This is a genomic window from Paenarthrobacter sp. NPDC091669 (assembly GCF_044756725.1).
GTDB lineage: Bacteria > Actinomycetota > Actinomycetes > Actinomycetales > Micrococcaceae > Arthrobacter > Arthrobacter bambusae_C.
Genome location: NZ_JBIVTK010000011.1, coordinates 110,533 through 168,203, shown reverse-complemented (window position 1 = coordinate 168,203; position 57,671 = coordinate 110,533). Strand labels below are relative to the sequence as shown.

Here is a 57,671-nt window from a genome sequence, read left to right as displayed (position 1 = left end):
GGATCCCCGTTGCGTTGCGGATCGCATTGGCCAGGGCCGGCGCCACCGGGTTGAACGGGCTCTCACTCATGGACTTCGCGCCCAGCGGGCCAGTGGAGTCGTTGGTGGTGGCGAAGTACACCTCGCTCCGGGGCACGTCCGCGAACGACGGAATGTGATACTGCCGCAGGATGTCCGTGGTGACCTGTCCGGCGTCGTCCACTTTCACTTCCTCGTAGAGCACCGCGCCGAGGGCCTGCGCAATACCGCCCTCGATCTGCCCACGGCACTGGCGCGGATTTACCACCACACCGGCGTCGGCGGCCTGGACACTTTGCAGGATCCTCAGTTCGCCGGTTCCCGTATTAACAGCAACCCTGAAGCCATGGACGTTGAACGCGACGGATCGCGGCGTCCCACCCCAGTTGCCGTCGGTGGCGAGCCGAACGCCTTGCAGCCGGGCGGCGTCGACGATTTCCGTCAGCGTCACCGTGCGGTCACCGCATTCGACGGCGCCCTCCACCAGCCGGCAATCCGTCAGGGCCGCGCCCGTCAGCGAGGCGGCCAGCGTCTGGATCCGGGTGGCGAGTTCCAGCGCCGCGCCGAGTGTCGCCTTGCCGGCCACCACGGTTCCGGCCGAACCGAACGCGCCGGTGTCGTGCTCCAGGAGATCGGTATCGGACTGGCGGACAGCTACCTTGGAAGCAGTGGTTGCCAGGGCCGTGGCAGCCAGCTGCGCATGCACCGTGGTGGTGCCGTTCCCGAATTCGGCAGTACCGACGTCGACGGCGAACCTTCCGTCCGCTTCCAGGCTCACCCGGGTGTGGGCGAAGTGGCCGCGGGGCGGAACGGTGTCGATCATGGACAGGGCCGAGCCCTCCCCCACCACCCAATCCGGCCCGAGGTCATCCAGGCCAGCGGCCCGGTAACGTTCCTTGCCACGATCCAGGGCGTCCCGGACCAAGGCCACGCACTGATCCAGGCCGTAGCTTCCGTAGTGGACGTCTTCCTCGGGCTCGGGCGTGGTGGACAGCATGTGATCGCCGGGGCGGACCATGTTCTTGAGCCGGAACTCGAGCGGATCCATGCCGATGCCGACGGCCAGCTCATCAATGGCCGACTCGATGGCGAAGATCATCTGGCTCAGCCCATACCCCCGGAAAGCACCGGCGGGGACGGTGTTGGTGTACACCGCGTGAGCATCCACTTTCTTGTTAACGCACTTGTAGACGGCCAAAGACTCTCCGCACCCATGGAACATCACACCGGGAGCGTGGTTTCCGTAGGCACCGGTGTTGGTGAGGACGTTCAGCTGGAGCGCAGTAAGGGCACCATCACGGCTGGCGCCCGCTTTGAGGTGAATGGTGAAGGGGTGCCGGGTGGTGGTTGCCGTGAATTGTTCCGTGCGGGTGAACTCCAGCTGCACGGGCCTGCGGAGCGCCAGCGTCGCAAGAGCCACCAGGTCCTCGGTGAGGACTTCCTGCTTGCCACCGAAACCGCCACCAACCCGGCCGGCCACCACACGTATGGTCTCCGGAGCCAGGTTGAACACCCGGCTCAGGGTCCGCTTCACCAGGAAGGGAACCTGCGTGGAGGAACGGATCATCAAGCGACCCTCCTCATCCAGCCAGGCAATGGAAGCATGCGTTTCCATGGCCACGTGCTGCACGCGCTGGGTTTGGTAGGTGTGCTCGTGAATGAAGTCCGCGGCAGCGAACCCATCGGCAACACTTCCGAGTTCGGCGTGGACCTCTGCCACCACATTCTGGAGCGGACGCGAAATGCGGGAGAAGACTCCGTCCTTTTCCCCGTGAATCGCCGGGGCTCCGGGGAGGATGGCTTCCTGCGGGGTGAAGACCGGTTCCAGGAGTTCGTACTGAACAGCCAAGGCGCGGGCGCCGGCCTCAGCTGCTCCCACGGACTCGGCGACGACGGCCGCAACCCGCTGCCCGATGAACCGCACCACGTTATCCAACACACGGGTGTCATCGGGATCGTCGGTGTAATTCTCGTGTTGGGCCGTGGAGAACAGCAGCTGCGGAGCATCCTCATGGGTAAAGACCGCCACGACGCCGGGAACCGCCAGCGCCGGGGCTTTATCAATGGACACAATCCGGGCATGCGGGTGCGGCGAACGCAGGAGCTTCATGTGCAGCAGGCCCGGGAGTTGCCCGGCCGGGACGTCCAAGGCGTACCTTGCAGTTCCAGTGACGATGGCCGGGCCGGCGGGTGCGGGAACGTTGTCGCCGAGTTGGCCGGGCGTGGCGGGAACAGCGGCTGGTGATTGCGCCCCCGAAACGTCAGCTCCGGCGTCGTGCTGGTGGTCGCCGCCGTGCGCTTCACCGGGACCGTCGCCGTGACCACACACTGCGTCCGCGATGGAGCGATATCCGGTGCAGCGGCACAGGTTTCCTTTGAGGTTGCGGGGCAGGTTGGCGCGTTGCTCGTCGTCGAACGTTGCGGCCGTCATCATCATGCCGGCGGTGCAGAAACCGCATTGGAACCCCTGTGCCTCGAGGAACTGTTCCTGCACAGGGTGCAGACCTTCCGCAGATGCCAGGCCCTCGATGGTGGTGACTGCTTTGCCCTCGGCACGGACGGCCGGGTAGATGCAGCTGTGGACGGGTGCACCGTCAACGTGGACGGTGCAGGCTCCGCAGTCGCCGCCGTCGCATCCCTTCTTGACGCCAAAGTTGCCCTCTTCGCGGAGGAACGTACGGAGGCACTGGCCGGGGCGCGGGGTGGCCTGCGAGGCAGTTCCGTTGATCTCAATCGCCATTGCGGGCCTCCTTCTGCTGGGTGGTGGATGGTGCGGGCTGCGTGGACGGCTGGGGCGAGGTGTTGTGTGGCGGCCAGAAATCTCCGGACACGGTCATGGACTCGCCCAGCAGCTCGGCGCGGATTTCTTCGGCCAGCTTGAACGTCATGTCGCGGCGCCAGGCGGGGAGTCCGTGGATGTCGTCGTGGTACAGCGGCCAGGGAATGGAATCGCCGACGGCGTCAGCCAGCATCCCGGCGTCGGGAACCTGCCCGGCGGGGAACCTCAGTTGTACAGGCCTTTTGGTCGAAGCAGTCACCGTGATGACCAGGCCGCCGTCGGGGTCGAGCCGTCCGATCAGCAGCACGCCTGAGCGCCCTAGGTTGCTGAGGGACAGGCGCCGGAAAGCGACCCTCGCGGAAAGGGCCGTGGCGGGGAGGTGGATGCTGCGCAGCAGCTCCCCCGGCTCAAGGGCCGTTTGCATATCGCCTGTCACGACGTCGGACACAGGAACCTTCCGGCTGCCGCCGTCCTGGCCGAGGATGGTGGCAACGCCGTCCAGTCCGGCGCACAACGACGTCATGGGCCCTGCGGGTAAGCCGGTGCAGATGTTGCCGCCCACCGTGGACATATTCCAGATCTTGAACGAGGCCACGAACGAGTCGCAGCACGGGCGGATCAGGGCCAAGCCGGGCCATTCACGGCTGGCAGTTTCGGCGGTGTGCGGCAAGGCGTACAGCTCGGCAACGGTGCAGGTGGCGGCGAGTTCGATCCCTGCATCCGTAACTGTGATGGCCGGCCATCCCGCTTGGCCGAGGTCGAGGAGACGCTTCAGGACGGTGCTTCCGTAGGAGAAAAGGACCGTGCCACCGGCGAGCCAGGCATCGCCGTCTCGCCATTGTGCGGGGTCCGTGGTGGGAACCACGGCCTCAATGGTGTTCATGTCCATGGGTCCTCCTGAGTGAGGTGTTGAGGTGCTGGGTGGATCGGAGTCGGGTGTATCGGGCCGGTGCTGTCCTTGAGGGAGGGGAAGCCGGTGGTCTTTTCGGTCGCGCCGCCCCCGCGCTCCGCGGCGGCCGCCCCGCGTTCCGCCACGATTTCCGCCGTGATGGATACCGCTACTTCCGCGGGGGTCACGGCGCCAAGGTTCAGTCCGATGGGCGAATGCAGCCGTTCCAAGGACTCCGGCGGCGTGCCTGCCTCGATTAAGGCGTCGACCCGTTGCCGATGGCTCCTGCGGGATCCCATCGCCCCGACGTATGCCAGGTTGAACCGGAGGGCGGTCTCCAACAAGGGGATATCAAACTTGGGGTCGTGGGTCAGGACGCACACCACGGTCCGGTTGTCGATGCGGCGGGCTGCTGCTTCGGCTTCCAGATAGCGGTGCGGCCAGTCTGTGACAACCTGGTCTGCCCCGGCGAAGCGGCTTTGCCGGGCGAAGGCAGGCCGGGCGTCGCAGAGCGTGACGTTGTAGCCGAGGAGTTGTCCGGCGGGTAGCAACGCTGCGCCAAAGTCGTTGGCCCCAAAGATCAGCATCCGCGCTGCCGGCAGGCGGCTTTCGACAAACAAGGTGATGGGCTCGGGCTGGGTTTCCTCTTCCTGGTGCCCGGCTGCCCACCTGTCCGTGGTGACCCACCCATCGATGCAGCCCTCCGGCGGGGCGAGCCGGACCAAGCCGGCACGTCCGCCCTGGAGCAGCGGCTCTACCTGGGCGGCGGCCGCGAAGAGTGTGGAGGGATGGTCGCCCACCAGTCTGGCCAATTCCTCAGATTCCATCGCGCGGAACCTCACAGGATCATGCACGACGACGACACCACCTGCCGCGTCCAGCCTTCGGATCAGTGCCACGGCAGGCGGGGCCACGCCATGCTGGGCTTCGACGGGGTGTGCCGTGGCGGACAGGCCTTGGACGGATGACAGCCCGGTGAAAACCGAAAGTTCAGTGAAAGCGGAGAGTTCCGGAGAGCCTGCTCCGAGCGGCTGGATGTGGACTTCCAGTTCTCCTCCACAGGTGAGCCCGGCAGCGAAGGCGTCCTCGGAACTGTAGCCAAACGACTCAAGCCGGGGGCCGCCGTCGCGCATTGCTTCCAGGGCGGCTTCCACCACGGCACCTTCCACGCAACCGCCGGACAGGCTGCCCAGGATTTCGCCGTGCTCGGAGACCATCATGGAGGTCCCCATGGGCCGCGGCACTGAGCCGCCGGTCCCTACGATCGTGGCCACAGCACATCGCTGGCCGGAGACCGCAGGCCGCCAGCTGCCTAGTGAAGGCATCAGATCCAGCATGGCAACACGTCCTTTTTCCAGGTGTCCCGGCCGGGTGGCCCAGCCGGAGCAGTGCGCGATCTTGCCTCATATTCTCATTTCCAGAGGTTGTTGAGGGGAAGTCGCGGCTAAGTCAGTAAGAGTTCAGTCAGTCAGAGTTCATGGGAACGGGGGCAAGGGCTTCATCTCCCTGCCCCCGTTCCTTGACGGAGCGTCGGCCGCCCAGCCGCCGCCCGCCGTCGTGCCTGTATTAAGGGGACGACGACGGCGGACGCCTATTCGTGCGGTGGGTACCGGCGGACCGCCGATCAGAGTGCCGGAATGACCGCCGGCGCGGGGTGCGGCTCCGGGTCAGACGCCCATCAGGGCGTTGATGGGGCCGCGGGCGAAGTAGATGATGAAGCCTGCCGTGACCACCCACATGAGCGGGTGGACTTTCTTGGCCTTGCCCGACGCTGCGCTGATCACGGCGAAGGAGATGAATCCGACGCCGATGCCGTTGGCGATCGAGTAGGTCAGCGGCATGGTCACGATGGTCAGGAACGCCGGGAGTGCGATGGAGAACTTGGTGAACTTGATCTCGCGGATCTGCGCCATCATCATGGCACCCACCACCACCAGGGCTGCTGCTGCAACTTCCAGCGGCACCACCGAGGTGAGCGGCGTGAAGAACATCGAGCCCAGGAACAGCAGGCCGGTGACCACGGAGGCCAGGCCCGTACGGGCACCTTCGCCGATTCCGGCAGCGGAGTCGATGTACACGGTGTTGGATGAACCGGAGGTTGCGCCACCCACCACTGCGCCCATGCCTTCAACGATGAAGGCCGACTTCAGCTTCGGGAAAGTTCCGTCCTTGTGTGCCACGCCTGCGCTCTTGGCCAGGCCGGTCATGGTGCCCATGGCGTCGAAGAAGTTGGTGAACACCAGGGTGAAGACCAACATGGTCGCAGCCAATCCGCCGATCCTGGCGAAGGAACCGAAGAGATCGAACTGGCCCACCAGGCTGAGGTCCGGGACAGACACCAACTGGCTGGACAGGATGGGGACGTTCAGGTGCCAGCCGCCGGGGTTGTCGGCGCTGCCTGGACCGATGCGGAACACTGCCTCGGCAACTGCGGCGAGGACAGTGGTGGCGACGATGCCGATCAGCAGGCCGCCCTGGATTTTGCGTGCCACGAGGATGCCCATGGTCAGCAATCCGATGATGAAGACAAGGGTGGGGATGGAGGTGATGGAGCCGTTGTCGCCGAGCTGGACCGGCGGACCGCCCGTGGTGGCGCGGACAAAGCCGGAGTCCACAAAGCCGATGAAAGCGATGAACAAGCCGATGCCCACGGTGATGGCGGCCTTGAGCTCCTTGGGAACTGCCTTGAAGATCGCCGTCCGGGCGCCGGTGGCACCGAAGATGACAATCAGGATGCCGTTGATGACCACCAGGCCCATGGCTTCTGGCCACGTGACTTCCTGGATGACCGCGACGGCCAGGAAGGAGTTGATGCCCAGGCCGGCCGCGAGGCCGAAGGGCAGGTTGGCGACGAGACCGAAAATGATGGTCATGACGCCGGCGGTCAGGCCAGTGACGGCTCCAACCTGTGCGGCCGAGAGCCAGCCGCCGGCGACGTCGGTGGGAGCGTTTTCGGCCGAGAAGCCGCCAAGGATCAGCGGGTTCAGGATGACGATGTACGCCATGGTAAAGAAGGTGACCAAGCCGCCGCGGAATTCGCGGGCCAGCGTGGATCCACGCTTGGAGATCTGGAAGAACTTGTCCAGGAAGGAGTTCGACACCGGGGGCTTCTTGTTGCCACCAGCCAAGCCGGTTGCCGTGTGCTTTGCCGCTGTGGGCTCTGCGCCGTCTCCCTGGGGAAAGAGCGCAGCCTGCTTTTCAGCTGCTGTCTGCTTTTCAGCGGAATTGTCCAGGATTGTCATGTCAGCCACCGGGCCCTAGTAGTCAATCCTGGAATCAAGCGTGTTCCATGTGGTGAACGGCTGGAGGGCCGCCGGAGCCTGGGGGTCGCCCAGTTCCAGCTTGGCTACCGGCATCAGCGCGTCCCGGTTGTCGTTCTCGAAGTACTCGTAGAAGACAGCGTCGTCGAAGCCGACGGATGCGGCGTCGTGACGGTCTGCGGCAAAGAACACGCGGTCAACGCGTGCCCAGAGTGCGGAAGCCAGGCACATGGGGCATGGCTCGCAGCTGGTGTAGAGGGTTGCTCCGCTGAGATCGAAGGTCCCCAGTTCGCGGCAGGCGTTACGGATGGCCGTGACTTCTGCGTGGGCGGTGGGATCGTTCGTGGCGGTGACGCGGTTGACGCCTTCGAAGGCTCGTCCGTCCGCGGTGACAATGACGGCGCCGAACGGGCCCCCACTGTTGAGGACATTGGCTGTTGCCAGCTCAATGGATGTGGCCAGGAATTGCTCGGCCGTGACGGTTGTACTCATGTTGCGACTTCCTTAGTGCTGAGGAAGCCAGGTGACCTGTTTGGGGGCGCTACAGAGATGAGCTCCAGTTAGCTTGGTTACCAGGCTTCAGCATGTGCGATGAAGGTTAAGTTGCGCCTGGTAGATAGCTTCCCGAGGTCCGGGTGCCCGCCTTTGGCAGTTAGAGCGTAGCACCAGGTTTGTGAGCCGCGCCATAGTTTTTTGAAAACTTAATTTCGTCATGCGAAATTACTTATGGGGCAAGGCTGGTGCCCGAATGTGACCGGAACCCGCCCGCAAGCGTTGACTGCCGCCGTCGGGCATTCTACGCTTTTCGGACTGGGCCGCGTTCTGACGGTCCGGCAACCTGGATCAGCAGACAGGGCCTAACTGAGCTGGAACGCGTACACGCCGACCAGACAAGGAACCTGTTATGACCCCTCTTTGGATCAAGAATCCGCTGGGAATTTTCACCGCAAACGACCTCGATGCCGGCGGCGGCCTGGTGGTGTCCGACGGAAAAATCATTGAGCTGGTGCCTTCGGGCGGGCAGCCTTCTTCTCCGGCGGACGTCTTTGACGCCTCCTCCCACGTGGTTCTCCCTGGCCTCATCAACACGCACCACCACTTCTACCAAACCCTCACCCGCGCGTGGGGGCCCGTGGCCAACGCTCCCCTGTTCCCGTGGCTCCAGAACCTCTACCCCGTGTGGGCGCGGTTGACACCCCGGAGCCTTGAGCTTGCCGTGCAGGTTGCGCTGGCTGAGCTGCTGCTTTCCGGCTGCACCACCGCCGCCGACCACCACTACCTCTTCCCCGACGGCATGGAAGACGCAATCGACATTGAAGTAGCAGCCGTGCGATCCATGGGGATGCGCGCCACCTTGACCCGCGGGTCCATGACCTTGGGAGAGGACGACGGCGGGCTGCCGCCCAGGACCACGGTCCAGTCACCTGAGACGATCCTTGCGGACAGCGAACGGCTGATTCGTCAGTATCACGAGACCGGAGACGGAGCCGTTGTGCAGATCGCACTGGCCCCCTGTTCGCCCTTCTCGGTGACGAAGGAAATCATGGCCGAATCTGCGGTCATGGCCGAACGGTACGACGTCCGGCTGCACACGCACCTGGCCGAGACCATCGATGAAGAAGACTTCTGCCGATCCATGTTTGGACTGCGGACCGTGGATTATCTGGAATCCGTGGGTTGGTTGGGCAACCGCACCTGGCTGGGACACGGCATCCACTTCAACGACGAGGAGATCGCCAGGCTGGGGGCCGCGGGCACCGCCGTCGCGCATTGCCCCACCTCCAACATGCGCCTGGCCTCCGGAACCGCGCGGGTCCTGGAACTTGAGGCAGCGGGCGTCCCCGTGGGGCTGGGAGTGGACGGATCGGCGTCGAACGATGCCTCCAACATGATCCTCGAAGCCCGGCAGGCACTGTATTTGCAGCGTCTCCGCTACGGCGCCTCGGTTCCCGTGGAACGCGCGCTCGGCTGGGCGACGCGTGGATCGGCTGCAGTTCTGGGTCGCTCCGATATTGGACAGCTGGCCCCGGGACTTCAGGCGGATTTGGCCTTGTTCAAGCCCGACGAGCTGCGCTTCTCCGGCAGCCACGACCCCGTAGCTGCATTGCTGCTCTGCGGGGCGGACCGTGCCGACCGGGTGATGGTGGGCGGTCAGTGGCGGGTGGTTGACGGCACGATTCCGGGGCTGGACGTGGCCGGGCTCATCGCTGAGCACTCGGCTGCGGCACGGAAGTTGGTGGCCGGGTAGGTTCCTCTTTCCTTCTGGGCCCGTTTCGATGGTTCGCTGCGCACTAGACGGTAGGAGTCGTCTAATGCGCAGCGAGCCATCTATCCGGCTGCGCGAAGGGCCCGAAGCACGCGAATCTTGAATTCCTGCTCCTGGAACAAGTCCCGCCACTTGACGCGAATAAACGTCCACCCGTCCTCCATGAGGGCCTTTTCGCGCTGTCGTTCCTGGAAAATGACCTCTTCCGTTGGCGCGTAGTCGAAGTACTTCACCCTGCCATCGAACTCCAGGGCCAACTTCTTGTCGCGCCATGCGAAGTCCAAGCGGTGCCGGCCCTCAACCGTGCGAACTTTCACCTGGAGTTCCGGTGTTTCAATCCGCAGACGCAGGAGTAGCTCCCGCGCCAGGGTTTCGCCGGGAGACTCGGAACGCGGGTCGGCATCCTGGAGGGCCCGGCGCAGGGAAAGCACTCCGTTTCTACCCCGCAGCGCTGCGCACATTTGTCCCAGGCGGGCGGAATCCGCACCAATGCGGAGAGCATGGTCCATCAAGACAAGGCTCTGCCGGAAGTCAAGCATCAGGCAGCAGTCCACCACTGTCCGCTCCAGCGAAGTACACGGCAGTCCGTCCACGAGGACCACCTCGCCCTCCTCAAGCATTCTGGAATGGGCGACTACATCGCGGCCGTGCGAAATCGGCGACGGCGTCTGCTTCTGCGTGATGTGCACACGATCGTCAACGTCCCACAGAAACAAACGGTGGAGGCGAGCAGCGGAGGTATGACTGTAGACCAAGCCGCCGCCCGACGTCGTGAGTGTCCCATGGGCGTGCGCAGCGATGAGTTGCCGGCTTCGGACCGAGGGTTTTTGAACTGCCCAGGTACGTCCACGGATATAGCAACCCCGGCGGAGCCTCACCAGCACTCCACGACGCACCAGGGCAGCGACGGCACGGGCATTGAATCCGGCGTCATTGAGCTGGCTCGTCCGCCACAAGTCCATGCCGGGTGGGAGCTCCCTGGGGGCGGTATCAGTCATGAGCCAAGCTTCGCTAAGCCCACGAGCCCGGGAAAGGCGGGCACAGTCCTATGTGGAAAAGTCCGAATCGATGGGTCGCTGCGCACTAGACGACTCCTACCGTCTACTCCGCAGCGAAGCGTCTGTCCGGAGTCGCTCGGGAGATTCGACGGCCCTCTCAAAGCCGGCTCAGCCCACTTCGATGGCTAGCTGCGAGGTAGAGGACTCCTACCGTCTAACGCGCAGCGAAGCATCGAAACGGACGGGAGCGGGACGGGAGCGGAGGGCAACGGAAAAGCGGGCGACACCTCCCCAGGTATCGCCCGCCTCGTTGGCTCTGTTGCGCAGAGTCCGCGCCCCGTTGATGCAGGGTCTCAGGGGCGCTGCCGGCCGAACACCGGGAGCGCGCGCAGCCAACGGGAGAACCCGCCGGCTTTGCGGTCACAGTCGGCCGGAATGTAGAAGTCCGGATCTGTTGCACCAAAGGGCAGGTACAGCTCCTGACCGGGCGCCGGGAATTCCACGACGTTGTTCGTATCCTTCGAGTCCATCTGTTCCTCCTCTTTCTCATGCAATCAGTTTCCGCTCTTCGGAAAACTTTTATTGTTATGTGGAAAGTGTAGGCAGCCGGGAAACAACGCGTCAAGACCCCCACCAAGGCCAAGCGAGTTGCCCCGGTCACATTTGGATGGTTCATAACGATCCTCCGAAACCCGTATACACAAGACGAATTAGTGCGCTACTCTCGAATCAGTTCGTGGCGTAGGTCACGTAACCTGAGAGCAGCAGGCAGGGTCGTAATGAGCTGGCATCCATGGATGCTGGCTCTTTTTTGTTGGGTCGGCTCCACCAGAAACGCAGTGGAAACACGCGCTTAATTTCATTGATGGAACGTAGGTTCCACCTCACAGAAGTTGGGATATGACCATGAGCAACAACATCGTCCTCGGCGAAAACCAGTACGGCAAAGCAGAAGTCCGCGTCGTCAAGGTCACTCGGGATACGGACCGCCACCACATCGAAGACCTGAACGTCACCTCGCAGCTGCGCGGCGATTTCCAGGCCGCACACCTCGAAGGCGACAACGGCCACGTCGTCGCCACCGACACCCAGAAGAACACGGTCTACGCGTTCGCTCGTGAAGGCATCGGCTCCCCCGAGTCCTTCCTCCTGCGCCTTGCAGACCACTTCACCGGCGGGTTCGACTGGGTCACCGGCGGACGCTGGGAAGCCGAAGCCTACAGCTGGGATCGCATCCAGGCCCACGGCGAGGGACACGACCACAGCTTCGTCCGCAACGGACAAGAGGTGCGTACCGCCGTCGTCGTCCGTGATGGCGCAACCACGCACCTTATTTCCGGCCTCAAGGACCTGACCGTCCTGAAGACCACGCAGTCCGGTTTTGTCGGCTACCCGCGCGACAAGTACACCACCCTGCCGGAAACCACCGACCGCATCCTGGCTACCGATGTATCCGCCCGCTGGCGCTACAACACCAACCTGGACTTCGCCGGCACGGACTTCAACAAGAGCTACGAGGACATCAAGGCACTCCTGCTGGAAGGCTTCACCGAGAACTACTCCCACGCCCTGCAGCAGACGCTGTTCGACATGGGCAAGAAGGTCCTGGAAGCACACAGCGAAGTAGACGAGATCAAGTTCTCCATGCCCAACAAGCACCACTTCCTGGTTGACCTGAGCCCGTTCGGCCTGGACAACCCCAACGAGGTCTTCTTCGCCGCGGACCGTCCGTACGGCCTCATCGAAGCAACTGTCCAGCGCGAGAACATCGACGCTGCACCCGTTGCCTGGAGCGGCATCGCCGGCTTCTGCTAAACCCGCGGTAACAAGCATTAAAGACCCGCAGTAAAACCGCACCAACCAAGGATTTGTGTGCAGGTCCACCCAACGGCGCCCCCGTCAGGCCGGACCTGCACACAAACCCAACCCCAAAACCACAGATTTTGTTAGCCAGACACAGTTAGCCAGACGAAGACGTCTGCCATGAACCCAGAAAGTCTGCCATGAACATCAAAAAGAAATCCCGCCCTGCGAATACCACCTCTTCGCGGAAGCATCAGCCGGAACGCCCCGAGGACAAGCGCCTGTCAATTGGCAGCACCTTCGCTTACGGTTTCCAGCATGTCCTCACCATGTACGGCGGAATCATTGCCCCGCCGCTGATCATCGGTGCAGCCGCGGGCATGTCCTCGCAGGACATCGGCCTCCTCATCGCCGCCTGTTTGTTCGTTGGTGGCCTGGCCACCATCCTCCAGACCGTGGGCATCCCGTGGTTCGGTTCGCAGCTGCCATTGGTCCAGGGTGTTTCCTTCGCAGGCGTTTCCACCATGGTGGCGATCGTCCAAGGCGGCGGCGGGATCCAAGCCGTGTTCGGCTCGGTCATTGTGGCCTCGCTGATCGGCCTGGCCATCACTCCCCTGTTCTCCAAGATCATCAAGTTCTTCCCGCCAGTGGTCACGGGCACGGTCATCACGACCATCGGCCTGACACTGATGCCGGTGGCCGCAAACTGGGCCATGGGTGGCAACGCCAAGGCGGACAACTACGGCAGCATGGCCAACATCGGCCTCGCGGCAGCAACCATGGGCGTCGTCCTGCTCCTGAGCAAGGTTGGCAACGCAGCCATCTCCCGGCTCTCCATCCTCCTGGCCATGGTCATCGGCACCATCATCGCGTTCGTGGCAGGCATGGCTGACTTCTCCAAGGTTGGCCAGGGCGACATCGTCGCATTCCCCACGCCCTTCGCTTTCGGCGCTCCGACCTTTGAAATCGCCGCCATCATCTCCATGCTCATCGTCATCCTGGTCACCCTGACGGAGACCTCGGCCGACATCATCGCAGTGGGCGAAATCGTGGACACCAAGGTGGACTCCCGCCGCATCGGCGACGGCCTCCGCGCCGACATGCTCTCCAGCGCCATCTCCCCGCTGTTCAACTCCTTCACCCAGAGCGCCTTCGCCCAGAACGTGGGCCTTGTGGCCATCACGGGCATCAAGAGCCGCTTCGTGGTCAGCGCCGGCGGCCTCATCCTGGTGATCCTTGGCCTCCTGCCGATCCTGGGCCGTGTTGTCGCAGCGGTTCCGACGCCCGTCCTGGGCGGCGCCGGCGTCGTGCTGTTCGGTACGGTTGCGGCCAGCGGTATCCGCACCCTGGCCAAGGTGGAGTACAAGAACAACATGAACCTGATCATCGTCGCGGCATCCATCGGCTTCGGCATGATCCCCATCGCCGCACCGTCCTTCTACGACGCGTTCCCGTCCTGGTTCTCCACGATCTTCCACTCCGGCATCAGCTCGGCAGCCGTCATGGCCATTCTGCTGAACATCCTCTTCAACCACTTCAAGGCGGGCAACTCGGACAACCAGTCGGTGTTCGTCGCCGGGACTGACCGGATCGTCAGCGAAGAGGACATCAAGTGCCTCAGCGAAGGCGACCGCTTCGAAAACGGCAAGCTGATCGACGCTGACGGCAAGGAAGTCCCGCTCAAGACCTCCAGCGCATCGGAGCACTAGCTTTCACCCCGCGCAAATGACAGCAGGCGGCAGTGTTTCCTTGGGGGACACTGCCGCCTTTTGTTGCCTCGCGCAGGAAGCGGACAGGCACAGAATGTACGACGCCGGCACGCACCTAAGTGCGCGGGTCGCTGGTGCGGCGGCTGCTCAAGCGCCGCCCTCGCCACCGCAGGCACTCACTTCCCACGCGGCGCGCCGTAGGATCAGCCCATGACCGAACAGCCCAAGGCCCAGCAAGCACCGTGCTTCCACTCATTGGCCTTCCGCGAGATCCCGACGCCGGACTACGCGGACGTGTGCCTGGCCGTCCTTCCAGAAGGGGCCAGCACGGACCCCGCGGAATGGGCAGAGCGGCTGTTTTCCCTGGAGTCCATGCCCCGCTGGGTTGCCGGTGCCCTGGGTTTGCGCCAGGCTTTGGTCCCCCTGATCGGCGTTCCCAAGGCACCCCAGGACACGTTCAAGGTCAGCGAGCAGTCCGGCGAAGAAGCCCTGATCTTTGTCCGGGACAAGCACTTGGACTTCGCAGCCGCCGTCGGGGTGGATCCGGTGGGCCGACTGATCAGGGTGACTACCGCCGTCGTGCTTAAAGGATGGCGCGGGAAGCTGTACTTCAGCGTCGTGCGCCCGGTGCACCCGATCGTGGTGAACTCCATGCTGAAGAAGGCCACCCACTCAAAACCCGCCCCGAGCTGACAGATAATGCCCATGTTTATGGAAAACATGGGCATTCTGTGCCAACTCGGCGGGAGGCGCAGAGGAAGTCAGTTCTGGTTCAGCTCCGCGGAGATCGCCATGGCAGCCTCGCGCAGCATGGGCACGGCGCGGTCGGCGAAGCTCTGGTCAACACGGGTGATGGGGCCGGAGACGGAGATCGCGGTAGGGGTCGGCGCGTTGGGCACGGCCATGGCGAAGCAGCGGACCCCGAGCTCCTGCTCTTCCTCATCTATGGAGTATCCACGCTCACGGATCAACGCCAGGTCAGCGAGCAGGGAATCGATGTCGCCGATGCTCTTGGCCGTGGGAGTGGGCATGCCGGTGCGGGCCACGATGCCGCGGACTACCTCGTCGTCCAGTTGGGCGAGGATCGCTTTGCCCACGCCGGTATCGTGCGTGTGGGCGCGGCGGCCAACTTCGGTGAACATGCGCATGGAATGCATGGACGGGACCTGGGCCACGTAGATGACCATGTCCGAATCCAGGACGGCCATGTTGGAGGTTTCGCCGAGGCGTTCCACGAGGGTCTTCAGCTGCGGACGGGCCACGGCTCCGAGCTGCTTGCTGGCACCTTCACCAAGCCTGATAAGCCGGGGGCCCAGGGCGTAGCGGCGGTTGGGCAGCTGACGGATGTAGCCGAGAGACACCAGCGTCCTCAAAAGGCGATGGATGGTGGGCAGGGGCAGGTCAGTGGACGACGAAAGTTCGCTCAGCGTGACGTCGCCGCCCGCATCCGTGATCAGTTCCAGCAGTTCAAAGACGCGCTCAACGGACTGCACGCCTCCGGAGGCTTTTTCAGCCATTCCCTTGTCTCCCATGACTCAGATTCCGACAACTCTTATCCGCATCGTGAAAAGAATTGCTTAGAACACCCAACATACAGCACAGCGACCACCTGCGCGATGACACCGAACATGACCAAGCAAGGGGTTGTGTTTCCACTTTGTAGATAATAATATCCATAATACGAAAACATTCAGTTTGGAACGGCGGCCCGGGAACGGGCCTTACAGGAGGAATTTCAATGGCGAATCCGAGCCCCGGAAACTCGATCACCCTGCGCGTCGCCGCACCGTCGAGCTTCACCGCTACCAGCGAACTGGCAGCAGCCGTCGGCGCAGCCGGTGCAGCAATCACCGCGCTGGACGTCACGGAATCCCACCACGAGACGATCGTTGTTGACGTCACCTGCAACACCACTGACGACGACCACGCAGCGCGCGTCAAGGACGCCCTGAACGCCCTCGACGGCGTCACCGTCCAGCATGTCTCGGACCGTACTTTCCTCATGCACCTCGGCGGCAAGCTCGAGGTCGTCCCCAAAGTAGCCCTGCGCAACCGCGACGATCTTTCACGTGCCTACACTCCCGGCGTCGCCCGCGTTTGCATGGCCATTGCCGAAGACCCGGCAGCAGCCCGCAACCTGACGGTCAAGCGCAACACCATCGCCGTCCTCACCGACGGTTCAGCCGTGCTGGGACTGGGCAACATCGGCCCCGCCGCTGCCCTTCCCGTGATGGAAGGCAAAGCCGCACTGTTCAAGCAGTTCGCCAACGTAGACGCCTGGCCGGTCTGCCTGGACACCCAGGACACCGAAGAAATCATCATGATCGCCAAGGCCATGGCCCCCGTTTACGGCGGCATCAATCTCGAAGACATTGCCGCACCGCGCTGCTTCGAGATCGAGAACCGCCTCCGCGAAGAACTCGACATCCCGGTCTTCCACGATGACCAGCACGGCACCGCGATCGTCACGCTCGCTGCCCTGGTCAACGCCCTCCGTGTGGTGGACAAGAAGCTCTCCGAGGTCAAGATTGTGGTTTCAGGCGTCGGCGCTGCCGGCTCGGCCATCATCCAGCTCCTCAAGGCCCAGGGCGCGCAGCACATCATCGCCGCCGGCCGTTCCGGCGCCATCCACTCCGGCGAAGAATACGGCGACGAACACCGCAGCTGGATTGCCGCGAACACCAACGAAGAGGGCTTCTCCGGCACCCTGCACGACGCCCTCAAGGGAGCGGACGTCTTCATCGGCGTCAGCGCCCCGCACGTGATCGGCGAAGAGCAGGTGGCCTCCATGGCCGAGGACGCGATCGTGTTCGCCATGGCAAACCCGACGCCGGAAATCGACCCCGTTGTTGCGTCCAAGCACGCAGCCGTGGTTGCCACCGGCCGCAGCGACTTCCCGAACCAGATCAACAATGTGCTGGCCTTCCCGGGCTTCTTCCGGGGCCTGCTGGACGCCGGAGCCTCGGACATTACGCCGAACATGCTGGTGGCCGCCGCCGAGGCAATTGCCAACCGGGTGGCTGACGATGAGCTCAACGCGAGTTACATTATCCCCAGCGTCTTCGATCCCCATGTTGCCGCCGATGTAGCGACCGCCGTAGCAAATGCTGCGCACGCCAACGCCGCCAGCGCACTCTAGAAAAAGGAATCCGCTCACATGGCTATCACAGTCACCGATCCCCGGCCGATCGATCGTGCCGAGGAAATCCTCACCCCCAAGGCACTGGCCTTCATCGAGGAACTGCACAAGCGCTTCGCCGGCACCCGCAACGAGCTCTTGGAAGCACGCGGCGTCAAGCGCCAGAAAGTTGCGGACACCAGCCGCCTGGACTTCCTCCCGGAGACCCAGGAAATCCGCGACGGCGACTGGAAAGTTGCCGAGGCACCGGCAGCTTTGCAGGACCGCCGCGTCGAAATGACCGGCCCCGCAACCCCGGCCAAAATGGCCATCAACGCCTTGAACTCCGGCGCCAAGGTGTGGCTGGCTGACCTTGAAGACGCCAGCACGCCCACGTGGCCCAACGTCATCGACGCCATCCTCAACCTCCGCGACGCCGCCCAGGGAACCCTGGCCTTCACCTCGCCCGAGGGCAAGGAATACCGTCTCCGCACCGACGCTCCCCTGGCCGTTGTGGTGGCCCGCCCGCGCGGCTGGCACATGGAAGAACGGCACCTGCTGATCGACGGCGAACCCGCCGTGGGTGCGCTGGTGGACTTTGGCCTGCACTTCTTCCACATCGCCAAGCAGTTGCTCCTCAACGGCCAGGGTCCGTACTACTACCTGCCCAAGATGGAGAGCCACCTGGAGGCCCGCCTCTGGAACGACGTCTTCGTGTTCGCACAGGACTTCCTCGGCATCCCGCAGGGCAGCGTCCGCGCCACTGTCCTCATCGAGACCATCCCGGCAGCGTTCGAGATGGACGAGATCCTCTACGAACTGCGCGATCACGCCTCGGGCTTGAACGCCGGCCGCTGGGATTACCTCTTCAGCATCATCAAGTACTTCCGTGATGCCGGCGAAGAGTTCGTCCTCCCGGACCGCGCCACCGTGGCCATGACGGCTCCGTTCATGCGGGCCTACACCGAACTGCTGGTCAAGACCTGCCACAAGCGCGGCGCCTTCGCCATGGGTGGCATGGCCGCCGTCATCCCCAACCGCAAGCAGCCGGACGTCACCGCCGCAGCCTTCGACAAGGTCCGCGCCGACAAGACCCGCGAAGCGAACGACGGCTTCGACGGCTCCTGGGTTGCCCACCCGGACCTGGTCTCCACCTGCCGCGAAGTCTTCGACTCCGTACTCGGCGACCGGCCCAACCAGCTGGACAAGCAGCGTCCCGAGGTGAACGTCACGGCTGAGCAGCTCATCGACGTCGCCTCCGCCGGGGGACATGTCACCGAAGCCGGACTGCGCCTGAACCTGTACGTCGCCGTCGCCTACACCGGTGTCTGGATCTCCGGCAGCGGTGCCGTTGCCATCCACAACCTCATGGAAGACGCAGCGACGGCGGAAATCTCCCGCTCGCAGGTGTGGCAGCAGATCCGCAACAAGTCCGTCCTCGCGGACACGGGCAACACCGTGACCCGCGAGCTCGTCAGCCGCATCCTGGGCGAAGAAACCGAGCGCCTGCGCATCGAGTTTGGTGACGAGAACTTCAAGGCGTACTACGAGCCCGCGTCCAAGCTGATCGAGGACATCTGTTTGTCCGACGATTACACGGACTTCCTCACCACTCCCGCGTACGAGCTGGTGGGCTGAGATGGGCTCATTCTCTTCCTCTGATCTGGCCCACATCGAGTCGCAGCTTGCCGCGACGGACCAACTGCTGGACCGCAACTACCCCGGCGACGACGGCTCACGCCAGCCCATCCACACCGTCTACATCCCGGCCGACCGCTTCACTCCTTCCCTTGCGGCAGAATGGGGCGCCCAAGCGCTGGCGACTGCGGAAGCTCACGGCGGCCTGGAAAAGCTGGGCCGGCTGTTGGGCCAGGAGCCCGACCTGGCTGCCGCTGTTGCCTCCCGGGTGGCTTCCAAGCTGGCTGCTGAACCGATCGAGGACCTGCGTTTGGACTTCGAAGACGGCTATGGCGACCGCGGCGATGAGGCAGAAGACGCCGACGCCGTTGCTGCCGCCAAGGCTGTTGCCACTGCCGTTGCGGCCGGGACGGCTCCGCCGTTCATCGGCATCCGCTTCAAATGCTTCGAAGCCCCCACCCGGGCACGCGGCCTGAAGACGCTGGACCTGTTCGTCTCCACGTTGGCTGAAGCCGGCGAGCTCCCCGCTGGACTGATCCTCACCCTGCCCAAGGTCACCACGGTGGCCCAGGTGCAGGCGATGGACTTCGCGGTGTCCCGCCTTGAAGAAGTCCACGGGCTTCCCGCCGGCCGGCTCCGCTTTGAGGTGCAGGTGGAAACCCCGCAGCTCATCATCGGCGCCGACGGAACCTCGCCGGTGGCGCAGCTCCCCCACGTAGTTCCGGGCCGCATCAGCGCCCTGCACTACGGGACCTACGACTACAGCGCTTCGCTGGGTATCTCCGCGGAATACCAGTCCATGGAGCACCCGGTGGCCGACTTCGCCAAGGAAGTCATGCAGCTTGCTGTCGCCGGCACGGGCATCCGCCTCTCCGATGGCTCCACCAACATCATCCCCGTGGGCGATGGTGTTGAGGATGCCTGGAAGCTGCACGGCCGGTTGGTGCGTCGATCCCTGGAAAACGGCTACTACCAAGGGTGGGACCTCCACGCCGCCCAGCTCCCCAGCCGTTTCTCGGCGTCGTACGCTTTCTACCGCGAAGGCCTGCCGGCTGCGGCACTGCGCCTCCGTAACTACGTGGAGCGCACCGAAGGCGGCGTCATGGACGAGCCCGCCACGGCCCGCGCCCTTGCCGGCTTCGTCCTCCGCGGCGTCCAGTGCGGCGCAGTGGGGACCGACGAGGTCAAGGCGCTTGCCGGCGTCGAACTTTCACAGCTGACCGCACTGGCGCACCCGCGGCTCGCGCAACCAACTTCGCACTGATAGGAGCATTTCGCATGGGCAAGTACTACTACCCGCAGGGCGGCCTGCCGCCGCAGACGCAACTGACCACCGAGCGGGCCATTGTCACCGAGGCTTACACGGTGATCCCCAAGGGCGTCATGACGGACATCGTCACCAGCAACCTGCCGGGCTTCTCCAACACGCGGTCGTGGATCATCGCGAGGCCGATCTCCGGGTTCGCCACCACGTTCTCGCAGCTGATCGTGGAGATCGCGCCGGGCGGCGGGGCTCCCAAGGCCGAGTTCGAGTCCGGCGTCGAAGGCGTCATCTTCGTTACCAAGGGCCAGGTCAACCTGACCCTCGACGGCGAACTGCACCACCTCGAAGAGGGCGGCTACGCCTACCTCGCTGCCGGTTCAGAGTGGGGCTTGGAGAACGTGTCCGACGACATCGTTTCCTTCCACTGGATCCGCAAGGCCTACGAACGCCTTGAAGGTTTCGAAGCCAAGTCCTTCGTCACCAACGAGAAGGACGTGGAGCCCACCTCCATGCCGGACACCGACGACGTCTGGAAGACCACGCGTTTCACGGACTCCAGCGACCTCGCCCACGACATGCAGGTCAACATCGTCACCTTCCAGCCCGGCGGTGTGATCCCCTTCCCGGAGACGCACGTCATGGAGCACGGCCTGTACGTCCTTGAGGGCAAGGCCATGTACTTGCTCAACAACGACTGGGTTGAGGTGGAGGCCGGCGACTTCATGTGGCTGCGCGCGTTCTGCCCGCAGGCTTGCTACGCAGGTGGTCCGGGCGAGTTCCGTTACCTGCTGTACAAGGACATGAACCGCCAGGTGAAGCTCACCTAGTCTTTGCTTCTGCTTGTCCCGGGATCGCCGGAAAGCTGCCAGTTCGCTGGGAGCCTTCCGGCGATTTCGCGTTTCTCCGGCGAACTCAGCGGCGGCGGCCTATGGCGAATCCCGCCCAGAAGGCGAGGACCAGCAGGCCAAGGCCCGCGATGCCCAGGCCAAGCTGCGTCCCTTTACTCACGAATGAACCGTTGTCCCCCACGAACACCTCGTTGCTGAGTGGCGCGTAGGCAAACCACCCGACGTTCGTCTCCAGGTTGCTCCACGCCACGATGACCCCGGCGACCACCGCGATCAGTCCCAGCAAAGGCACGACGACGGTCGCCAGTTTGCGGGCAGGCCGCGGTGTGTTGTGTTCCCCGGCTGCGTTGTGTTCCCCCATGCGGCCGAGTCTAACCTGCGCGTCCTTACCCAACTGAGTCGCAGTTCAGGCCGTTTTGAGGGCTCAGAACGGCCTTAACTGCGACCTACTTGGGTTTCCCGGGGCCGCCCGCGATTCTGTACGACTCCTGCAGCAGCTCATCCAGCTCATCCACGTCGATTCGCTCGAGCCGGATCAGCATGAGTTGCGGGGATTGGTCGTGATGCGGGGTCCAGAAGAAGGTGTCAGGTTCCATGGCTGCGAGCGCTTCGCGTTCATCGGTTTTGACGGTGCCCACGCCTTCTTCCCAGATGCGGGCCATGAGCGTCTTGGCGAACCATGCCGGCTGTCCCCAGCTGGGACGCTCCTCACCCCGGGCATTCCAAGGCAGATGCGGCGGACATCGTCTTCTGTGGCCATGGGTTCACTGTGGCACCGTCAGGCCGGCTGCGACAAGACATGCCGGGCACCCGCCGCTACGCTGGGCCCATGTTGACTATCGGCAGCACCGTCCTGGGCGTCAATGACATGGCCCGGGCCACCTCGTTCTGGCATGGAGCCCTGGGCTACGTCCCCCGGGAGCCCGGCGATGACACGTGGGTGATCCTGGTACCGGCGTCCGGCTCCGGTCCCCAGCTTGCCCTCATGCTGAGTGAAACACCCGTGCAGGAGCATCCCCGCACACATCTGGATCTCTACGCGGATGACCAGGCAGCCAAAGTCGAGAGGCTCATCGGGCTCGGCGCCCACCACGTGGACTGGGACCTGTATCCCGAGGACCCGGATTTCGTGGTGCTCGCGGACCCTGACGGCAACCGCTTCTGCGTGATCGACAAGAGTCCGCGGTAGTACCGGCGTCGAGGGCTATTTACCCATCCCCAGTGTCAGTCCCTCGGTCAAGCGTCGACCCAACCATACGTAGATGATCAGCATCGGCAGGACTACGATCACGAGGCCGGCAAACAGCCCACCCCAGTCAGCGCCCGAGTAAGTCTGCTGCTGCACGAAGGAAATCAAGGCTACGGGCAGGGTGTATTTCTCGGTGGATTGAAGGAGCGTCAAGGCCAAAAGGGTTTCATTCCAGTGCGAGATGACCTGGAGGATGAACGCGGTCAGGATGCCACCCTTTGCCAGTGGCAACGTGATGCGCCAGAACGTCCCGAATGCGGTGGTCCCGTCAAGTGCCGCGGCCTCTTCCATTTCCAAGGGAAGGGAACGGAAGAACGCGGTCAGCAGGAAGACCGTGAAGGGCATGGAGACACCGATATACACCAGGTTCAAGCCGATGATGCTGTCCGTCAGGTACACCTTGTTCAGCATGACGAAGAGTGGAATCAGGATGACCTGCGCGGGAATGCCCAAACCCAGGATGAAGTACAGGCTCAAGCCCCGGGTCAGCCTGTTGTCCACCCGGCTCAGGTAGTAAGCGCACGGCGCGGCGATGGCAACGGTCAGGACCGAGGACACCACCGTGGTCAGCAGGCTGTTCCATGTGGCCACCGCGAAGTCTCCCACCGTCCAGGCCCGGACGAAGTTGCCGAAGTCCAAGGACGACGGCACGCCCCATGGGTCATCAAGAATGGCACGTGTGTCCCGGAATGCCTGGGCCACCATCCACACCAGTGCCGCGATACTGATCGCGACCACCAACCACAGCAGACCCACCCCGATGCCACGGACTACGCTGCGCTCGCCACGCAGCGCAGGACTGACGCCCCGGCGTCCCCGCCTGCGGGTGGAAGCCATGGGTCCCGGCAATTTGTATTCGCTCATGACATTTCCTTTAGAACTCGACGGCGTCGCGACGCATTGCGCGGCGCAGCAGGACAACCAAGATGGAGATCAGCGCCAGGGACAGCACGGCAGAGGCCGTTGCGGCTCCATAGGCCGGCGTTGACTGTCCGGAGAAAGCGTTGACGTAGGTGTAGACGGCGGCCGTCCAGCTCTGGGTTGGCGGCACCCCGGCCCCGGAACTTCCACCGAAGACCCAGACGATCTCGAAGATCTTCACCGACGAGATGGTCCACAGCACAGCACATGTACCGAAGACGTCCCAGGTCAGCGGGAGGATGACATACCGCAGCCTCTGGAATGCGGTGGCCCCTGCCAGGGCACAGTCCTCGTAGTAGTAAGGCGGAATACGGTCGACGCCGGCCATCAGGATGGTGGTGAAGTAACCGGTGGTAGTGCAGACCAGCGTGACCATGATGAGCGGGAAGATATTGTCCTGCGCCAGCCACTTTGGCGGATCCGTCACACCAAGAGGTGCCAGGATGCTGTTCACCATGCCGCCCGGGTTGAAGATGAAGCCTGCCAGCACGCCGAACACGAGCGCGTTGATGAGGTGGGGGAAGAAGATGACGTTACGGACCACCTTTTTCCCCGCCATGTCCCTAAGGACGAGTGTCATGGCAAAGGCGAGGACGAAGATTGCGGCCCCCACGACAAACAGCAGCAGCAACGTGTTGCCGAACGATGACAGGAACAGCGGGTCCCGGAAGATCCGGCCGTAATTGTCCAGTCCCACGAATTTCATGGGTCCGGAACCCGCCCACTTATGGAGGCTGATCCATACCGCGCCCAGGGCGGGAACGATGAAGAGGACGGTGTACAAGACGAATGCCGGACCTACGAAGGGAATCAGCAGTTTCTTGCGCTGCACGTCAATGGAACTGCCCTGCCGGCGGCCGTGAGCTGATGCCCTCGTGGCCACCGGATTGTGCGAGGCAGGATTCTGTAGTGTCACTTTCCCGGCGCGGGGCTCTTTCAGACCCAGGGACATCAGCCGTTGTCCTTCCAGTACTGGATCTGGGCTTCCTTCATCTTGCCCACGAAGTCCTTGGCCGTGGTCTTTCCGAGGAACAGTTCATCGTCCCTGGGGAAGAAGACCTTCTCGATGTAGCCGGGGAACGTCACGCCGTCGTTCTGCAGGTGGGTGGCCGGAGCGGCGTCGATGGCAGCTTTGACGCTTGCGACGGCGGGATCCACCGGCGCGTCCGACCTCACGGGCAGGACTTTGGCTTCCGTTCCCAGGGCGTTCTGGTACTTGGCGCCGAGCAGGAATGCCGCGAGTCGCTGCGCGGGGGCCTGGTTCTGCGATTTCGCAGGTACTGCAAAGCCGATGAAGTCCACCCGGGCACTGGCCGGCTTGTCGTCGATGGCCGGGAACTGGAAGGAGGAGTATTCGAAGCCGGGGGCGGCGTACGAGCCCGTTTCGGTAGGCGTCCAGGAACCGTTGAGGATCAGGGCTGCGTCGCGGTTTGCCCAAAGTTGCTGTTGCGCCGGGAACTTGCTCGCGTTGTAGCCACTGTTCAGGTACCCGCCCTTGACCAGGGTTTCCACCTTCCCTGCCGCTTCAAGGACAGCGGGATCGTCCCATCCTTCACCGGACTTGTCTTCAGCAAGGGCCTTGAAACTTCCTGCTCCCTTGAGCCGGAGCAGGGCCGTGACGAACCACGTGGAGTTGTAGCCGGCGATGTCACCGTCCGCAGCGATGGGAGCCGTTCCATCGGCCTTCAGCTTGTCCAAGACGTCAATGAATTCATCCCACGTAGCCGGCGGCTTCGCCTTAAGCTCCGGGTGCTTCGCAGCATCGAACCAGATGCCATCTGAACTGATGCTGTAGGGCACCATCCAAGGCTGTCCGTCTTCGCCCTTGAAGACGCCGTTGCTGGTGAACTTCTCCGGGATCAGCGAACTGACTGCTTTGCCGTCTACCTCGTATGAGTACACGGATGTCAGTGGGCTCGCCTGGCCGGTTTCCCCGATCACGGGCGCCAGCTTTGCGAACGTACCGTCCACCAGGTCCGGAACGTTGTTGGTGTTCAGCGCAGGCACCAGCTTTTCGGTGTTGCTGCGGCCCTGCCATTGGACACTGACCTTGGCTCCGGTTTCCTTTTCGAAGTCTGCAATGGCCGTGGCGATGACCTTCTGTTGGGGCTCGCCGTCCTTCCACATCGACCAGTAGTTGACGGTCTGGCCCGAGATGGAACCGGAGATATCCACGGCTTCGACGGCAGGAGAGGCATCGGTGGATCCGCCGCAAGCAGTGGCGGACAAAGCAAGGGCTGCACCCACCAGGGCGGCCAGCGGGCGAAGATGACGGGCTGTTTTGCCCATGGGGATCACCTTTCGAGTGAGGGGAACCAGCCGGATGCGGTTCAGTGAGACGACTCTCACAGCCCCCGAAAGCAGGATTCAATGAGTATTTTGGAAACTTTCGATGGGCGCCCGGCATCCCTTGCGAACGACAGGTTGGTTCGGCCGAATTAGGCATTTATTCCTCTTTTCAGACTGCCCAACAATCGAGGGGACCTGCGCGGTGTTCCGATCAAACGAGCCCGCGCTTCGCTCCGAGCTAAAGAGGGAAATTGATACGACTTGGAATCATTGGCGCAGGCGCCGTGGCACACTTCCATGCAGCATCCGCAGCGCGGATCAGCAATGTGGAATTGGCCGCCGTCTGCGACCTGCGGGATGAAGCCGCAGAGAGGGTCGCATCGCCATGGGGGGCTTCCGTCTATACCGACTACGCGGTGATGTTCCGTGAGGCCGGCCTGCACGCCGTCATCATTAATACCCCGCATGCACTGCACCTCGAGATGGTGGTGGCCGCAGCAGACCACGGGTTGCACGTGCTGGTGGAAAAGCCCATGGCCACCACCGTGGCCGACTGTGATCGCATGATCCGTGCCTGTGAGGAGGCCGGGGTGTCCTTGGTGATCGGCCAGATTCAGCATTTCCTTCCAGAGAAGCTGGCGGCCGAGGACGTGCTGGCCTGCGGAGAACTTGGCCGGGTCCTGATGATCCGCGACTACAGGACTACCGATTACCGTCCCGGGAGCCGTCCGGATTGGTTCTTCAGCGAGGCCATGGCTGGTGGTGGCGCCCTCATGAATATCGGCGGCCACTGCCTTGACCGCTCCATCTGGTTTGGTGGCGCCGCAGTTGGATCGTTGAACGCCTCCACCCTCAAGCGCTTCGGTGTTCCCGTAGAAACCGACGGCGCCATTGCACTGACGCTCAGGAACGGGGTCCATGTCAGCATCTCGGTGGTGTCCGATGCTGCCCAACGCATGGACGAGGTCCTTATCGTGTGCGAGCACGGCACCATCTCCTGCAGCCCGCACAACGGAACGTTGGTTCGCTGCAACGGCACCACCCGCACGGTGTGGGAGCCGCAGCCGGAGGACATCCAAGAGGGCTTCTTCCTGCAGTTGCAGGATTTCATCAGAGTGCTCGACGGTGGCGCACCCAAAGTCAGCGTTGAGCACGCCCGCCACATCGTCGAGGTAATCCTGGCTTCCTACCAGGCTGCCAGGACCGGGGGGCCGGTGGAGCTTGCAGAAACCGGCAACAGCATCAGCGCCGGACGCGCCCTGACCGAAGTCAGCTAGGAAGAACTTCAGTTGCGTTCGTGCCGCCGGCAGCGTCCGTGCCATCCCAGTTGGGTTGGGTGAAGGCCCCCAGCGGGTCCCCCAGCACGGACGCAGCCTGGCCTGCGCCTGCCACCGGAAGCCAGCTCCCGTCGAGCCCCGGCACAGCGTGGCGCTGGAACCAGTCCTGAAGTTGGGCACGCATGCCGGCCACCCGAGGGGAATGCGCCGGCCGATCCACGAGGTTGAGGCGTTCGTCCGGGTCGGCCACGAGATCGTAGAGTTCATGCGGTCCGTGCGGATACCGGTGCACGTATTTCCAGTCAGTGCTGCGGATCATCCGGACCGGACCGTATTCGTCGTAGACCACGACTGCGCGTTCCCCGGCAGCGGCCGCCTGCCCGCCGTCGTCGGGATTCCCACCGCTGGCATTCCCTGCTGGGTCCGGCAGCGCGCGCAACAGCTCCGCGAAGGACTGCCCCGGCCCGCGCTCGAAGGGACGGCAGTCCAGGCCTGCGAGCTCCAGCACTGTGGCGGCTACGTCATAAGCCGACAACAACTCCGTCAGCACCAGCCCCTGCTGGACTCTGCCCGGGAGCGCGAAGATCGCTGGAACCTTGACGGAGGAGTCGTAGACGTTCTGTGGGAACGTCCCGTTGCCCTTCCCCCAAATGCCGTGATGGCCGCAATTGAAGCCGTTGTCGCTGCTGAAGACCACCAGGGTGTTGTCCCGGATCCCGAGTTCCTCCAGCCGGCTGAGGACCACGCCGATCCCGGCATCCATGGCACTGACCGCAGCAAAGTATCCCACCAACGCGGCCTGTACGTCCGCCTCGCCGCCGATTGGCACACCCTCCACGGTGGGAGTCCAAGGGTGCCTTGCCTCCTGCGGGCAGCTGGCAAACATGCAGTCGCTGTAGAGCTCCTCGACCTCCGGCGGGTGTTGCCCCTTCCATGGTTTATGGGGGGCCGTGTAATTAAGCGCCAGGAAGAAGGGCGCCTGCTCCAGCGAAGCTTGGGTGATGAAATCCACCGCATCGCTGGTAATCGCGTCCGTCAAGTATTCGGTGACCGGTTCCCGGTGGCTGGCACCGCCGTCGAACCTGTACATCACCGAACGGTCATAGGGGCTGCCGCCGCCCTCCAGAGCGAACCAGTGACTGAAGCCCTTCCGGGGAACATCGTTGGCCCCAAGGTGCCATTTGCCGGACAAACCCAGGCGATACCCTGCGTCGGCGAGGTCATCCGTGAACAGGCGTTGCCCCTGCAGGTAATCGACGGCCTCCGGTCCCGTTTCAACGCCGGCCAAGTAGTCATGGACGCCGTGCCGCGAGGGGATCTCCCCGGTCATCAGGCTGGCGCGCGCTGGTGAGCAGACGGGCGAGACGCAGAAGAAGTTCTCCAAGCGCGTTCCACGGGCAGCGAGGGCATCCAGGTGTGGGGTGTGGATCTCGGTGTTTCCCGCGCAACCCAATGCCCATGCACCTTGGTCGTCGCTGAGGATGAAGAGAATATTTGGCTTTTTGTTGTACACCCTCCATTGCTACGCAGGGCGAAGGCAAGGAATCAATGAGCATTCCCGAACAGCACGAAAATACTCACAAGTGGAGGAAAATACTCTCTAAATACTCTCTCATCGGTGGTGCATGATAAGAGAAATTGTCTGTCCACAGGTGGAGATGGATCGTGCCAAAGAGGAAACAGGAACCGCAAGCGGACTCCGGTGCCACAGCACTTCGGGACACGGCAAAGGCCAATTTGAAGTTCCAGGACCTGAGTGACGACCTTCGCAGGGACATCATCGCCGGAACGTGGGCGGTGGGGACGAAACTTCCCACCGAGCAGCAACTGGCAGCAGAGACCGGGCTCTCCCTGACCACGGTGCGTCGGGCCTTCGAGGACCTTGTGGGCAAAGGGCTCGTGGTCCGGCGGCAAGGTGCAGGCAGCTTCGTCGCAGCACCCCAGCGTGCGCAGAAGCGCTCCCGTTTTGTCATCGGAGTCCTTCTCCCGGACACCCAGCTTTATTACCCGCGCGTTCTTCAGGGGATCGAGGAACATCTCTCCGCCCGCGGTGCAAGCCTGCAGTTGTCCACGTACCACTACGACTTCACCCGCGAGAACGCCAGCATCCAATTCCTCCTGGACGCCGGAGTGGATGGCCTCATCCTGGTGCCAACGCTGACCGGTTTGGCCAACCCCCAGCAGCGCGTTGCCGAGCTCATGGCCTTGCCCGTGCCGGTTGTCCTCCTGGAGCGGAGCCTGGACGATTTGGGGCCGGGAGACTTAACAGAGCACGTCTGCTCGGATCACCAAGGCGGAGCGTACGACGCCGTCATGCACCTTCACGGCTTGGGTCACCAAAAGATTGGGCTGCTCACGCGGGCGAATGAGGCCGCACGCAGCAGCAACCCAACTCAGGCGGCCGTCATCGCAGGGTACGAAGCCGCCATCGCTGCGTTGGGATTGGACGCCCATGGGAACCACCAGATGGCATTCAGCGCGACCAAGCCGGAATGGGAAGCCGATCAGGCGGAGCACATGTTCGAGTTGCTGGCAGGAAGTGGCGCCACAGCGGCCTTGGTCTTCGGAGACCGGGAAGCGGCTTTGCTGGAAGGAGCGGCGTCCAGGCACGGGGTTCGGGTGCCGGAGGATCTTGCCCTGGTTTCTTACGACGACGAAATGGCCGACCTCGCCCGGATACCACTCACGGCGGTCTCTCCGGCCAAGCACAGACTGGGCGTCATGGCGGCCGATGTCCTGTTGCGTCGTCTGACCGAAGGTGACGCGTGCCCGCTGTACCAAATCAGGCTCCGGCCACGCATTGTTGTCCGTGATTCGTGTGGGTCCAAGTTGGTCAGCCACCTCTAGCCCGTTGTGAGGCCAGCTCTGCATCCTTCCAGGGCCAAATGGCGCGCAGAACGGGCCTCACAACGAGGGTCTATCGGCGGAGCTTGATGAGCTTTGTCTGGCCGCTGAGTCCGGCGGTATCCAACGTCAGGGTGGTCTGGCCCGCAGCGTTTGTCCCCAGTGTGCCGGCACCTTCCAACACGCTGGACCACGTGCCCTCGGGCAGGGTCAATGTGAGGGTGGCAGCCTTTTGTGTTGGCTCGCTGACAGCCAGGTTGAGGACGTTGCCGTGCCTCGAGAACACCACACAGGCAGCTCCGGATGCACCCAAGTCCCCTGCTGTCCCGGGCTTCCAGAACGTAGCTGCCGTGGTCTTCGCGGTCTTGAACTCCACGGATTGCGCAGTGGCATCGTTGCGGATCACCCTGTATTTGTTTCCCTCCACCAGTTCTTGGGTCAGGTTTAGTGATGCGCCTGGTGCCACCAAATACGCATACCTGCCCGCGGAAGATCCGGCGCCATGGTCTATGTAGAGCGTGGCGAAGTTACGCTGATGGACCGTGGCACTGCCGTTGACGTTGACTCCAGCCCAACTGCCTGATCGGGTTTCCCGGAGCACATGAAGTGGAGAATCGTCCAGCATGGCGTAGCCCCCAAAACCTTCCAAATGTACCCAGCGCCCATCGCCCAGCACCTCAGCGCTGCCAGCTGATCCGGCGATGGTGCCTGCCGTCGTCGTGAGTGCATTGCTGCCCTGGTGCAGGTTGCGGTGGTCCACGATGGTTTCCACGCGTGCGCCGGACCCAGTGCTGATGTCCGCGCCAAGGCAGATGGTAACGTCGCCGCTGACAAACCAGGACTTCCGTGCGGACAGGCCCGTGCGGCCCGGCCCCACCAGATGCTGTCCGACGGCGGCCACCTCGCCCAGCGCGGTGGCCCCGCTCCATTCATTGGCCGGGACCGCAGCGCCCCATTCACCCTCCACCTTGTCCGGCAAGGGCGTGGTGTCCACGGTGGTGCCGGGGAGTCGGTTGTAGTTGGCCGTGGCCCAGAACGCGTCATCGTACTGGGCGAGGTCGGACGTGTAGAAGTAGGTCATGCCGGAACCCGTGTGATAGCCGCGGTTATTCTCTCCATTGCCGCACTCGTACCAGGCAATGCGATTGCTGGACATGGAGAGCGACAATGCCCATCCGGGTCCCCGGTGCATGGTGCGGTCCATCGCCGGGAAGAGCCTGTGGCCTGCCTGTTCTGCAAGAGGAGCAATGCCCATGGCTTGGAGCTCCTTCACCAGTGCCGTCCTGGGCAGGCTGGCTGCCGTCAGGATCGGGCGGTAGGTATTACGCGCAATCCAGCCCGCGCATAATCCCCTCCAGCGGGTGGCGGTAGCCGGATCCATGGCCCGGGCCAGGAGCAGGATGGCCTCGATGGCCGACGCCCCCAGGTCGTAACCCGTGTTGGCCTCCCGGCTGATGCTTCTGCCGCGAACAGAATCGGCCATGGCTCCGTTGATCATGACGGGAGCAAACGAACCCTCGACGGCGTCGAAGAAGATGCTGCGCGACGGGTCGGAAACCTCGAACGCCGTGCCTCCCAGCGCCGAGAACAACTTGGACAATCCGGTGAGGAGGACTACACCGTAGGAGCCCGTGTACGGGGTGGTGCTGTGTTGGATGAATGAACCATCGTGGAAGATTCCGTCCCCACTGGTGACGTACTGCCATACCTGGCTGAGTCCGGCGACTGCGTGGTTGAGTTTGGCCGGATCTTCGCCGGCCAAGGACCGGACGATGATTCCCTGGCACAGGTCCACCCTGTTGGCCCCCACAGACGTGATCTTTCCGCGCTTGGGTGGGAACTGCAGCCAAGGGTCGGGCACAAAGTGGTCAATCGCCGCACAGTAGGCAGTACGCTCGTCGGCGGACAGTTCCGCGTGCAGGAGCACCATGGCGTCCGCGAGTGCACGGGGTACACCGATTTCCCACGACCACCAGTTCCCAACTTCTTCCCGGGCGTCGTTGTAGCAGAGGGTGTTGGCGTCTGCGAGGCCGGCTTTGATGTCTGCCAGCACTGAAGCGTCCCCGAACACCGCCGTTGTTGGTGTTGCCCAGGCCGTAGCGAGCTGTGACAGGCGCGTGTACGTGGTGACCATTTCGGCGTCCTTGGCGAAGGACAAGTCAGTGAAGACCGACGTTCGGCCTGGAGCCCGGTTGAGTTTTGCCAAGGAGTCGGCAGCCTTGTTATTGACGGCAGTGACCGCTTTGGCGAAGTCCGGATCGCCCGCTTGGATGACATTGCGGCCTGTGATCTGGTCCACCCAACGGCTTCGCAACGCTGCGAACTCCGAGGCATCCGGTTCGGTTTCGGCCCACGCGTTCTGGGCGAACATCGAACTGACCATTGCTGCCAGGGACAGGGCACCGGCGCCCTGAAGAAGGGTCCTGCGAGGGAATTGAAGTGACAAGGAGTTGCTCCTAACACTCGTGGCTGGACAGGTTCCGGCGTCTTTCGCCGGGTCCGCCACTGGCTTGGGTTGAAGTCAACGCGAGGTGGAAGAGAGGAATAAAGCAGTACCGGTTTCCGCATCTGGAGGTGGAGTCCCAATTCCCTCAGACCCCTTCTGTAGAGTGCTCCCCATGGATGACAAAGCGATGTTGCTCGGCTATTTGCGGCTCCGGAGGGCGGACCTGCTCGGAAAGGTGGAGAACCTCAGCGAGTACGACGCCAGGCGGCCCTTGACCCCCACCGGCACCAACCTGTTGGGCTTGGTGAAGCACGTGGCCAGCGTGGAGCTGGACTATTTCGGGGTGACATTCGGGCGGCCCAGTGGCAGGGAGATGCCGTGGCTGGTGGAGGACGCCGAACCGGATTCCGATATGTGGGTCCCTGCAAGTGAGAGCAGGGAAGAGATCCTGGAACTGCACCACTTTTCGGCGAAGCACAGCGATGAGACCATCGAGTCCCTTCCCTTGGATGCGCTGGGCGTTGTGCCATGGTGGTCGGAGGAGAAGAAGAAGGTGACCCTCCACCAAATACTTGTCCACATGTGCGTGGAAACCGCCAGGCATGCCGGGCATGCGGACATCATCAGGGAGCTCATCGACGGCTCCGCAGGCCAAAGGCCGGGCGATCCCAACATCCCAAGCCGCAACTCCGAGGAATGGGCAGCCCACCGGTACCGCATCGAGGAAGCAGCAAGGGAAGCCGACCGCCGCCACTTCTGAACCTTCACAGCCCACGCATATGAAGGGCAAACCTCCGGCGTAGCCTCCCTCCGTAGAAATGAGGAATGACTCCTCCACAGACCAAGAACCGTAAGGGCAGCCGGACCCGGCGCGCCGTCGTCTCCGCCGTTCTGGCGGTCACTCTCTCTGCCGGGGGTGCCGCCGCCTGGGCCCTGGACCGCTTCGTCATTCCGCACGCAGAGATCACCAACGTCTCCGAGTACGAGGCAAGCCAGGCCGGCACTACGACAAACAGCGCGACGGAGGGGACTTCGGGTGACACCGGCGTCACCGTCTCCACGGTGACCACCGGCAGCGGTGACGACACCGTGACGTACTACGTTGCCGACGTCGTGCTTGATGATGCCACCACGCTGAAGTCGGCGTTCGCCGAGGACACCTATGGCGAGAACATTACGGAGACAACGTCCGCGATCGCCGAGGACCATAACGCCATCTTCGCCATCAATGGCGACTACTACGGCTTCCGGGACACGGGCATTGTGATCCGCAACGGCGTGGTGTACCGCGACGAGGGAGCGCGGCAGGGCCTGGCGTTCTACAAGGACGGCACCGTCAAGGTCTACGACGAGACCGCCACCACCGCTGACCAGCTGATCGCGGACGGGGTGTGGAACACCCTCTCCTTCGGCCCCTCACTGCTGGACAACGGTGAAATCGCCTCGGGCATCGAGGACGTGGAAGTAGATACCAACTTCGGCAACCACTCCATCCAGGGCGAGCAGCCGCGCACCGCCGTCGGCGTCATTGACGAGAACCATCTGGTGTTCGTGGTGGTGGACGGCCGCAGCCCCGGCTACAGCGCCGGTGTCACCATGACCGGCCTCGCGGAAATCATGAAGGACCTTGGCGCCACCACCGCGTACAACATCGACGGCGGCGGCTCGTCCACCATGTATTTCAATGGCTCCCTGGTGAACAACCCGCTCGGCGATAACAAAGAGCGCGGCACCTCCGACATCCTCTACATCGCCGAGTCATGATCATCCTGATACCGGCCTACGAGCCGGACCACCAGCTCATCAACCTCATCCGGAAACTCCAGGAAGCGGACCCGTGGCTGACCATTGTGGTGGTGGACGACGGCTCTGGACCGGACTACCTAAAGACGTTCGACGACGTTGCCCGGCTGGGGTGCCATGTGCTCAGTTACGCGGTGAATGGTGGCAAGGGCCACGCGCTCAAGAGCGGATTCTCCTTCATCGCGGAGTGCTTCCCGGGCCACGACGTTGTGTGTGCCGACAGCGACGGACAGCACGGCGTGGCCGACATTCTTGCCGTGGCGGACCGGGTCCGGAGCGTGACCGGCGCAATGGTGCTCGGTTGCAGGAATTTCTCCGGGAATGTCCCTGCCCGCAGCAAGTTTGGCAACACGGTGACCCGTGGCCTGTTCAGGATGGCGACAGGTCAAAGGATCCCGGACACCCAGACCGGGCTGCGTGGCTACCGGGCTGACATGCTCCCGTGGCTTGTGACGGTCCGCGGCCAGCGCTATGAGTACGAGCTCAATCTGTTGCTTGAGGCGAAACGGGCCGGCTATGGCATTGAATGTGTGGAGATTGCCACGGTCTACCTGGACCACAACCTGGGATCGCATTTCAGGCCTGTGGCCGACTCCCTCAGGATCTACGCCCCGCTGCTGAAGTTCCTCGGCTCGTCGCTGTCCGCATTCGTGGTGGACCTGGTGATGTTCCTGCTCCTCAGCGCGTTCACGGATTCGCTGCTGGTGGCCGTGGCGGGAGCCCGCCTGGTTAGTGCGTCCGTGAACTTCCTGGTCAATCGACGCCTGGTCTTTGAGCACGGCAGGGACACCTCGTTCCGTGCCGCGGCTACCGGCTATGTGGCCTTGGTAGTTGCTCTCTTATCCGTCAATTACGCCGCAATGTTGACTCTTACATCCTTGGCCGTTCCTGACGTGCTGGCCAAACTTGTCACCGAGGTGGCCCTGTTGGGTGTCAGCTATGCCGTACAGCAGCGCTTCCTCTTCGTCCGAAAAACCCGTGCCGCCTCAACGGAACCGGCCGCCACCGAAACACATATCCCAGCCTTGGTCCCGGCACAGTTTCAGCACAGCATGACCGGGAAAAGTGGAGACCAATCCCCCAAGAGATTCCGGAGTAACTGATGAACACCATCATCCTCATCGCAGCAGACCTCGCTGCCATCAGCATTTTGACGCTTGCCCTCTACCTCCGCCGCCACCGGCGCCGTGACCTGGTGGTCTCCTATCTGGGCATGAATGTTGGCGTCCTGGCAGTGGCCACGGCCTTGTCCGGTTCAGCTGCCGGTGTTGGCCTGGGATTGGGCTTGTTCGGTGTTCTCTCCATCATCCGGCTCCGGTCCACCGAACTGGCCCAACATGAGGTGGCCTACTACTTCTCGGCATTGGCCTTGGGGCTGATCGCGGGCATCGGGGTTGAGCCGCTCTGGCTGACCCTGGCCCTCATGGCGCTGGTCCTCCTGGTGATGTTCGTTGGCGACAACCCACGGGTACTGCCCGCCTATCGTCACCAGACCGTGGTCCTGGACCGGGCCATCAACAACGAGCCCGAGCTCTACGCCCGGCTGGAGGAAGTCCTCAGCGGCACCGTCCACTCGGCCACCATCCAGGAGCTGGACATGGTCAATGACAAAACAATCGTGGACGTCCGGTACGCGGTCCGGCCGCAGCAGCCGCGACACTCACAGCTCGGCTTCGACCAGCCCGCCGGTGCGCTCTCCCCTGCACCGCAGGAACTGCCGGCACACCACGCCCAGCCGGCCGTGCCCACCTCGGCAGGTGTAGCGTGAGCGGCGTCGACGCCCTACCGATCATGCCGCAACTGGGCGAGCTACCCGCCGTCGGACTTGAAGAACTCACCACGGAGGCCGCGCTGCTGACCCGGGTGGACCGCAAGTACCTGGTTCCGTCGGCTACGGCACGCACCATCCTCAGCACCTTCAGCACCGAGGCCCGGGTCCTGGAAATGAACGGGAACCGCACGTTCGCCTACGACTCCGTGTATTTCGATACCCCTTCGCTGGCCAGTTATATGCTGGCCGCCCATGGCAGGCGGCGGCGGTTCAAGATCCGCACGCGGACCTACGTGGACAGTGCTGTGAGCTTCCTCGAAGTGAAGACCGAAGGTGCCCGGGAGGCCACGGTCAAAGAACGGATCCCTTATGAGTTGTGCGACCGCGACCGGCTGACCGAGGAAGGGCTGGCCTATGTGAAGGAGACGTTGACCGCAGTGATGGGGGACGTGCACATCGGCCCCTTGGAGCCAGTGCTTTCTACACGCTACGACCGCACCACACTCTTCCTCCCCAAGTCAGGAAGCCGCGCGACCATCGATGCCGACGTCACCTGGCAGAGCCCGCATGGCCAACCGTGGATGCTGGACGACTCCGTGGTGATCGAGACGAAATCCGGCTCCGCTCCAGGCCCCTTGGACAGGCACTTGTGGGCGCACGGTGTCCGGCCGTGCCGCATCTCGAAGTTCGCCACCGGTATGGCCGCGCTCCATCCCGAGCTCCCGGCCAATCGTTGGAACCAAACCCTCCGGCGCAGGATGCCACTGCGCCCCCTCCACTGACTTTCCCTCCACAGACTTAGGAACCCACCATGCGCTCTTTCCGTACCGCCCTTTCCGTTGCCGCCGTCGCCTTGGCCGTATCGTTGGCAGGTTGCTCCACGGCCGCCACCAGCTCAACGTCCACCGGCACCACTGGCACGTCCACCACGACGACCACCACCCAGCATGCAGTCACCGCCGCCACCATCGAGGAAGACACACATTACGACAGCGACGACCTCACGTGGGACGCCGCAACTGAAGTGGCCATCAGCCTGGCCGACGGCGGCAGCAAAGTGACGTCGTCGTCCTCCACCGGCGTTGCGGTAGACGGCGACACCGTGACCATCAGCGCGGCTGGAACCTACCGGCTGAGCGGCTCGCTCAGCGACGGCCAAATCGTGGTGGCCGCGGGAGAGGAAGATACGGTGCGGATCATCCTGGACGGCGTGGAACTGGGCAACTCCGCGGGTTCGCCATTTGTGGTGCAGAGCGCGGACGAAGCAATCGTGTACTTGGACGACGGCAGCACCAACACGTTGACCGACGCCACCACCTACGCCGACCTGGGCGAAGACGCCCCCGACGCTGCGCTCTACTCCATGGCCGATCTCACCATCGCCGGGACCGGTTCCCTCACGGTCAACGGAAAATCCAATGACGGCATCGTGTCCAAGGACGGCTTGGTGATGGCTTCCGGCAAGGTCACCGTGGACGCTGTGGACGACGGCATCCGCGGCAAGGACTACACAGTCCTGCTGGACGGCGCCTACCAGGTGACCGCGGGGGGCGACGGAGTAAAGGCGGACAACGAGACGGACGAAGGCCGCGGTTGGTTGCTGGTCAGTGGCGGCTCACTGACCGTCAACGCAGGCGACGACGGAGTGAAGGCCTTCAACGCCCTCACCGTCTCCGGCGGGACCGTCACCGTAGCCGAGTCGGAGGAAGGCCTGGAGGCACAGCACATCGCCATCTCCGGCGGCGACGTCACGGTCACCGCGAACGACGACGGCGTGAACGCCTCGGGCGGTTCGTCCACCTCCGCGTCGACCGACGCTGACGCTGACGCGGGCGCCGGCGCGGGTATGGGCGGACCGGGTGGTGGCGGCATGGGCGGCGGAGAGATGGCAGCCGGTGACTACACCGTGGAGGTGTCCGGCGGAACGCTGACCATCAACTCCGAGGGCGACGGTCTGGACTCCAACGGCAGTGCCACCATTTCGGGCGGCACCGTAGTGGTCAACGGTCCCACCAACGACGGCAACGGCGCACTGGACGTGAACGGCGAGCTGGTAGTCACCGGCGGAACCGTGGCGGCAGCAGGCAGCGCAGGCATGGTGGTCACTCCGGGGAGCTCGTCCACGCAGTCCGGCGTGCAGCTGACCTTCGACTCGTCGGTATCCGTCGGCACTCCGGTGCACATTGTGGACTCCTCCGGTGCCGTGGTTGCCACGTTCGTGACCACCAAGACCACCGCGTCCTTGGTGTTCTCTTCCCCGGCCATCACGGATGGCGAAACCTACACGGTGTACACCGGGGGCAACGCCGACGCGAAGGCCGGGGTGACCACTGGTTCCACCGATGGAGCTGAGGAACAGGGCACAGTGACGGCGGGCCAGTACACCCAGGCACAAGGCCCGGGCGGCGGTGGCGGCCGCCGGTAAGCCTGAGGGCACGTTTGACCCAATGAGCGGGGCGGAGCTCGGATCCGCCCCGCCCATTGCCGTGCTTTCCCGTCGGGCGCTGTTGGGTGCGCCCAGCACGAGGTTGGCCGCCCCTGCAAGCCTCCCCCACAAACTTGATGCGAACTTGAGCCAAACGAAAAGGTTCCTTGATATAGCGGCGCCACGCTGGAATCAGTCGGAACACCAATACCGAGGGGTTTCGGCAACGAATCTCAAGTATGAAAGACATCGATGTGGGGGACGCAATGGAGCAGTCATCAGCACTCAGTGAGGTAGTTGCCGTCAAGGGCATCATCCAGGATCAACACCCCGTGGATTTCTACGCGCTGGGCGTCGCTGGATGCATCGACCGGCTGGCCGCGCCTCTCCGCCGCACCGGCGTCACCGTGCACTGGCACACCCCGCACCACGGCATCGAGATCTCGTCGAAGGCCGCCGCCCTCCTCTATCACGTGGCGCAGGAGACCTTCAGCAACACCCTCAATTACGCCGACGCCAGCCAGCTCACCGTCCGCCTCAACGCCGTCTACCACGGCATCCAGCTGACCATCACGGACGACGGCGCCGGTTTTGAAATCCACGCCTCGCCCAGCGGCCGGCGGCACGGTTTCGGCCTGCTGCTGATGTCCATCGCAGTGCACGACGCCGGCGGGACAGTAGACATCGACTCTGCACTTGGGCGGGGCACCAGCGTGAGGGTCACGCTGCCGCTGGATTGAGTCCGATTTGGGACCTTATTTGGGCTCCCAGCCATGGCCCAACCGCGTTGCCGGACGTATTCTGTAGCTACTTTTCAGCCTGACATCCCGACGGATTGGCACGAAAATGGCGCGCAACAAGGGTCCAAAGATCGGTCTCGGCAAGGTCCTCCTGAGGGTCTTCGGGTACTTCCTGGTGAGTATCCTCTGCGGCGTATTGATCTGCGGGCTGGTGGTCCCCGTGGTGGCATTCACCAGCACCACTGTGGGCGGGTCGATCGGGTTCTACGAGGACCTGCCGAGCGAACTGAACGTCGATTCCCCCTCCCTTTCCAGCACCGTGGTCTCCGCGGACGGCCAACACATCGCCACGTTCTACGCAGAAAACCGGGTCAAGGTTCCCCTGGAGGAGATGTCGCCGTTCATCCGGGAAGCCATCGTGGCGATCGAAGACAGCCGCTTTTACGATCACGCCGGCGTAGACGCACAGGGCATCATCCGGGCGTTGAGCTCCAACCTGACCAAAGGCACACGGCAAGGGGCATCCACGCTGACGCAGCAATACGTCACCAACGTGCTCAACGAGTCGCGGCTGTCCGAGGGGCGTCCTGAAGACGTGGTGCTCAGCGGCCAGAAGACCATGGGAGACAAACTCCGCGAGGTCAAACTCGCCCTCGAGTTGGAGAAGCGGTTCAACAAGGAACAGATCCTTGAGGGGTACCTGAACATCGTGTTCTTCAACCGGGACGCCTACGGCATTGAAGCCGCATCACGATACTTCTTCAGCACCTCCGCGAAAGACCTGACCTTGCCACAGGCCGCGCTCCTTGCCGGCCTGGTCAACGGGCCCAGCATTTACGACCCCACCGTGGACCCGGATGCGGCGTTGAGCCGGCGAAACCTCGTCCTGGACCGGATGCTGGAACAGGGCATGATCACCGCAGTAGACCACGGCGTGGCAGCCGCAACCCCCATAGAGCTGAACATTACGCCTTCCCGGCAGGGGTGCGCGGGGGCAGCCATAGCCACCTACTTCTGTGACTACGTCTCACACCTGATCCTCAACGACGAGACCTACGGTTCCACCGTCAACGAGCGCGAGCGCTTGCTCTACCGGGGTGGCCTCACCATCACCACCACCTTGGACAGCAGGCTCCAAGCCGTGGCCCAGGCCCAAGTGGACGCCTCGGCCGGGGACAACCCGGACAAGTGGGGCGCGGCCATGACCACGGTGCAGCCCGGCACCGGCAAGATCCTGGCCATGGCCCAAAACACGGTCTTCGTGCCGCAGGAAGGAAAATACGATACCCAGCTGAACTTCAACGTGGACGCCAAGGACGAGAACGGGTACGACCTCAATGGTGCCGGCGGGTTCCAGCCGGGATCCACCATGAAACCGTTCATCTACGCCGAATGGCTCAACCAAGGCAAAAACCCTACAGCCGTGGTTGACGCCTCACGCAGGGTCTACCCCGTGGGGTTCCCGTGGCGTTCCAGCTGCGGCAAAGTCATGGGCGGCTACAGCTCCGCCCAGAAAGCACAGAATTTGGGCGCCGACGACGACCTGCAAAACAACGATGTGGGCTACTACCGCCCCATGCCCATCAATTACGGCCTCTACAACTCCATCAACACCGCAACGTTCGCTACGGCAGCGCAGTTGGACTTCTGCGGCATCCAGAAAATGGTGGATACCGTGGGCCTGCACAGCGGGCTCGACAACGCCCCGGTGAACATGCACCAGATCGGTAACCTGCTGGGCTCCATCGGCGTGGCGCCACTGGTCCTGGCGAGCGCCTACGCAACCTTCGCCAACGACGGAACTTACTGCGCACCCATCGCGATTACCGGGATCAGCGATGCCCAGGGCCGCCAGTTCGAAGCCCAAACACCCCAATGCCGGGAGGCCGTGAAACCGTCGGTGGCCCGGGGCGTTAACGCCGTCCTGCAGGATGTACTCAAGATGGGCTCCGGCGTATGGATCGAGCCCAAGGTCCACACCAAGGTTCCCGTGGCTGCCAAGACCGGCACGTCCAACAACAACGGGGCCACGTGGGTGGCCGGCTACACCACCACTCTTGCCACGGCGTCGTTCTTTGGGGATACGACGGCGGGCCAGCAGCGAGCCGGGCAGAACGTCACCATCAACGGAAAGTTCTACAAATCCTTGGACGGCTACATGATCGCCGGCCCGCAGTGGGCCAATTACATGGTGGAGGCCACGGCCCTCTACCCGAGCGGACCCTTCGCCGCGCCTGCTCCCCCACCGGCGCCGGCACCGGTCACCACGGTGCCCGCGGTTCCGCGCCTGACGGGACGGTAACCCCGCGTTGCGAGGCCCGCTCTGCGCGCAATCCCACCGCCAAAGCCCGCAAAGCAGGCCTCACAACGGCGTGCTACAGCGTGACCTCCGTATCGGCGACCGCGCGCGTGCCGTCGTCCTCGTAGCTGTCCACGCCGGCGAGGTGACGGCCCGCGATGTACCCGAACGTCAGTGCCGGGCCCAGGTTGATGCCGCCCGCCGGGTAGTGCCCGCCCATGACGTTGGCTTGGTCATTACCGGCGACGTACAAGCCCTCGATGGGGTCGCCGTCGTCATTGAGCGCCCGTGACCGGCCATCCGTGTCTACCCCCGCGAAGGTGCCAAAGCTGCCCGGCACCACCCTCACCGCGTAGAACGGGCCCTTCTCGAGGGGCCCCAGTGACGGGTTCGGCCGGTTGGTGGGATCGCCGCCGTAACGGTTGAAGGCTGTCCCGCCTCGCCCGAAATCGGGGTCGACGCCGTCGCCTGCGTTGGCGTTGAACCTCGCCACGGTGCGGCGCAACTCCGCGGGGTCGATGCCGCACTTCGTGGCAAGTTCTTCCAGCGTCCGGCCCTTGATGAGGTACCCGGAACGCAGGTAGGGGAACAGCGGGACGGGCAACGGTTTGGCCATTCCCAGCGGGAATTTCCGCACAAACCGACTGTCCGCGATCTGCCACGACTCCACGCTCTCCCCTTCCGGCGTCGCCGCGATGAGCGCCTCAACGTAGTCGTAGTAGCCGTTGGCCTCGTTCACGAACCGCTTCCCATCCGAACGGACACCGATGCTGCCAGGCTTGGCTCGGTCCATGATGTGCGGGAACACCCCGGTCCGGCCGTTGCGGTACGGCACCAGCGATACCGGGCACCACGCAGCCGGCGACTTCACGTCGGTCCTGAAACGGGCTCCCACTGATTCGGCCAGGTTCATGCCATCGCCGGTGGTCTCGCGCGGGGAAAGCGTCCAGTGCTCCCGGCCGGTGGGCGTTTTGGGAAACAGCTCCTTGCGACGCTGAACATCGTTGGGGAAACCGCCGGTGGCCAGTACGACGCCGCGCCGCGCGTTGATCTGCAGCCCACCTTCCGGAGAACGCACGACGGCGCCGGTCACCTTGCCGTTGTCGTCGCTGAGCAACGCTGTGGCAGGGGTGGAGACGCGGATGTCGACGCCCAGATCATCTGCGGAATTCATCAACCTGCCGGTGAGCGCTGTGCCGTTGACCAGCTGCATGTTGCGGCGGTGGGTCACCAGGTCCAGGAGGTGGAAGCCGAAACGCCACCCTGCGTGGAAGATCCCTTTGAGGTTTCCTTGTGATGCCGAGAGAAACTTGCTGAGGTCCGGCCCTGCCATGATGCCCATGCCCAGAAAGGACGTCTCGTACAGCTGATGACGCATCTTGGCGCGAAGGGCCGGCTTGATGGTCCGTGCATTAAGTGGTTTGGGCCCTACAGAGCGGTTGCCTTTGCCAGCGCCTGGGAGATTGCCGTAAATGTCGTTGATCCTGCTGCCCGGAACGAACTGCAGTGACGTCCTTTCCTGGAAGAAACCCACCATGTGTGGGGCAGCCTCAAGGAAGGCCTCCACGTTCTGCTCCCGGTAGTCCTCGCCGAGGACGGCACGGAGGTAAGTCCGGAATGTCTCCCTGTCTTCGTTGACGCCCTCGGCTTTCGCCAGTGGGTTACCGGGGGCCCAAGCCCAGCCGCCGGACCACGAGGTTGCGCCGCCGCAGACACTGGATTTCTCTACGACGATGACTTTCAGTCCGTGATAAGCCGCTGTCACGGCCGCAGCGAGGCCGCCGGCTCCTGAGCCGATGACGAGGACATCGCAGTCAACGGTAGGGAGGAATGGGGTGTTGTTCACGTGGTGCTCCAGGTAAATGCGGGGGTGATGAGGACTGAGGTTGCTGCTGCCTTCAGCTGTTTGGCCCAAGCGAGTTCGCCCATGGCGGCCACTCTGCTTCCTGAAGGGGTTTCGACGCTGACGGGGATGTCGGCGGGGAACGACGCGAGCATGGCCGGAAGGTCGAATTCACCTTCCCCCGGCACACCCCGTTCCGAGCGGGACTCAAGGATCAGCCCTTCCCTGCTGGGCGGCGGGATGGCCGGACCGTCGCAGAGCTGGATCATGGGGACCAGGTCCGCGGCGTCTTCGAGTTGGGCCCACGTTCCGCCAAAGCGGTTGACGTGAAGTGCATCCACCACGATTTTGCAGTCTGCCCGGTCCGCGAGCTCCACAGCCTGCGGGATCGATCGGACGGTCTGATATGCGATGGGTTCCAGCGTGGGTATGATCCCGTACGCTTTGCCGTCCTGCGTCATCTGCGCCAGATGATCCCCGAAACGGTCCAGGTCCGGATCCGCGCAAGCAACAGTCAGCGTGGATGCTCCCAAAGCTTGGCCCGCCTCCATCATCCGCAACCAGGCTTCGCGTTGATCGGCGCCATTCTGCAAGCCGGTACCGTCCAGAAGCAGGAACTCGATGTCTTCAACGGTGATTCCCGTGTCGGCCATTCGAGCCAAGGTTTCGCGAAGCATGGGTGAGCCGGGCTGGAGGTTGTACGGGCGCTCAGTAGCTGTCACTGGACGGACGCGTGCGCCGATGAAGTCGAAGCCGGCCTCAGCGGCGATGGTCACCAGGTCCGGGGGTGCGGTTCCCACAAGGGAGAGCTGCGCAAGTCCGAGCCGACGCAGTGGGGTGCCGAGGGGTGGGATGGCAACAGGCTTGGAGGCGCCGGGAGCAGCGGGATCGCCGGTTCGCTGCGAGATCACCGGAAGGCTACGGCGATCTGACATGTTTCCAGCGACCTCGGCACCAGCACTGTCAGCAGTGGCAGCACTGGCAGCCAAAGCAGCAGCAATCCGCTGGGCGGCGTCGTACCCGCTCTTGACCGCGTTGGACACAATGGCCGCTGCAGTGTCGACGACGGTTCCGGCCATTGCGACAGGAATGGACGCTGACCGGCTGAGCTCCGCTTCACGCTGCTCCGCGGTGAGAGGTCCGTCCAACGGCAGCACGGAGCGGGAAACAAGCACCTCCCCCGGGGCGTCGATCCACTGCTCGTCCATACCGGAACGGCTGATCCGTACCCGGTCGCCGTCGAACTCCTCGATGGTGCTGGACAGGAAAATCCGCACCCTCGGGTTGTCCTCAAGACGCGGCACGGCCAGGATCTTGGCGCGACGTCCGGACTCCGGAGCCAGCGATTCCTGTGGTCCGATGATCAGCACTGCGGTCCCCTGGGAAGCGAGGGTATCGGCCACGCTCATGGCCACGGAATCGGCACCCCAGATGGTCACGGCCTCCAAACCCCGCGAACCGCCGTCGAGAATCTGCTGGTGTCCCGCGAGCCAGTCCCGGATATCGGTAACACGCGGTGAATCACTGCCAACAAACCCAGCCGCCGGCCGACGACCACCTGTAGCGATGACAATAGCGTCGGCGCCGAAATCGCGGGCCAACCCACCGGCGTCGGATGTGTCAGCGTGGGTACCCAAGCGGACCTCCACGCCGAGGCGCTCGTTCTCCGAGGCTGACCAGTCGTCAAAACGGTGGAAGTCGGGTGTGGACCTCATGCGCTCGGCGAGGGCGAACTGGCCGCCGGGCCGCGCGCCGTCGTCCACCAACGTCACCTGAGCTCCCGCTTCGGCGAGTTCGCGGGCAGCGGTGAGGCCAGCGGGCCCGGCACCCACCACCAACACGCGCGAGGTGGAGCGGACGGCCGGAGTTGGGACGGGCACGCGCGATCGCCCCACAGCGGGGTTGACCGTGCAGGTGACTTGGCCGAGCCCCAGATTGTCGATGCAGACGTTGCATGCGATGCACGGCCGGTAGCGTTCGCCGCGCAGCACGCCGCCCACAAACGCAGGATCCGCATGGATGGCGCGCGCCAGGCTCACGAAATCGCAGGTCCCGTTGGAGAGGACTTCTTCAATGATTTCCGGGCTGTTGAGCCGTCCGGCCATGCCCAAGGGGAGACCGAACCGGCGGTACGCCTGGGCGTAGTCGGCCAGGATTCCGGGCTTCCACTCCCCCGACTGCACGATCCATTCGCCGGCGTCGTAGCTGCCCGCGGAAAGGTCAAGGAAGTCGAGCTTGTCCAGGTGGGCTCTGCCGATAATGGCCACTTGCTGTTCAGCGCTGATGCCGTCGGCCGGCCCTTCCAGCACGGAGACGCGCATGCCCACGATCGTGTCCGGCACCGCCTCGCGCACGGCATCGATGACCAGGTTCATGAAGAACTCCGGCGCCGCGAACTCGTCCGTGCGGTGATTGGAAATGGGCGACATGAACTGGTGGATCAGGTAACCGTGGGCGCCGTGCAGGTTGACGACATCGAACCCTGCAGCCACCGCGCGCTTCGCCGCAGCAGCGTAGGCGGCCACGAGTTCGTAGCCCTCAGCTTCGGTGAGTTCCCGCGGAACCTCGCCACCCGCCGTCGGGCACGGAACCGGCGACGGCGCGAGGTTCTTGAACCCGGAAACTGATGACTGCGCAGTGCGGCCGCCATGGTTAAGCTCGACGGCGGCCAACGCACCTTCGGCGTGCAGTGCGTCGGTGAGGCGACGGAGCCCTGGGATCATGTGGTCCGTGTGCAGGCCGAGTTGGTGCGTGCGACCCTTGCCATCGGCGCGGACATACGTCGCTTCAGTGGTGACCATGCCAAGGCCGGCCCTGGCGCGGGTTACGAGGTAGTCAATGTATTGCTCGGTGATGTGGCCATCCGTAGTGCCGTAATTGCGTTCCATGGGGGCAGACGCGAGGCGGTTTCGGAGTGTCGTGGGGGTGCGGCCGTTGCGGCCCAGGGTCAGTGGCATTCCCGCTGCGGGCGTGGTGGGAAGCATGGTCAGCGAGCCACCTTTTCACGGCCGCGGAGCTCTGGAATGGCTGCATGGGTGGGCTGTTCCGCGGCGAAGCGGACGGGTTGGCCGGCGCGTGAGGACTCGTAGACGGCCAGCAGGATCCGCAAGGATTTCAGCGCGTCCTTGCCGGTAATGGCCGGTTCGGTGCCGGTTTCCAGAGCCTCCACGAAGTCCTTGACCTGCAGTTTATGGAACGGAATCAGCTGGCCGTTGATGGCGGACAGGTCCACGTTCGGTGCAACGCCTTCCGGATGGACAGGCTCGACGACGATTCGCTCGCCCACCGCCCACAGGTCCAGTCGGCCATCGCTGCCTTCCGGGAATTCCGTCAGGGAAGCCGAAGCGCCCGTTTCGCCGGTAATGCGGAGCTGGATTCCGAGGTTGGGCGATACCGCGGTGGAGGCCTCCAGCGTTGCCATGGCTCCGGAGGTGAAGGTGATCACCGCCGTCGCGGAGTCTTCCACCTCTATATAGTCGCCGTGGCGGTAGGTGTTGACCTTGCCATAAACCTCGGCCACGTCCCCCAGGTACCACTGGAGGAGGTCGACTTGGTGCACGGCCTGGGACATCAGGACCCCGCCGCCATCGTTCTCCCACGTGCCACGCCAGGCGTCGCGGTTGTAGTAGTCCGGGTCGCGGTGCAGCATGACCGAACACTGGGCCATGATCGCCTTTCCCAGGGTGCCGTCGTCGATCGCGGTGCGGATCTTCTGCGACGCCGGCCAGAAGCGGCGTTGGAAAAGGACCCCCAGCTGGACTCCGGCATCTTCACAGGCTGCCACCATGCGTTCGGCGGACTCCAGTGTGGTGGCGATGGGTTTCTCGCAGAGAACGTTGACCCCGGCTGCGGCTGCCCTCAGCACCACGTCCTCGTGGGTGGGGTGCGGCGTGCAGACCGAAACGATGTCCAGGTCGAGGGCGAGGAGCTCGTCCACGCTGGTGACCGCGTGCGGGACTCCCCAGCTCTTGGCTGTTGCCGAAGCCCGGTCCGGGTCGACATCGCACACGCCCACAATCCGGACGTTGTCCAAGGCAGTGAAAGCTTCCAGGTGATTGCGGGAAATGGCGCCGCAACCCGCGATTCCTACGCGGAAGGTGCGGGCTGCCGGTGCTGGCGAAGTCATGGGGTGATCCAACTTTCGGGACATATGAGTCGGTTGCTTGGGTGAGTGGGTCTTGGGTTTTTAGGTCTTGGTGTGTAGGTAGGGACGGTGCCGGGCGGCGGGAGCTGCCGCCCGGCGTCGTGCGTTGCGTTCTGCTTGAGTCGTATCTACTTGACGGAGCTCCGCGGCTTGCCGAGGTCCTCCAGCGGAACGTTGTAGGTTTCCCGGGCCGTCATGATGGCGATTGCCGAAGCCACCAGGCACAGGATGGTGAAGCCCGCTACGGGCCACCAACCGTTCGGTCCGGGCTGGGCCAAGAGGGTTGCGATGGCCGGTGCGAAGCCAGCCAGGATCAGGCCGATCTGGCTGCCGATCGCCATGCCGGAGTAGCGGACGGCTGCCGGGAACATCTCGGGGAAGAACACCGTCCACACGCCGTTCCAGCAGGAGTAGAAGACCGTCATGTTCAGGAAACCGAACAGGAAGATGAGCGCGATGTTCTGCTCGCTGATGGCCCAGAAATAGCCGACGGTGGTCAGTGCGCAGCCGAGGGCACCCACCAGGAGGACCTTCTTGCGGCCAATGCGGTCCGAGATCATGGCCGAGATGGGGATGGTCACCATGGACAGGCCGATGGTCACGGCGTTGACGGTGAGCATGAGGGTGCGGTCGATCCCGACGGCGGGGCCGGTGGCGTAGGCCAACGCATAGACGGTGAAGGTGGTCTGCATGACGGAGAACAGCATCACCACGCCGACGCGCAGGACATCGCGCCACTGGGTTTTCATGACAGCGACGGCGGGAATGGCCTTGGGCTTGTCATGCTCCACGATTTCCTCGAACACCGGGGGCTCATCCAAACGGGTCCGGATCCAGTAGGCCACCGCAAGGACTACTACCGAGAGCCAGAACGGCACCCGCCAGCCCCAGCTGAGCAGATGCTCTTCGGGCAGGGCGGCCAACGGGATGAAGACGATGGTGGACAGCACCATTCCCGAGGCGTATCCGGTCATTACGAAGCTGGTGAAGAACGCGCGGCGGCCTTCGGGTGAGTGTTCCATGGTGAGGGTTGAGGCACCTGCGGCTTCAGCGCCGGCAGAGAAGCCTTGGGCCAGCCGGCCCACCAGCAACAACGCCGTCGCCCAGTAGCCGATCTGCCCGTACGTGGGCAGGAATCCGATGCCGATGGAGGCGACGCCCATGATCACCAGCGTGACCATCAGCGCCTGCTTCCGGCCGATCTTGTCACCGTAGTGGCTCATCACCAAGCCACCGAGTGGCCGGGCAAGGTAGCCCACACCGAACGTCGCCATGGCTCCGAGCAATGCCACCACGGGGTCGCCGCCGGGGAAGAAGATCTTGGGGAAAATCAGGGCTGCGGCAGTGCCGTAGATGAAGAAGTCGTAGTACTCCAGGGTGGATCCGAGGAAGGATGCGAGGGCCGCCTTCTTGGGCATTTTGACGTGTTCAACCGGCTCTGTACCAAGCGGTTCTGTTCCAACCGGTTCTGTACCAAGCGGCGAGGCCGCATTGTTGGCGTCCGAGGGCGAGTGCTGCTGCACGTGTCCCATACTGTCTCCTCATTGAGTGCCGCGGGAAGGGGCACCGCCATGGTGCCTTGCCCGGCAAAGAATTGGACGAGGCACAAACCGCCGGCTGCTGCTTTGTTGTGCAGCCCGCCCGGTGGCCGTTGATAACGACTCCCGTAGCTGTGCTCCAGATCACAGGCGATTGTTCCTCTGGAATCGACTGTAGGACCCAGGTCACACGCAGCGGCGCAACTTCCCGTTGAACGGGACAGTTCTCTTTTCTGACTCGTCAGGGCTCCGGGTGGGACAACCACGGACGGGAGCCATAGGGCCGGCGTTCGGCACCCATGGTCCGGGACAAGCCGCGGCCTGCGGCCACCAGGACCGGGAGTATCAGGCCGGCGTCTTCGTCAACAGAAGGCACGACGACGGAAATGGCACCTATGACTGCCTGGCCTTGGCCAAACACCGGCACGGAATAGGCCGTATTTTCCTCAACCAGGACACCCACCAAGCGGGCATAGCCACGCTCGCGGATCAGGGCAAGATGGCTCCTGATCCTGCTGGGGTCAACCTCCGTTGCCTGCGTGGTCTTCTCCAGCCTTCCCGCCAGGAAACGGTCCTGCACCGAGCCCGGCATGTGCGCCATCATGGCCATTCCCGACGACGTGGTGTGGATGTCCAGGCGGCCGGCAACCTGCGCCAGGTTCATGACCGTTCCATGGCGGTCCAGGCGTTCGAGGTAAAGAACACTGTTGGTTTCCACGTCCGGAATGGACAGGGAAACGTGTTCCCGCACGGCCGCGTGGACACCTTCCAGGAACGGCAAACCGCGACGCCGGAATTCCTCCAGGGGATTACTGCGGGAGGCCAGTTCCCACATCTTCATCCCGACGCCGAACTCTCCGGCCGCGTTGCGCTCCAGGAGCCCGTTGGCCGCCAAGTCCATGGCCAGGCGATGCACCGTACTGCGCGACATTCCGGTGATCCGGACCATGTCCTTCAGGGGAAGCCACGGCTGGCCTTTGGAAAACGCATCCATGATCTTCACGACGCGTTCGATCACTGACTCCCCCGACGCCGAGTTGGCCATGATGCCTCCGTAGTACTTTTTCGGTCGGCTGCATCGCGGACCTCAAACCCAATATAGCCTTGCACTGAAGCGCGAGAATCCGGGAGGCAACGTGGAACTGCGGCAAATTGAGGCCTTCCTGGCAGTAGCCGAGGAATTGCACTTCGGCAGGGCGGCAGAACGGCTCCGCATGGCCCAGTCGCCGTTGAGCCAAACCATCAAGAAGCTCGAAAAGGGCCTGGGCGCACCGCTTTTTGAACGCAACACCCGGTCCGTCACGCTGACCCCGGCCGGGCATTCCCTGTTGCCGCACGCCCGTAGGATCCTGGACGAAGTGGACCTGGCGCGCAGGGCTGTCAGCGCAGGAACCGGAACCGTCTACGGCAAGCTCGCCATCGGCTTCTCCGGTGCGTTGAACCACGCCACACTTCCCCCACTGACACGGGCCCTGCGCCAGCACTACCCCCAACTCGACGTGACGCTGCAGGGAGGTTTGCTGACCCAGGAAGCACTTCACCAGCTGGGCAACGGTGCACTGGACCTGGCGTTCATCGGCCTTCCCATCGATGCCCCATCGCTGGCCACCCGCCGGATTGCCACTGAGCGACTGGGGGTCACCCTGCCGGCAGACCACCCCCTTGCTGGACAGGCCACCGTGAAAGTGGCCGAGCTGGCCGGTGATCCGTTCATCACCATGCCGGCCGCCCAAGGTTCAACGCTGCGCGAGGTCACCTTCGCGGCGTGTGCTGCCGCCGGTTTCCGCCCCAGGATCAGCCAGGAGGTCTCCGACCCCTACACGGCCCTGTCCTTGGTGGCCGGTGGCGTGGGCATCAGCCTGATGCCGGAGTCCATTGAGGGGATCATGCCGGCGGGCATCGTCTTCCTGCCGCTTCAAGGCGACGACGTCCTCCTGTTTTCCGGACTCGCCTGGAACCCCGGCGCCATGTCTCCGGCCGTCCGGGCAGCACTACAGGTGGCTGAGGAAGTGCTGCCAACCCCCGCGGATTAATCAACTATGTGCTTCACGCACATAGTGAGAGATCAACTAAGTATTGGACAATGCCTAATGCGTTGCCCAGCATTGAGGAAAGCCCCACCCACTCAATGAAGAGGACAACCTCATGGCCACGTTTGCCGTTACTTACGCCTACTCCGACTCGACGTCCGCCGGCCGGGATACAGTCCGCCCCGCCCACGTGGAGTTCCTCAAAGCCCAGTTCGACGGCGGCCGCCTCCTTAAGAGCGGCCCTTTCGGTCCGGAGGAATCACCAGGCGCGCTGCTGATCATCGCCAGTGACAGCAAAGCCGACGTCGAAGCCCTCATGGACCAGGACCCGTTCCACCAGGCAGGGCTCATTGAGGAACGGACCGTGCGGCAGTGGAACATTTTCTTCGGCGCTGAGGCCCCGCCCGTCGCCGTCCAACCGGCCGCGCAGTCCGCCGCGCAGAACTGAGGTCCACCAGTGCTGTCCGCGATCACCGTGTCCAAGGAGACCATTGCTTTTCGGGATTCTCCTGAGCCCATCCTTGAACCCGGCCACGCCCTGGTCCGGGTGCACAGCGTCACCCTCTGCGGCACCGACCTCCATATCTGGGAGGACGACTACCCCACGGAGCTCCCCCTGGTCCAAGGCCACGAGTTTTCCGGCATCGTGGAGGCCCTCGCGCCTGGATACACCAGCCCCGGCGGCACCAACCCCGGCGGCACCGGGAAAGACCCAGGCCAGGACATCTGCATCGGCGACCGCGTTGCCGTCAACCCCATCATCTACTGCGGCCGGTGCCGCCCGTGCCTCACCGGCCGGTACAACGTCTGCCAGAACGTGGGCTGCCTGGGGTGCTACTCGGACGGGGCACTGACAGAACTGATCAGCGTTCCGGTGGAGAAGCTGTGCCGCGTTCCCGACGAACTCCCGCTGGACATCGCCGCCATGGGCGAACCCGCCTCCATCGCCATGCAGGCCGTCAACCGTGGCCGGCCAGAGCCCGGCGAAACCGCGCTGGTACTGGGAAGCGGGCCCATCGGATTGTTGGCCACCCTCTACCTGACGGAGCTTGGAGTCACGGTGATCTGCGCCGACACCGAGCAGCACCGACTGGATCTTGCAGTCGAGTTCGGTGCCGCGGACGCCTTGTTGGTGAAGCCGGGAAGTGACTTCCCTGATGAACACCAAGCACAGCGCATGGAGTCCATGACCGACGGGTACGGCCCGCAACTGGTCATCGAAGCCACCGGAGTTCCTTCCTCCTTGGAGAACGCCATCAGGCTGGTTGCCAGCGCCGGCAGGATTGTCCAGGTGGGCATTTCGCCACGGCAAGCCAACGTCTCCATGAAGGACATCCCCTACAAGGAACTGGACCTCATGGGCAGCCGGATGAGCCTCAACCTCATCCCCGACGGGCTCGCCCTGCTGTCCCGCCACCCCGAACAGGCACGCGCCCTCATGACCCACCGCTTCGCATTTGCGGAGGTGCAGAAGGCGTACCGACTGATGCAGGGACGAACGGAGAAGATCGGCAAGATCGTCATCGAGATGCCAGCGGGAGGCCTCGCATGAGCACCTCAATCCTCACCGCGCCCGAACAACTCAACGCAAGCTACGACGTCGTGATCATGGGCAGTGGCGCCGCCGGACTGGTGGCAGCGGTCCGTGCTGCCGATGCCGGACTGAGCGTCCTGGTGGTGGAGAAGGCGCCGCTGCTGGGCGGCACTACGGCTGCCGGCGGCGGCGTGATGTGGGCACCGAACAATCATCTCGCCAAAGCTGCCGGGTACCAGGACAGCCATGCCGACGGCGTCGCTTACCTCACGGAGGCGGCCGGCCATGTGATGACGGCCCAGGAAATTGAGTGGTACGTGGCCACTGCGCCGCGGGCTGTGGAGTTCCTTAACCGGAACACCAAAGTGTCCATGGTTCCCATTGCCCGCCCGGACTACCACATGGAATGGAAAGGGTCCGCGGACGGCGGCCGCGGCCTGGACAACAAGGCGTTCGATCCCCAGGACTACCCCGGCCTTTCGGGGCTGATCCGGCCGTCGTCGTACTTCCCGCTGCTCACCATGACCGAACGCGATGAGCTCAACGGCCGCGCCGCTGATCCGTTGCTGCTGGAACGCCGGGCGTCCACAGGAATCCGGACCATGGGCGGCGCCCTGGTGGGAAGCCTGGTGGCGAGCGCTGTGGACCGGGGCGTACACCTTGTGGTGTCCAGTCCTGTGGAGGACTTGTCGCCATCGGGCGCAGGGTGGACCGTGCGTCTCGGCGGGGTTTCCGCTGCCGCGCCGGTGGCCGCGACCGCCGTCGTGCTTGCCGCTGGTGGGTTCGAATGGAATCCGCGGCTTCGCAGCGCCTTCCTGCCGTATCCGGTGACGCCCATCAGCGCCCCGTCCAACGAGGGCGACGGCTTGGAGCTCGGGCTCAAGGCCGGAGCGGCTGTGGAGGACATGACGGCCGTGTGGGGCGTTCCGGTGATTTCGACGACGGCCCATCAGTACGACGGTCAGCAGTCCGGGCGTATGGGAAACGTGGAAATGACGCTGCCGGGATCCATCACCGTGAACAGTGAAGGGAAACGCTTCGTCAACGAGGCCCTGAACTATCACGACGCCAGCAGGGTCTTCGGGTCGATCAACCCGCATACGGGCAGGCAACAGAACAACCCGGCGTGGCTGGTGTTTGATTCCGCTTATGTGGCCAAATACCCGGTAGCTGGCTCCGTCCCGGGCGAACCTGCTGAGTGGATGGTGTCCGCGCCAACCCTGGAACTTCTGGCCAAGGAGGTAGGCATCGATCCAGCCGGTCTCGATGCCACAGTGTCCCGGTTCAACGCCGACGCGGTTCTGGGCGTGGACACGGAATTCGGACGGGGGGCCACGCCGCAGGACCGGTTCCTGGGCGACGCCGGGAATACCCCCAATCCTTGTCTGGCGCCCTTACTGGCGCCCCCGTTTTACGCCGTTCCCATCCGGGCAGGCGTACTCGGCACGTCGGGCGGGTTGGCTACGGACTTCAGTGGTCGCGTGCTGGACCATCGGCAGCAGGCCATCCCTGGACTCTATGCCGCGGGCAACGTCTCGGCCGGGGTCTTCCGCAACAACTACCCCGGCGGCGGCGCCACCCTTGGCTCCGCGATCACCCGCGCCTTCGCTGTTGGGGAAGATCTCGCGGCCCGGCTGAAGTAGCCGACCCTTGGGGGACGGAAACGCCCGACGGCGACGATCGCCGTCGGGCGTTTCCGTTGCGAGGCCCGCTCTACACACCCCACACCCGAAAAGCAACGCAGAGCAGGCCCCACAACGGATGGGCTAGCGGGCGTAGAGCTCCGTGAAGTTCCTGAGCACCCGCATGGGCTCCGTCACGGATGATTCAAGGGCTGCGGCGATGAGTTCCTCGGCCTCGTGAGGCGGGAAATAGCCTGCGTTCTTGTAGATGTTGATGCGCGTGATGAGCCCGTCGGCATCCAGTTCGGGGTGGAATTGCGTGGCGTAGAGGTTGTTCTTGATGCGGAACATATGCACCGGGCAGGCCGCTGAGCTGGCTAACAAGACGGCGTGTGCGGGAAGCTCGCTGCACGCCTCCTTGTGACCCACAAAAGCGTCGAAGGTGTGCGGCACGTCCCGAAGCATGGGGTCATTTTCCCCGTCAGCGGTGAGCGTGATCTCCGTTGGCCCTACGGGTTCGCCAAAGCGACGGTCAATGGTGGCCCCCTGGTGGACACCCAGGGTCCCGACGCCGTAGCAGGCACCCAGGAACGGGAAGTCCTCGGCCACTATCCGGTCCAGAAGTGATGAGAGTTCCGTCTCAACCCGGATCTGGTCGGAGCTCTTCTCCTCCACAGGATCGCTGGACGTATAGGGGCTGCCGCCGACAATCACCCCGGAATAGTCCGACAGATCAAGCGCCGGCAAAGGCCCGGATTCCAGCCGGATACGGACCAACTCTTCCGGTTCCAGGCCGCAGTAGCGAAGGTAGGCCTGGTACTCGTCGTCGGCTGCTGCGTCTTCGGCACGGGTGGCCAGCAAAAGGAAGGGCTTCACAGGCCCAGTCTGCGCGAGGAATGCCTGACGAACAAAGTGTGTTGGCCCTGAGGGGGTTTCTGACAGAGACTCCCTTGCATCGCCGTGGCTGCATACCGTTGGTAGGAACCCCCATGAAACAACAATGACTCATTTCTGAGGAGCAATCTTTGAAGCAGGACCCTTTGGTCGTCGGCACGCAATCGCCCAGGGCGTCAATTGCTGCACCGCAACTCCCCAAGAAGATCCCGTGGGGTGGCCTTCTGGTTCTGGCTGCGGCAGGGTTCACGGCTGTGACCACCGAACTCCTGCCCTCGGGCCTGCTCCCCCAAATCAGCCGCGACCTCGGAGTGGACGAATCGGCGGTCGGTTCACTGACTGCGGTGTACGCAGCGATCATCGTCTTCACAGCGCTGCCGCTCTCCCGGTTCCTCGCCGGGCGGCTTCCCCGGAAGACCCTGCTCATTGCCACCGTGCTGGCCTTTGCCCTGAGCAATGTCCTGCTCGCTTTCAGCCCCTCCTTGGGTTGGGCCATCGGGGCGAGGCTCCTTGGCGGTATCGCCCACGGCATGCTGTGGTCCAGCATGGCACCTTATGTGGCCCGCATCGTCCCCGCACATTCCGTGGGCAAAGCCATGGCTGTGGTCTTCAGTGGCAACAGCATCGCATTGGCCGTAGGTGCTCCCATCGGCACGTTGATGGGTTCGCTCATGACGTGGCGTGCCTCGTTCCTGGTCCTGGCCGGGGTTGGGGTCCTGCTGGCAGTGTTGGCTTTCTGGCTGCTCCCCGGCGCCCATGACCAAGCCAGCCAGAAGACCCCATCCCTCCGGGCAGCCATGAAACTGCCCGGCGTCATCGCCATCGCCATCGCATGGCCGCTCCTGCTCCTGGCCCACTTCACACTCTTCACCTACGTTGCCCCGTTCCTCCTCGCCTCCGGGCTGCCGGAATCCGCTACAAGCCTGTCCCTTTCCGTGGTGGGCATCGCCAGCCTGGTGGGTATCTGGATTGCCGGTATGACGGCGGACTCGCGCCCGCGCACCTCGGTGATAGCCGCCGTCGGACTCCTGACCCTTGCTTTCGCCTTGCTCCCCGCGCTCGGCGGCACCTGGGTGGGCGCGTTTGGACTGATGACGCTCTGGGGCATCGCGTTCGGTGCGGTGGGTATCTACAACCAAGCGGCGATTCTCCGCGCCGGCGGTGAGCACAAGGATGCTGCCAACGGCCTGACTGTGGTGACCATCCAACTGGGCATCGCCGTCGGTGCTGTGTACGGGGCGTTCGCCCTCACCACCGTGGGCGCACAACTGGTGCCGTTGGCGGCCGCGATTCCCACGGCGGTTGCGCTGGTGATCATCGTTGCCAGCCGTCGCGGTGGTTACCCTGCAGGGGGTCGCGAGAAGCGCCGTTAACATTCCCGAAACACGCCAGTGACGTGATCTTCACGAACGGTGGATTTCTGTAACTTACCTGCAACTTAGCTCTTCTGAGTCGGAAACATAGCTCACCGAATATTGATCGGGGGGTTGGTGTGGGCCGTGCAACAACGGTCCCGTTTCGGACAAGCTTGAAGGGAACGCAGGTGGAGATCTCTGCGCAACACGTCTGGCTGATGTTGTCATCGGCAATGGTGCTTTTCATGACCCCGGGTCTCGGTCTGTTCTACGGCGGCATGACCCGCGCCAAGGCAGCTCTGAACATGATCATGATGAGCTTCATCTCGGCGGGCATCGTGGGTGTTGTCTGGGTCCTGTGGGGCTACTCGATGACCACTGGCGACGGCTTCCTCGGCCTGTTCGGCAACCCGTTCGCACACTTCGGCCTGCAGGACCTCATGGGTTCACCGGACCTCATCAAGGCCGGCTTCGCTGCGACGTTCGCCATCATCACCGTGGCCCTCATCAGCGGTGCCATCGCCGACCGTACCAAGTTCGGCGCCTGGGCACTGTTCGTACCGATCTGGGTGACGGTGGTTTATTGCCCGCTGGCGTACATGGTCTGGGGCGGTGGGCTCATGAGTGCAGGGGGCGCGCTCACCCAGATCTTCGGCCAGGTCATCGACTTCGCCGGTGGCGCAGTGGTTGAGGTCAGCTCCGGAACTGCCGCTTTCGTCCTCGCCTTGATCGTGGGAAAGCGTCACGGATTCGCCAAAGACCCCAACCACCGCCCGCACAACGTCCCGTTCATCATGATCGGCGCAGCCATCCTCTGGTTCGGCTGGTTCGGATTCAACGGCGGTGCCGCCACCACGGTGGAGCAGGCAGGCCTCATCTGGGTCAACACCCTGGTCACTCCGGCCGCGGCGATGCTGAGCTGGCTGGTGGTGGAGAAGGTCCGCCATGGTCACCCCACTTCCTTGGGCGCGGCGTCCGGCGTGGTGTCCGGCCTCGTGGCCATCACCCCGTCCTGTGCCAACATCACCCCGCTCGCAGCTCTCGGCCTGGGTTTGGTGGCCGGCGCTGCCTGCGCAGTGTTCGTTGACCTGAAGTACAAGTTCGGCTTCGACGACTCCCTCGATGTTGTGGGTGTGCACTTCGGTGCCGGTGTCATCGGTACGCTGTCCCTGGGCTTCATCGCCTTCCCCACCGAGGGAACGGCCGGCGGCCTCCTCTACGGCGGCGGACCGCAGCAGCTGATCGCACAGACCGTGGCCGTCCTGGTCACCATCGCGCTCTCCGGACTTGGCACGCTGGTCATCGGCCGGGCCATCCACAAGACCATCGGCTTCCGCGTGGCCCACGAGCACGAAGTCACCGGTGTTGACCTCACCCAGCACGCCGAGTCCGCCTACGAGTTCGGCCTCACCGCGCACGGCCACTTCCGCCAGCAGCAGGCACATTTGTCCTCGCTGATCAGGCGGAAGCCCGAAGAGGCCAAGGAAGACAGCTTCGCCTGACGGCACCCTCACCAAACAGCGGCCGACGGCGGAACCTGGGTCCCGCCGTCGGCCGCTGTTGTGTGCCGTCCCGCCCAAGTAGGTAGCAGTTGAGCGCGTTTTGAGCGGTCAAAACGCGCTCTGCTGCGACTTAGTTGGGCGAGCCGGAGCCGTTCCACAGGCGCTGCCACCAGGTCCGTCTGCCCTGGGGTTCGGGCTCAGGCTCGGGCGGAGCTGCAGCTGCCCTGCGCTCCCGCCACTTTTGAACCTCGGCGTCCACGTCGCGGAGCTGGGTAATCACCGGAGGCCCGCCTTGGAGTTGCCGCCGGGCCTCGATCACGCGTTTGTTGAAGTCCTCCAGGATGTCCCGGACCTGTTTGTCCGTGTACTGCTGATCCAGCTTGGCGTCGAGTTCGGAGTCCTCAATCCGGAGCAGAATGGCCGGCGGACCAATCCCGCTGAGGCGTTCGCGTTGGATGAGCCCTTTGACCCACCAATCGGGATCGTAGTGCTCCCCCAGCCCGGGGATTGGTTTGCCGGCGTATTTGAGGTTGTCGAACTTGCCCTGCTTCATGG

At 63.8% G+C, this 57,671-nt stretch carries 46 protein-coding genes and 1 pseudogene (2 of these 47 only partly in view); 25 read left to right on the top strand and 22 right to left on the bottom strand.

The features are described 5' to 3' along the window. The 5 genes from ACIQLI_RS18345 to ACIQLI_RS18325 form a co-directional block, all read right to left on the bottom strand. Positions 1–2,758, bottom strand: the 5' portion of a protein-coding gene (locus ACIQLI_RS18345) for a molybdopterin-dependent oxidoreductase (protein WP_400390931.1). The gene continues 74 nt to the left of window position 1, outside the view; 2,758 of the gene's 2,832 nt are visible here — the first part of the coding sequence; it begins with the start codon at positions 2,756–2,758; its stop codon lies beyond the left edge, outside the window. Continuing rightward, positions 2,748–3,686, bottom strand: coding sequence for an FAD binding domain-containing protein (locus ACIQLI_RS18340; protein ID WP_400390930.1), 939 nt, complete (start codon positions 3,684–3,686; stop codon positions 2,748–2,750). The genes ACIQLI_RS18345 and ACIQLI_RS18340 overlap by 11 nt, the downstream gene beginning before the upstream one ends. Beyond that, positions 3,677–5,023, bottom strand: coding sequence for an XdhC family protein (locus tag ACIQLI_RS18335; RefSeq protein WP_400390928.1), 1,347 nt, complete (start codon positions 5,021–5,023; stop codon positions 3,677–3,679). Before ACIQLI_RS18335 ends, ACIQLI_RS18340 begins: the two co-directional genes overlap by 10 nt. A gap of 330 nt (positions 5,024–5,353) precedes the next feature. After that, a complete protein-coding gene (locus tag ACIQLI_RS18330) occupies positions 5,354–6,937 on the bottom strand; it encodes an NCS2 family permease (protein ID WP_354227959.1) in 1,584 nt (527 codons plus the stop codon). 6 nt (positions 6,938–6,943) lie between these two features. Continuing rightward, positions 6,944–7,438, bottom strand: coding sequence for a nucleoside deaminase (locus tag ACIQLI_RS18325; RefSeq protein WP_089596165.1), 495 nt, complete (start codon positions 7,436–7,438; stop codon positions 6,944–6,946). 412 nt (positions 7,439–7,850) lie between these two features. Here ACIQLI_RS18325 and ACIQLI_RS18320 point away from each other — a divergent pair, with 412 nt between their 5' ends. Beyond that, the gene (locus ACIQLI_RS18320) at positions 7,851–9,194 is read left to right on the top strand and encodes an 8-oxoguanine deaminase (RefSeq protein ID WP_400390925.1); all 1,344 of its coding nucleotides are present in this window, start codon (positions 7,851–7,853) and stop codon (positions 9,192–9,194) included. Positions 9,195–9,274: 80 nt separating this feature from the next. Here the strand turns inward: ACIQLI_RS18320 and ACIQLI_RS18315 are convergent, their stop codons facing one another. Both ACIQLI_RS18315 and ACIQLI_RS18310 read right to left on the bottom strand, forming a co-directional pair. Continuing rightward, on the bottom strand, positions 9,275–10,210 hold the full coding sequence (locus ACIQLI_RS18315; protein ID WP_400390923.1) for a type IV toxin-antitoxin system AbiEi family antitoxin domain-containing protein: 936 nt from the start codon (positions 10,208–10,210) through the stop codon (positions 9,275–9,277). A 353-nt stretch (positions 10,211–10,563) separates the two neighbouring features. After that, positions 10,564–10,740 (bottom strand): hypothetical protein, encoded by a 177-nt coding sequence (locus ACIQLI_RS18310; protein WP_014922716.1) that lies wholly within the window; start codon positions 10,738–10,740, stop codon positions 10,564–10,566. Between the two features lie 370 nt (positions 10,741–11,110). Between ACIQLI_RS18310 and pucL the strand changes: the two genes are divergently transcribed. The 3 genes from pucL (at position 11,111) to ACIQLI_RS18295 (ending at position 14,415) form a co-directional block, all read left to right on the top strand. Then, positions 11,111–12,025: a factor-independent urate hydroxylase gene (gene pucL / locus ACIQLI_RS18305; RefSeq protein WP_261611726.1), complete on the top strand. Its 915-nt coding sequence runs from the start codon at positions 11,111–11,113 to the stop codon at positions 12,023–12,025. A 188-nt stretch (positions 12,026–12,213) separates the two neighbouring features. Further along, positions 12,214–13,722, top strand: coding sequence for a nucleobase:cation symporter-2 family protein (locus ACIQLI_RS18300; RefSeq protein ID WP_089596168.1), 1,509 nt, complete (start codon positions 12,214–12,216; stop codon positions 13,720–13,722). Positions 13,723–13,932: 210 nt separating this feature from the next. Continuing rightward, positions 13,933–14,415, top strand: coding sequence for a DUF2867 domain-containing protein (locus ACIQLI_RS18295; protein WP_400390921.1), 483 nt, complete (start codon positions 13,933–13,935; stop codon positions 14,413–14,415). Between the two features lie 68 nt (positions 14,416–14,483). Here ACIQLI_RS18295 and ACIQLI_RS18290 read toward each other — a convergent pair whose 3' ends face one another. Further along, positions 14,484–15,239: an IclR family transcriptional regulator gene (locus ACIQLI_RS18290; protein WP_026546905.1), complete on the bottom strand. Its 756-nt coding sequence runs from the start codon at positions 15,237–15,239 to the stop codon at positions 14,484–14,486. A gap of 221 nt (positions 15,240–15,460) precedes the next feature. On the opposite strand from ACIQLI_RS18290, the gene ACIQLI_RS18285 reads away from it, so the two are divergent. From ACIQLI_RS18285 to ACIQLI_RS18270, 4 genes are read left to right on the top strand one after another with little or no spacing between them, the layout of a single operon-like run. Then, positions 15,461–16,861, top strand: a complete 1,401-nt coding sequence (locus ACIQLI_RS18285; RefSeq protein ID WP_354227949.1) for an NAD-dependent malic enzyme — start codon at positions 15,461–15,463, stop codon at positions 16,859–16,861. 18 nt (positions 16,862–16,879) lie between these two features. Then, a complete protein-coding gene (aceB, locus tag ACIQLI_RS18280) occupies positions 16,880–18,478 on the top strand; it encodes a malate synthase A (protein WP_400390918.1) in 1,599 nt (532 codons plus the stop codon). A gap of 1 nt (position 18,479) precedes the next feature. After that, the gene (locus tag ACIQLI_RS18275) at positions 18,480–19,742 is read left to right on the top strand and encodes a DUF6986 family protein (protein WP_400390916.1); all 1,263 of its coding nucleotides are present in this window, start codon (positions 18,480–18,482) and stop codon (positions 19,740–19,742) included. 14 nt (positions 19,743–19,756) lie between these two features. Continuing rightward, entirely contained in the window at positions 19,757–20,569 is an 813-nt protein-coding gene (locus ACIQLI_RS18270) for a bifunctional allantoicase/(S)-ureidoglycine aminohydrolase (protein WP_089596173.1), read from the top strand. An 85-nt stretch (positions 20,570–20,654) separates the two neighbouring features. Here ACIQLI_RS18270 and ACIQLI_RS18265 read toward each other — a convergent pair whose 3' ends face one another. Next, on the bottom strand, positions 20,655–20,951 hold the full coding sequence (locus ACIQLI_RS18265; protein WP_400390914.1) for a hypothetical protein: 297 nt from the start codon (positions 20,949–20,951) through the stop codon (positions 20,655–20,657). An 85-nt stretch (positions 20,952–21,036) separates the two neighbouring features. Further along, positions 21,037–21,350, bottom strand: a pseudogene (locus tag ACIQLI_RS18260) (MmcQ/YjbR family DNA-binding protein). A gap of 69 nt (positions 21,351–21,419) precedes the next feature. On the opposite strand from ACIQLI_RS18260, the gene ACIQLI_RS18255 reads away from it, so the two are divergent. Then, positions 21,420–21,779: a VOC family protein gene (locus ACIQLI_RS18255; protein ID WP_400390912.1), complete on the top strand. Its 360-nt coding sequence runs from the start codon at positions 21,420–21,422 to the stop codon at positions 21,777–21,779. Between the two features lie 15 nt (positions 21,780–21,794). On the opposite strand, the gene ACIQLI_RS18250 is transcribed toward ACIQLI_RS18255, so the two are convergent. Genes ACIQLI_RS18250 through ACIQLI_RS18240 form a run of 3 tightly spaced genes read right to left on the bottom strand, consistent with a single transcriptional unit; the run spans position 21,795 to position 25,049 of the window. Then, positions 21,795–22,703: a carbohydrate ABC transporter permease gene (locus ACIQLI_RS18250; protein ID WP_400390911.1), complete on the bottom strand. Its 909-nt coding sequence runs from the start codon at positions 22,701–22,703 to the stop codon at positions 21,795–21,797. Positions 22,704–22,713: 10 nt separating this feature from the next. Continuing rightward, the gene (locus tag ACIQLI_RS18245) at positions 22,714–23,712 is read right to left on the bottom strand and encodes a carbohydrate ABC transporter permease (protein WP_400390909.1); all 999 of its coding nucleotides are present in this window, start codon (positions 23,710–23,712) and stop codon (positions 22,714–22,716) included. Beyond that, positions 23,712–25,049 (bottom strand): extracellular solute-binding protein, encoded by a 1,338-nt coding sequence (locus ACIQLI_RS18240; protein ID WP_400390907.1) that lies wholly within the window; start codon positions 25,047–25,049, stop codon positions 23,712–23,714. The genes ACIQLI_RS18245 and ACIQLI_RS18240 overlap by 1 nt, the downstream gene beginning before the upstream one ends. 251 nt (positions 25,050–25,300) lie before the next feature. On the opposite strand from ACIQLI_RS18240, the gene ACIQLI_RS18235 reads away from it, so the two are divergent. Beyond that, on the top strand, positions 25,301–26,326 hold the full coding sequence (locus ACIQLI_RS18235) for a Gfo/Idh/MocA family protein (protein WP_400390905.1): 1,026 nt from the start codon (positions 25,301–25,303) through the stop codon (positions 26,324–26,326). On the opposite strand, the gene ACIQLI_RS18230 is transcribed toward ACIQLI_RS18235, so the two are convergent. Beyond that, a complete protein-coding gene (locus tag ACIQLI_RS18230) occupies positions 26,319–27,839 on the bottom strand; it encodes a sulfatase-like hydrolase/transferase (protein WP_400390904.1) in 1,521 nt (506 codons plus the stop codon). The two genes, ACIQLI_RS18235 and ACIQLI_RS18230, sit on opposite strands and share 8 nt — an antisense overlap. 152 nt (positions 27,840–27,991) lie before the next feature. On the opposite strand from ACIQLI_RS18230, the gene ACIQLI_RS18225 reads away from it, so the two are divergent. Continuing rightward, positions 27,992–29,173 carry a substrate-binding domain-containing protein gene (locus ACIQLI_RS18225; RefSeq protein ID WP_400390903.1) on the top strand — a complete coding sequence of 394 codons (1,182 nt, stop codon included), beginning with the start codon at positions 27,992–27,994 and terminating at the stop codon, positions 29,171–29,173. A gap of 70 nt (positions 29,174–29,243) precedes the next feature. Here the strand turns inward: ACIQLI_RS18225 and ACIQLI_RS18220 are convergent, their stop codons facing one another. Further along, the gene (locus tag ACIQLI_RS18220; RefSeq protein WP_400390901.1) at positions 29,244–31,616 is read right to left on the bottom strand and encodes a polysaccharide lyase 8 family protein; all 2,373 of its coding nucleotides are present in this window, start codon (positions 31,614–31,616) and stop codon (positions 29,244–29,246) included. A 172-nt stretch (positions 31,617–31,788) separates the two neighbouring features. On the opposite strand from ACIQLI_RS18220, the gene ACIQLI_RS18215 reads away from it, so the two are divergent. The 8 genes from ACIQLI_RS18215 to ACIQLI_RS18180 all read left to right on the top strand — a co-directional run bounded on the left by ACIQLI_RS18215 (position 31,789) and on the right by ACIQLI_RS18180 (position 40,657). Beyond that, positions 31,789–32,376, top strand: coding sequence for a DinB family protein (locus ACIQLI_RS18215; protein ID WP_400390900.1), 588 nt, complete (start codon positions 31,789–31,791; stop codon positions 32,374–32,376). A gap of 65 nt (positions 32,377–32,441) precedes the next feature. Next, the gene (locus tag ACIQLI_RS18210; RefSeq protein WP_400390899.1) at positions 32,442–33,380 is read left to right on the top strand and encodes a phosphodiester glycosidase family protein; all 939 of its coding nucleotides are present in this window, start codon (positions 32,442–32,444) and stop codon (positions 33,378–33,380) included. Beyond that, a complete protein-coding gene (locus tag ACIQLI_RS18205) occupies positions 33,377–34,522 on the top strand; it encodes a GtrA family protein (RefSeq protein ID WP_400390898.1) in 1,146 nt (381 codons plus the stop codon). Before ACIQLI_RS18210 ends, ACIQLI_RS18205 begins: the two co-directional genes overlap by 4 nt. Then, positions 34,522–35,187, top strand: a complete 666-nt coding sequence (locus tag ACIQLI_RS18200) for a DUF4956 domain-containing protein (RefSeq protein WP_400390896.1) — start codon at positions 34,522–34,524, stop codon at positions 35,185–35,187. The genes ACIQLI_RS18205 and ACIQLI_RS18200 overlap by 1 nt, the downstream gene beginning before the upstream one ends. A 23-nt stretch (positions 35,188–35,210) precedes the next feature. Further along, the gene (locus ACIQLI_RS18195; protein ID WP_400390946.1) at positions 35,211–35,972 is read left to right on the top strand and encodes a polyphosphate polymerase domain-containing protein; all 762 of its coding nucleotides are present in this window, start codon (positions 35,211–35,213) and stop codon (positions 35,970–35,972) included. 29 nt (positions 35,973–36,001) lie between these two features. Further along, positions 36,002–37,615, top strand: coding sequence for a carbohydrate-binding domain-containing protein (locus ACIQLI_RS18190; protein WP_400390895.1), 1,614 nt, complete (start codon positions 36,002–36,004; stop codon positions 37,613–37,615). A 239-nt stretch (positions 37,616–37,854) separates the two neighbouring features. Further along, complete coding sequence (locus ACIQLI_RS18185; RefSeq protein WP_354227938.1) at positions 37,855–38,355, top strand: ATP-binding protein; 501 nt, start codon at positions 37,855–37,857, stop codon at positions 38,353–38,355. Between the two features lie 106 nt (positions 38,356–38,461). Then, positions 38,462–40,657, top strand: a complete 2,196-nt coding sequence (locus ACIQLI_RS18180; RefSeq protein WP_400390894.1) for a transglycosylase domain-containing protein — start codon at positions 38,462–38,464, stop codon at positions 40,655–40,657. A 73-nt stretch (positions 40,658–40,730) separates the two neighbouring features. On the opposite strand, the gene ACIQLI_RS18175 is transcribed toward ACIQLI_RS18180, so the two are convergent. From ACIQLI_RS18175 to ACIQLI_RS18155, 5 genes are all read right to left on the bottom strand, one after another. Continuing rightward, positions 40,731–42,500: an FAD-dependent oxidoreductase gene (locus tag ACIQLI_RS18175; protein WP_400390893.1), complete on the bottom strand. Its 1,770-nt coding sequence runs from the start codon at positions 42,498–42,500 to the stop codon at positions 40,731–40,733. Beyond that, positions 42,497–45,481: an FAD-dependent oxidoreductase gene (locus tag ACIQLI_RS18170; RefSeq protein ID WP_400390891.1), complete on the bottom strand. Its 2,985-nt coding sequence runs from the start codon at positions 45,479–45,481 to the stop codon at positions 42,497–42,499. Before ACIQLI_RS18170 ends, ACIQLI_RS18175 begins: the two co-directional genes overlap by 4 nt. A gap of 2 nt (positions 45,482–45,483) precedes the next feature. After that, positions 45,484–46,623, bottom strand: a complete 1,140-nt coding sequence (locus ACIQLI_RS18165) for a Gfo/Idh/MocA family protein (protein ID WP_400390890.1) — start codon at positions 46,621–46,623, stop codon at positions 45,484–45,486. Between the two features lie 146 nt (positions 46,624–46,769). Continuing rightward, entirely contained in the window at positions 46,770–48,173 is a 1,404-nt protein-coding gene (locus tag ACIQLI_RS18160) for an MFS transporter (protein WP_400390889.1), read from the bottom strand. A 247-nt stretch (positions 48,174–48,420) separates the two neighbouring features. Next, positions 48,421–49,224 (bottom strand): IclR family transcriptional regulator, encoded by an 804-nt coding sequence (locus ACIQLI_RS18155; RefSeq protein ID WP_400390887.1) that lies wholly within the window; start codon positions 49,222–49,224, stop codon positions 48,421–48,423. 91 nt (positions 49,225–49,315) lie between these two features. Here ACIQLI_RS18155 and ACIQLI_RS18150 point away from each other — a divergent pair, with 91 nt between their 5' ends. The 4 genes from ACIQLI_RS18150 to ACIQLI_RS18135 all read left to right on the top strand — a co-directional run bounded on the left by ACIQLI_RS18150 (position 49,316) and on the right by ACIQLI_RS18135 (position 53,386). Further along, a complete protein-coding gene (locus ACIQLI_RS18150) occupies positions 49,316–50,212 on the top strand; it encodes a LysR family transcriptional regulator (RefSeq protein WP_400390886.1) in 897 nt (298 codons plus the stop codon). A gap of 112 nt (positions 50,213–50,324) precedes the next feature. Next, complete coding sequence (locus tag ACIQLI_RS18145) at positions 50,325–50,657, top strand: YciI family protein (protein WP_400390885.1); 333 nt, start codon at positions 50,325–50,327, stop codon at positions 50,655–50,657. 9 nt (positions 50,658–50,666) lie between these two features. Further along, positions 50,667–51,761 carry an alcohol dehydrogenase catalytic domain-containing protein gene (locus tag ACIQLI_RS18140; RefSeq protein WP_400390883.1) on the top strand — a complete coding sequence of 365 codons (1,095 nt, stop codon included), beginning with the start codon at positions 50,667–50,669 and terminating at the stop codon, positions 51,759–51,761. Further along, positions 51,758–53,386, top strand: a complete 1,629-nt coding sequence (locus ACIQLI_RS18135; protein WP_400390882.1) for an FAD-dependent oxidoreductase — start codon at positions 51,758–51,760, stop codon at positions 53,384–53,386. The genes ACIQLI_RS18140 and ACIQLI_RS18135 overlap by 4 nt, the downstream gene beginning before the upstream one ends. A gap of 123 nt (positions 53,387–53,509) precedes the next feature. Here the strand turns inward: ACIQLI_RS18135 and ACIQLI_RS18130 are convergent, their stop codons facing one another. Then, positions 53,510–54,241, bottom strand: coding sequence for a glutamine amidotransferase (locus ACIQLI_RS18130; RefSeq protein WP_400390881.1), 732 nt, complete (start codon positions 54,239–54,241; stop codon positions 53,510–53,512). Positions 54,242–54,405: 164 nt separating this feature from the next. On the opposite strand from ACIQLI_RS18130, the gene ACIQLI_RS18125 reads away from it, so the two are divergent. Both ACIQLI_RS18125 and ACIQLI_RS18120 read left to right on the top strand, forming a co-directional pair. Next, entirely contained in the window at positions 54,406–55,632 is a 1,227-nt protein-coding gene (locus ACIQLI_RS18125; RefSeq protein ID WP_400390944.1) for an MFS transporter, read from the top strand. 170 nt (positions 55,633–55,802) lie between these two features. Continuing rightward, entirely contained in the window at positions 55,803–57,116 is a 1,314-nt protein-coding gene (locus ACIQLI_RS18120) for an ammonium transporter (protein ID WP_400390880.1), read from the top strand. Positions 57,117–57,246: 130 nt separating this feature from the next. Here the strand turns inward: ACIQLI_RS18120 and ACIQLI_RS18115 are convergent, their stop codons facing one another. Then, positions 57,247–57,671: the 3' portion of a DUF1992 domain-containing protein gene (locus tag ACIQLI_RS18115; protein WP_400390879.1), read on the bottom strand. The gene runs 181 nt beyond the window's last position; the window shows 425 of its 606 coding nt (coding positions 182–606); its start codon lies beyond the right edge, outside the window; it ends in the stop codon at positions 57,247–57,249.

Bases quoted from the DNA above. Each gene is read 5' to 3' on its own strand.
- ACIQLI_RS18340 (WP_400390930.1), bottom strand. From the start codon at position 3,686: ATGGACATGAACACCATTGAGGCCGTGGTTCCCACCACGGACCCCGCA.
- ACIQLI_RS18335 (WP_400390928.1), bottom strand. From the start codon at position 5,023: ATGCTGGATCTGATGCCTTCACTAGGCAGCTGGCGGCCTGCGGTCTCC.
- ACIQLI_RS18325 (WP_089596165.1), bottom strand. From the start codon at position 7,438: ATGAGTACAACCGTCACGGCCGAGCAATTCCTGGCCACATCCATTGAG.
- ACIQLI_RS18320 (WP_400390925.1), top strand. From the start codon at position 7,851: ATGACCCCTCTTTGGATCAAGAATCCGCTGGGAATTTTCACCGCAAAC.
- ACIQLI_RS18315 (WP_400390923.1), bottom strand. From the start codon at position 10,210: ATGACTGATACCGCCCCCAGGGAGCTCCCACCCGGCATGGACTTGTGG.
- ACIQLI_RS18310 (WP_014922716.1), bottom strand. From the start codon at position 10,740: ATGGACTCGAAGGATACGAACAACGTCGTGGAATTCCCGGCGCCCGGT.
- pucL (WP_261611726.1), top strand. From the start codon at position 11,111: ATGACCATGAGCAACAACATCGTCCTCGGCGAAAACCAGTACGGCAAA.
- ACIQLI_RS18300 (WP_089596168.1), top strand. From the start codon at position 12,214: ATGAACATCAAAAAGAAATCCCGCCCTGCGAATACCACCTCTTCGCGG.
- ACIQLI_RS18295 (WP_400390921.1), top strand. From the start codon at position 13,933: ATGACCGAACAGCCCAAGGCCCAGCAAGCACCGTGCTTCCACTCATTG.
- ACIQLI_RS18290 (WP_026546905.1), bottom strand. From the start codon at position 15,239: ATGGCTGAAAAAGCCTCCGGAGGCGTGCAGTCCGTTGAGCGCGTCTTT.
- ACIQLI_RS18285 (WP_354227949.1), top strand. From the start codon at position 15,461: ATGGCGAATCCGAGCCCCGGAAACTCGATCACCCTGCGCGTCGCCGCA.
- aceB (WP_400390918.1), top strand. From the start codon at position 16,880: ATGGCTATCACAGTCACCGATCCCCGGCCGATCGATCGTGCCGAGGAA.
- ACIQLI_RS18275 (WP_400390916.1), top strand. From the start codon at position 18,480: ATGGGCTCATTCTCTTCCTCTGATCTGGCCCACATCGAGTCGCAGCTT.
- ACIQLI_RS18270 (WP_089596173.1), top strand. From the start codon at position 19,757: ATGGGCAAGTACTACTACCCGCAGGGCGGCCTGCCGCCGCAGACGCAA.
- ACIQLI_RS18265 (WP_400390914.1), bottom strand. From the start codon at position 20,951: ATGGGGGAACACAACGCAGCCGGGGAACACAACACACCGCGGCCTGCC.
- ACIQLI_RS18255 (WP_400390912.1), top strand. From the start codon at position 21,420: ATGTTGACTATCGGCAGCACCGTCCTGGGCGTCAATGACATGGCCCGG.
- ACIQLI_RS18250 (WP_400390911.1), bottom strand. From the start codon at position 22,703: ATGAGCGAATACAAATTGCCGGGACCCATGGCTTCCACCCGCAGGCGG.
- ACIQLI_RS18245 (WP_400390909.1), bottom strand. From the start codon at position 23,712: ATGTCCCTGGGTCTGAAAGAGCCCCGCGCCGGGAAAGTGACACTACAG.
- ACIQLI_RS18240 (WP_400390907.1), bottom strand. From the start codon at position 25,049: ATGGGCAAAACAGCCCGTCATCTTCGCCCGCTGGCCGCCCTGGTGGGT.
- ACIQLI_RS18215 (WP_400390900.1), top strand. From the start codon at position 31,789: ATGGATGACAAAGCGATGTTGCTCGGCTATTTGCGGCTCCGGAGGGCG.
- ACIQLI_RS18210 (WP_400390899.1), top strand. From the start codon at position 32,442: ATGACTCCTCCACAGACCAAGAACCGTAAGGGCAGCCGGACCCGGCGC.
- ACIQLI_RS18205 (WP_400390898.1), top strand. From the start codon at position 33,377: ATGATCATCCTGATACCGGCCTACGAGCCGGACCACCAGCTCATCAAC.
- ACIQLI_RS18200 (WP_400390896.1), top strand. From the start codon at position 34,522: ATGAACACCATCATCCTCATCGCAGCAGACCTCGCTGCCATCAGCATT.
- ACIQLI_RS18195 (WP_400390946.1), top strand. From the start codon at position 35,211: ATGCCGCAACTGGGCGAGCTACCCGCCGTCGGACTTGAAGAACTCACC.
- ACIQLI_RS18190 (WP_400390895.1), top strand. From the start codon at position 36,002: ATGCGCTCTTTCCGTACCGCCCTTTCCGTTGCCGCCGTCGCCTTGGCC.
- ACIQLI_RS18185 (WP_354227938.1), top strand. From the start codon at position 37,855: ATGAAAGACATCGATGTGGGGGACGCAATGGAGCAGTCATCAGCACTC.
- ACIQLI_RS18180 (WP_400390894.1), top strand. From the start codon at position 38,462: ATGGCGCGCAACAAGGGTCCAAAGATCGGTCTCGGCAAGGTCCTCCTG.
- ACIQLI_RS18170 (WP_400390891.1), bottom strand. From the start codon at position 45,481: ATGCTTCCCACCACGCCCGCAGCGGGAATGCCACTGACCCTGGGCCGC.
- ACIQLI_RS18165 (WP_400390890.1), bottom strand. From the start codon at position 46,623: ATGACTTCGCCAGCACCGGCAGCCCGCACCTTCCGCGTAGGAATCGCG.
- ACIQLI_RS18160 (WP_400390889.1), bottom strand. From the start codon at position 48,173: ATGGGACACGTGCAGCAGCACTCGCCCTCGGACGCCAACAATGCGGCC.
- ACIQLI_RS18155 (WP_400390887.1), bottom strand. From the start codon at position 49,224: ATGGCCAACTCGGCGTCGGGGGAGTCAGTGATCGAACGCGTCGTGAAG.
- ACIQLI_RS18145 (WP_400390885.1), top strand. From the start codon at position 50,325: ATGGCCACGTTTGCCGTTACTTACGCCTACTCCGACTCGACGTCCGCC.
- ACIQLI_RS18135 (WP_400390882.1), top strand. From the start codon at position 51,758: ATGAGCACCTCAATCCTCACCGCGCCCGAACAACTCAACGCAAGCTAC.